We start from the raw sequence: 57,671 nt of genomic DNA on the forward strand, positions 1-57,671 counted from the left end.
AGAGTAGTCGGCTACGAGCGACCGTCGCGCTGCTTGTCGTCAGCTTGCTGGTAGTCGGCCTGGCGTTCGTGCCGCGGGCAACAAACCAGCCGGCGCCACTCAAGCCAAGACCCTACGACCGAAACCAACCCACTCCCAAAATGAAGAGGCTGAGCGGCAAGGCCGCAGCGGATCACTTGCATCAAGCCTGCCTAGACAACCAAGCCAGGGGTCAGCACAGGGAGGCGATCAGAAGCGCGTTCGTAGCCGCAGGTGCTGCCCTGTACCCCTGCATTGGCTCGACTGTTGGGCATTGGGCTGCGTCGGAGCATCTTACGGCATGACGTACGCGTGGACTCTCGGGTGGTACATGGGTGAGTACCTCGCCTACTGCCGCTGCCGCTACATGGGTGAGCACTGTACATAGAGAGGCCAGCATGAAAGTCCGTAAAGCTGTCGAGATCCTGCTGGCGATCGTAGTGCCGGCGATCCTGTTTGGGATCAGTCTAAGGATCCCATTCGGGTTCGTTCTCTTCTATACGGGGGTGTTCATCGTCCTGAAGCGCGTCGCGGGGTTGCGCTCTTGGTGGCGCGCCGCCGCTGGTGCCGTTGGAGCGTCGGCGCTCCACCTGGTCGCCAGCCTCTTCACGTAATCTGAGCGGAATCACGCGGACCACCTCATGGTACTGTGAAGTGGTCCACCTCAAGTTGATCATGGAGAGAGGCGGGCCGGGCGATCGTCGTCAGGGCTGCTTCGGCTTCAGCTCGCCGCGGTACGTCACCGTCTCGCCCGGCACGATGAGCACGTCGAAGATCGAGGGCTGCAAGCCCTCGCCGCGCAGCTCGATGCGGTGGCCGCCGCTCCGGAGCCGGAGCTTCTGGAACACGCCATCGTAATCATCGACGATGCCGCTGAAGTAGCCATCGACGTAGACCTGCGCCTCGCGCGGCTTCACCTTCAGCTTGAGCCCGCCATGCTCGACGCTGGACTCGTCATAGGCGTAGCCGCCGTAGTACGGGCTGTAACCGTAGCCGTAGTAGTAGTCCCACCAGAACGGGTCGTAATACATGAACCCGCCCCACGGCCCGTAATAGAAAGGCGTCCAGCGGCTGTACTGGTAGTAGCCGTACGCCCAGTACGGGTCGCGCCTCCAGAGGAGATCCGGCAGGTTCGATTCATCACGGGGCACTGCCGTCCCTGTCGCGGGACGACCGGCGCGCGGCCGCGCGTAGCCCGGCGCCGGCTCGCCACGGTGGATGCCCGGCTCGGACGCCGACCGCCCGTCCGGCACGATCACCGATTTCGGGCTGCCCCCTCGCGACGAGGTCGCGCCCGAGCCGCCGCGACGCCCGTACGCGCGCCCTTCACCCCGGGGCACGGCGTGGCCGTATCCACCGCCGGAGGAGCCGACGCTCGATCCGCCGCCCGAGGAGGATGATGTCGAGCCGCCGGACGGGGAAGAAGACGAGCTCGATCCGCCGCCCGAGGGGCGCGACACGGCGTGTTCGCCGCCGCCATGCCCCTGCGGCGACCGACGCTCCTGCGCCAGCACGGGCGCGGCGATGACCGCGGCAAGCCCGGTCGCGAGGAAGAAAAAAACAGTCGCGCGATGGGTGCGCACCATGGCAGGCTCCTCGAAGCCCGGGGACGACCTGGTCCCCATCTTCATTCTACGCCTGAGCCGAAGCATAAGCGCTGCCACGGAGCGGCGCTCTGAAGTGGGCCGGAATCAGTGGGTTACCTTCCATCCGGCTGTCCGCTGCGGAGAGCAGTTGTCCCATATAATCGACAGTCGGATGTTCCACGCCACCACGGTTCTCGCGGTCCGTCACAATGGCCGATCCGTCATGGCCGGCGACGGCCAGGTCACGTTCAACCACACCGTCGTGAAGCAGGGGGCGCGCAAGATCCGGCGCCTCTACAACGACAAGATTATCGCGGGGTTTGCCGGCTCGGCGGCGGATTCCTTCGCGCTGTTCTCGCGTTTCGAGGCGAAGCTCGAACAATATCGCGGAAACCTGGAGCGTTCCGCGGTGGAGCTCGCCAAGGACTGGCGCAGCGACCGCATCCTGCGGCGCCTGGAGGCCATGTTGGTCGTCGCCGATCAGCACTCGACGTTCCTGCTGTCCGGCACCGGCGATCTCATCGAGCCCGACGACGGCATCATCGCGATTGGCTCCGGGGGTGCGTACGCGATGGCGGCCGCGAAGGCGCTGGCGCAGCATACGTCGCTCGACGCGCGCACGATCGCGGAGCAGGCGATGCAGATCGCCGCGGGCATCTGCATCTACACGAACGCGCACCTTTCGATCGAAGAAGTCTGAGATGCCGATTTACCTCCCGGAGACCGCCGCCACCACCGTGCACTCGCTCACGCCGCGCGAGATCGTCGCCGAGCTGGACAAGCACGTCGTCGGGCAGGCGCAGGCGAAGCGTGCGGTCGCCATCGCGCTGCGCAACCGGATGCGGCGCCGGAAGCTCGCGCCCGAGCTGGCCGATGACGTGCTGCCGAAGAACATCCTGATGATCGGCCCCACGGGCGTGGGCAAGACCGAGATCGCCCGGCGGCTCGCCAAGCTGGCGCACTCTCCCTTCCTGAAGGTGGAGGCGTCGAAGTTCACCGAGGTCGGCTACGTCGGGCGCGACGTCGAGTCGATGGTGCGCGATCTCACGGAGCTGGCCGTGGAGATGGTGCGCGACGAGCGACGGGCGGAGGTGCGCGAGAAGGCGAAGCAGAACGCCGAGGAGCGGCTGCTGGACCTGCTGCTGCCGCCGCCGCAGGTGCCGGGCTACGTGACGGAGACCGATCCGGCGCGCGAACACCACGGCAGCACGCGCGAGCGGCTGCGCGAGCAGCTGCACGAGGGGCGGCTCGACGAGCGGCAGGTCGAGCTCGAGGTGCGGGAGAAATCGTTTCCCTCGTTCGAGATCATCGCGGGCTCCTCGGTGGAGGAGATCGACATCAACGTCAAGGACATGCTGCCGGGGCTGGGCAACATGTTTTCGGGGCGGACCAAGCGCCGGAAGCTGCGCGTGCCCGACGCGCTCGAGCAGATCACGCAGGAAGAGGAGCAGAAGCTGATCGACATGGAGACGGTCGCGCGCGCGGCGGTCGAGCGCGCCGAGCAGGCGGGCATCATCTTCGTCGACGAGATCGACAAGATCGCCGGGCGCGAAGGGGGCCATGGGCCGGACGTGAGCCGCGAGGGGGTGCAGCGCGACATCCTGCCGATTGTCGAGGGCACGACGGTCAACACCAAGTACGGCATGGTGCGGACCGACCACATCCTGTTCATCGCCGCCGGCGCGTTTCACGTGTCCAAGCCGTCCGATCTGATCCCGGAGCTGCAGGGGCGATTTCCGATCCGGGTCGAGCTCGAGGCGCTCGGGCGCGACGACTTCGTGCGCATCCTCACCGAGCCGCGCAGCGCGCTCGTCAAGCAGTACGTCGCGCTCATCGCCACCGAGGGGGTGATGCTGACCTTCGAGAAGGACGCGGTCGAACGGATCGCCGACTTTGCCACGCTCGTCAACGAGCGGACGGAGAACATCGGCGCGCGGCGGCTCCACACGGTGATGGAGAAGCTCCTCGACGAGGTCTCGTTCGAAGCGCCGGACCTCGGCGAACAGGCCATCACCATCACGGCGGAGTACGTGGACCGGATGCTCGCCGACATCGTCCGCAACGAGGACTTGAGCAGATACATTCTGTGACCACGCGTCTTCAGGCGTTTTTCATCATCATCACGGTGACGCTCGTCGGCTGCGGAAAGAAAGGGCCCCCCCTGGCCCCCTTGCGCATCACGCCGGCGGCGGTCACCGAGCTGTCCGCGCGGAGGCTCGGCGATCGCGCCGTCCTGCGGTTCACGCTGCCCGACAGGAACACGGACAGCTCGACCCCCGCCGACCTGACGCGGATCGACGTCTACGCGCTCTCGGTCGCGAAGCCGGCCGACGCGCCGCAGGGAGACGAGTTCGTGCGCGCCGCCGCGCGCATCGCGACGGTCACGCCAAAGCCGGAGGAGAAGACCGCGGGAGCGGAGGAAGCGCTCGCCGGGATACAGGACGCGCTTTACGTGCCCCCGGCGCGCGCGCGCGCCGTTCCCGGTGTCGCGGCGGCGAAGCCGGAGGAGCCGGCGGTGCCCGTGCGGATGTACATGGTCGTGCCGGTGAGCAAGCGCAATCGCCGCGGGCCGGCGACGATGGCGTCGGTGCCGCTCGTCGAACCGCCGCCGGCGCCGCCGGCGGCGGCCGTCGCGTATGACGAGAAGGCCATCACCGTCACGTGGCTCGAGGTGGCGGGCGCGGACGGGTACAACGTCTATGACACGGCGTCGGCCGCCAGCCCGATGAACTCCGCGCCGCTCGAGGCCGCGACGTTCAGTGACGATCGGGTGGAGTTCGGGAAGGAGCGCTGTTACCGCGCGAGCGCTGTCTCGCACGTGGGCGGCACGCCCGTCGAGAGCGCCTTGTCGTCGCCCGCGTGCGTGACGCCCGCCGACACCTTTGCGCCGCCGGCACCGGCCGGCCTCGCCGCGGTTGCCGGCCCGGGGAGCATCAGCCTGATCTGGGATGCCGTCCCGGCGGCGGACCTGGCGGGCTATCTGGTCTTGCGCGGCACTGCGCCGGGTGACACACTTCAAGCACTCACGCCCGAACCGATCAAGGAAACCACCTTCAAGGACGCCGCGGCGCAGCCGGGCGTGAAGTACGTGTACGCGGTCGTGGCGGTGGACCGGGCGAGGAACATGGGCGCGCAGTCGGCGCGGGTCGAGGAAACGGCGCGCTGATCAGGCACGAGGCAGGAATGGAACGAATTCATACCATCGATACGCCGTCGAAAATCGTCTGCGTCGGGCTCAACTACAAGGACCACGCGGCGGAGACCAACAAGCCGCTGCCCAGCGAGCCGATGCTCTTCATCAAGCCTTCCACGGCGGTGATCCGCGCGGGGGAAGCGATCCGTATTCCGCCGGGAGTCGGCCGCGTGGACCACGAGGCGGAGCTCGGCGTCGTGATCGGCACGCGCGCGTACCGCGTGCCCAAGTCACGCGCCCTGGAGTACGTGCGCGGCATCACCTGCGTCAACGATGTGACCGCGCGCGAGCTGCAGGCCAAGGACGTGCAGTACACGCGCGCGAAGGGATTCGACACCTTTGCGCCCATCGGCCCGTGCATCGCCACCGGCTACGACGGCCGGCCGTTGAAGGTCGAAGGCCTCGTGAACGGCGAAGTGCGCCAGTCGTCAAGCTCGGCGCAGCTGATTTTCCCGGTCGACCACCTGATCTGGTTCATTTCGTCCGTCATGACGCTGCTCCCCGGCGACATCATCGCAACCGGTACGCCCGCGGGCATCGGACCGCTCAAGGCGGGAGACACGGTCACGATCCGGGTGGAGGGGGTTGGTGAGCTGACGAATCCGGTGGAAGATTCGAAGATTTGAGGATCCGGGTATGAAGCTGTTCATCGATAGCGGCAACCTGAAGGAAATCGAAGCGCTGGTCCCCCTCGGCATCATCGACGGGATCACGACCAACCCGTCGCTGCTCGCGAAGGAAGCGGGGGACTCTCGCGCCCTTCTGAGGAAGATCTGCCGCACGGTCCAGGGGCCGACGAGCGCGGAGGTGGTCGCCACCGAGGCATCCGCGATGGTGGCGGAAGGGCGCGATCTTGCGACGATCGACGAGCACATCGTCGTCAAGGTGCCGTTCGGGAAGGAAGGCGTCAAGGCGTGCCGGCAGCTCGTCGCGGAGGGGATCCGCGTGAACGTGACGCTCGTCTTCTCGGCGACGCAGGCGCTGCTGGCCGCGAAGGTGGGCGCGTCGTACGTGAGCCCGTTCGTCGGGCGGCTGGACGACATCGCGACCGAAGGCATGGCGCTCATCGAGCAGATCGTGGACATCTACGAGAACTACAACTTCACGACCGAGATTCTCGTGGCGAGCGTCCGGCACCCGATCCACGTCGTGCAGGCGGCGCGCATGGGCGCGGACATCTGCACCTGCCCGGCGGCGGTGATCGAGGCGATGTTCAAACACCCGCTCACCGACATCGGGCTCGAGCGGTTCCTGAAGGACTGGGAAAAGGCGCAGGCGGCCGCGAAGATTTGAGGATTTGAGAATTTGGACCCACTGAGCCATCTCGAGAATCTGGAGCGGCGCGCCGAGCTGGGGGGCGGGGAAGCGCGGCTGAAGAAGCAGCACGAGGCGGGCAAGCTGACCGCGCGCGAGCGGATCGACCTGCTGTTCGACACCGGCACCTTCGAGGAGATCGACAGACTGGTCACGCACCGCTGTCGCGACTTCGGGATGGAGGATCAAATCATCCCCGGGGACGGCGTGGTGGCGGGGCACGGCCGGATCGACGGCCGGCAGGTGTACGCCTTCGCGCAGGACTTCACGGTGTTCGGCGGGTCGCTCTCGGAGACCAACGCCGCCAAGATCGTGAAGATCATGGACCTGGCGGTGAAGATGGGGGCGCCGGTCGTCGGCCTGAACGACTCGGGGGGCGCACGGATCCAGGAAGGCGTGCTGTCGCTCGGCGGCTACGCCGACATCTTCCTGCGCAACACGCTCGCCTCCGGCGTCGTCCCGCAGATCTCCGCGATCATGGGGCCGTGCGCCGGGGGGGCGGTGTACTCGCCGGCGATCACCGACTTCAACATCATGGTCCAGAAGACGAGCTACATGTTCGTCACCGGGCCGGACGTGATCAAGTCGGTGACGCACGAGGAGGTCACGAAGGAAGACCTCGGCGGCGCGCGCACCCACAACGAGACGAGCGGCGTGGCGCACTTCAGCGTCGCCGACGATCGCGAGTGCCTGCAGCTGATCCGCGAGCTGCTCGGCTACCTGCCGAGCAACAACGTGGACGATCCGCCGCGGATCGACACCGCCGATCCCGCGGACCGCGAGGACGAGTCGCTGGATCGCCTCGTGCCGGAGTCGCCGAACCAGCCGTACGACATGCACGACCTCATTCACGCGGTGGTCGACGACGGCGTGTTTCTCGAGGTGCACCGCGACTATGCGCGCAACATCATCGTGGGTTTCGCGCGGCTCGGCGGCCGGTCGGCCGGCATCGTCGCGAACCAGCCGGCGCACCTGGCCGGCGTGCTGGACATCGACGCCTCTGTGAAAGGGGCGCGTTTCGTGCGGTTCTGCGACGCGTTCAACATCCCGCTGATCACCTTCGAGGACGTCCCCGGGTTCCTGCCGGGGACGCGCCAGGAGTACGGCGGCATCATCAGGCACGGCGCGAAGCTGCTCTTCGCGTACGCCGAAGCGACGGTGCCGAAGGTGACCGTGATCACGCGGAAGGCGTACGGCGGTGCGTATTGCGTCATGTCGTCGAAGCACATCCGCACGGACGTGAACTTCGCATGGCCGGCGGCGGAGATCGCCGTGATGGGCGCGGAAGGGGCCGTCAACATCCTGTATAAGCGGGAGATCGAGACGGCACCGGACCCCGTCGCCGCGCGCGCCGCCAAGGTCGCGGAGTTCAGGGAGAAGTTCGCGAACCCGTACGTGGCGGCGTCGCGCGGGTTCATCGACGAAGTCATCCATCCGCGCACGACGCGTGCGAAGCTGATCTCGGCGCTGGCGGGCCTGGAGACCAAGCGCGACAGGAATCCGCCGAAGAAGCACGGGAATATACCGCTCTGAAATTCTGTGATCTGGTGATCTGGTGAATTGGTGATCTGGTGAAGAAGATCCTGGTGGCGAATCGTGGCGAGATCGCCGTCCGCGTGATGCGGGCCTGCCGCGAGATGGGCATCGCGAGCGTGGCGGTGTACTCCGACTGCGATCGCGACGCCTACCACGTCCGCTACGCGGACGAGGCATACCCGATCGGCGGGAACCCGGCGCGCGAGAGCTATCTGAAGATCGACGCCCTGGTGGACGTGGCGAGGCGCGCGGGGGCGGAGGCCGTGCACCCCGGCTACGGGTTCCTCGCGGAGAATCCCGCTTTTGCCGCCGAGTGCCGCGACGCGGGCGTGATCTTCATCGGCCCCACCCCCGAACTGATCGCCTTGATGGGCAGCAAGACGGCGGCGCGCCAGGCCGCCATCAAGGCGGGCGTGCCGGTGGTGCCCGGCACCGAGGAGCCGCTGGGCGATGACGTCCCGGTCGAGACGATCGCCGCCATCGCGGAGCAGATCGGCTACCCCGTGCTGATCAAAGCGGTGGCTGGCGGCGGCGGCAAGGGTATGCGCGTCGTCGGGATGCCGGCCGACCTCCAATCCTCAATCCGTGCGGCGCGCTCCGAGGCGCTTTCCTCGTTTGGCAGCGCGTCCATTTACCTGGAGCGGCGCCTGCCGAATCCGCGCCACATCGAGATCCAGCTGCTCGGCGACGACCACGGAACGGTCGTGCCGTTCGTCGAGCGCGAATGCTCGATCCAGCGCCGGCATCAGAAGGTGGTCGAAGAGTCACCGTCTCCCGCGGTCTCGCCGGAGCTGCGCGCGACGATGGCGGACCGCGCCGCGGCGCTCGCGCGATCGGTCGGCTACACCAACGCGGGGACGATGGAGTTCCTCGTGGACGGCGGGCAGTTCTTTTTCCTGGAGATGAACACGCGTCTCCAGGTGGAGCACCCCGTCACCGAGATGGTCACCGGCCTGGATCTCGTCCAGTGGCAGATTCGGATCGCGCGCGGCGAAACGCTGGCGATTGATCCCGCTCGCGCGCTGACGCCGCGCGGGCACGCGGTCGAGTGCCGGATTTACGCGGAGGATCCGGATCAGAAGTTCATCCCGTCGCCGGGCGTGATCACCTCCTTCCGCCTTCCGTCCGGGCCGGGGATCAGGAACGATGCCGGCGTCACGCCGGGTTCGACCGTCCCGGTCTTCTACGATTCGTTGATCTCCAAGCTGGTCGCGTGGGGAGAGGACCGCGCCCAGTCGCTCAGCCGGCTCTCGCGAGCGCTGCAGGAATACCAGGTGCTCGGCATCCAGACGACGATCCCGTTTTTCCAGTGGCTGATCCACGAGCCGGCGTTTCTCGCAGGCCGTTTCGACACGACGTTCGTCGATCAGGTGCTGCGGCACCGCGAGGGGCCGTTCGCCGAGCTCTCCGCGGAGTCGGAAGAAGTCGCCGCGATCGCCGCGGCGCTCCATACCCTGCTGCGCGCGAGCGCAACGCGCTCGGCCGCGGCTGCCGCCGGAGGGGGAAGCCCGGGGCGCAAGGGGTGGAAACTGGCGGCGCGGCGCGAGGGTCTGAGGCCGTGATCGCCACCTTCGAGATCGAGATCAACGGGCGCACCCGGACGGTGGCGGTCGAGCGTATCGGGCCCGCTGCCGACGGCCGCTACCGGATTACGATCGAAGGACGCACGCGCGACGTGGACGCCCGGACCGCCGGCACGGGCCGGCTGTCGCTGCTGTTCCCGGAGGAGCGCGCGAGGAGCTACGACGTGGCCGTCGCACAGGCCTCGTCGACCGACCTGCATATTCACCTGGCGGACGGGGCCGTGACGGCGATCGTCAACGGCCGCCGTTCGCGCCGCGAGGGACCGCCGGACGCGGCGGGCGCCGGCGAGCAGCGGATCGCGGCGCCGATGCCGGGCCGCGTCGTCCGCGTGCTCGTGAGCCCCGGGGACGAGATCCAGGCGCGGCAGCCGCTCGTCGTGGTCGAGGCGATGAAGATGGAAAACGAGCTGTCGGCCGCGCGCGCCGGGCGCGTGAAGGACGTCCAGGTGCGCGACGGCATGTCGGTCGAGGCCGGCCGCCTCCTCGTCATCATCGAATGAAGGTCCGGGTCGGGCGGGCCATCGTCCGCGCGGCGGTCGGGCTGGCCCTCCTGCTGCTGCTCGTCGTTGCCGTCACGGTGACGATCGACGTGGGTCCCTCGGTGCGCGACCGCGCCGAGCGCGAAGCCACCAGCTACCTGAAACGGCGCGTCACGATCGGGCGAATCTCCGCGCGGATCATCCCGGGCCGGTACGTCGTCGAGGACCTGGTGGTTGCCGGCCTCGAGCCGGGGCACCGGCCGTTCCTCACCGCGCGCAAGATCGAAGTCTCGATGCCGGCGTGGACCCTGTTCAACCGGCAGGTCGTCTTCAACGCCATCCATATGACCGGCTGGAGGATGATCGTCGAGACGTTTCCCGACGGCCGGCACAACTTCCCGAAATTCACCCGCGAGCCGCGGACCACGGGGCCGAGGCGCTGGACGACGACGTTGCAGTACGTCACCGCGGACCGAGGGGAGTTCCTCTACGACGATCACGGCACGCCGTGGTCCACGCTGGCGCGCAACCTGAACGTCACGGTGTTCAAGGCGGGCGCGACGTACCGCGGCCACGCGTCGTTTTCGAACGGGTTGATCTCGATCCAGTCCTACGTGCCGATGCGCGCGGACATGGCGTCGCTGTTCCGCATCGACGGCGGGATCGTGCACTTCGACCACCTCGATCTGAAGACCGACGGCGCGCGGTCGATCGTCACCGGCGACGTCAACCTGGGCAAGTGGCCCGAGCAGCTCTACCAGGTGCGATCGCACATCCAGTTCTCGCGCATGAGGGAGATCTTCTTCGCGCGCGACCACTTCACGCTGTCGGGCGAAGGGGACTTCGAAGGCACGTTCCACCTCTTCAAGGGCGGCCGGGCGCTCAAGGGGCGTTTCAGCAGCCCGCTGGCCGGCGTCAACGCGTACCGGTTCCCGCGGCTGCAGGGCGCCGTCGTGTGGCTCCCGGACAGCGTCGAGGTGCCGCACGCCTCGGCGTCGGTGTTCGGCGGTCAGTCGCAGTTCAGCTACAGGATGTGGCGGAACCCTTCACGCACGGGATGGCGGGCACGCTTCGATGCGAGGTACCGGGACGTGGACCTCGCGCAGTACACGGACTTTCTCGAGACGAAAGGGCTGCGCCTCGCGGGGCGCGCGACGGGACGCAACCTGCTCGAGTGGCCCATCGGGCGGTTCAGCGCGCAGCTGCACGGCGAGGGGGCGGTCGACGTGCGGGCGCCCGCGGGAGTGGCGCTCCAGGGGCGAGAGCTGACGCCGGAGCAGGCCGCGCTCGCCGAGGCGCGCGGCATTGACGCGGGGCCGTTCAATCGCGACCTGCCGGCCGGATACGTGCCGATCGCCGGACACGTCGCCTATCGCTTCACGCCCGACTGGATCACGCTCGATGACAGCTGGATTGCCGCGAGCAGCACGTACGTGTCGTTCAAGGGGCGCACGGCGTGGCTGGAGAACGCGGACATTCCGTTCCACGTCACGAGCCGTGACTGGCAGGACAGCGACCGCGTGATGGCCGCGATCCTGACCGCGTTCAACTCGCCCACCTCCCCCGTGCCGATGGGCGGGCACGGCACGTTCGACGGCGTGATGCGCCAGTCCTTCCGGCGGCCGCGGATCGAGGGGGCCTTCGATGGCGGTGGCCTGAGCGCGTGGAACATCGTCTGGGGCCGCGGCCGCGCCGACATCATCGTCGAAAACAGCTACGTGGACGTGCGGCGCGCGCTCATCACCGCGCCGCTTCCCGGCGGCGGCGCGTCGACGATCAAGGTCGATGGCAGATTCTCGCTGGGCTATCCGCGGCGGGACGGCGGCGAGGAGATTAACGCCTACATCGTCATGGCGCGCCGCCCCCTCGAGGACCTGCGCATCGCCTTCGAGCTGTACGACTACCCGGTGGACGGCCTCGCGTCCGGCGAATTCCGCCTGCAGGGATTCTACGAAGGCCCGAATGGCTTCGGCCGGCTGCAGATCGATGACGGCGTGGCGTACGACGAGACGTTCGAGCGCGCCACTGCCGGGCTGCGGTTCGAAGGCACCGGCGTGCGGCTCGACGGCATCGTGATCCGGAAGAGCACCGGCGCCGCGACCGGCGCGGCGTGGGTGGGCTGGGACGGCACGTATTCGTTCAACACCGACGGCCGGCGGATCCCGGTGGAGTCGCTGAAGAATTTCGAGTTCCCGCAGGCGCCCCTCTCGGGCCTGCTGCAGTTCACCGCGACGGGCAACGGCACGTTCGAGGCGCCGCGCTACGACGTGAGGTTCGGCGTGGCCGACCTGTACGCGGGCGAAGAGGGCATCGGGCAGGTGTCGGGACGGCTCGGGATCCGCGGCGACCTGATGACGCTGGAAGTGGAAGCCGCCTCGCCGCGACTCGCGGTGTCCGGGTCGGGCCAGATCGAGCTGACCGACGAGATGGACACCGAGATGACGTTCCGGTTTTCCGACACGTCGCTCGATCCGTATGTCCGCACCTTCGTGCCGAAGCTCTCGCCGTTCACCACCGCCGTGGCGAGCGGAACGATCCGCGTCGCCGGCGAGCTGTACGTGCCCGAGCACCTGCAGGTCGACGTGGCGGTGGAACAGCTCGACGCGACGCTGTTCGACTATCGCCTGCGGAACGACGGGCCGATGCGGCTCGCGTTCGACCAGGACACGATCGTCCTCGGCAGCCGCTCCCTCGTCTGCCAGGACGCGGTCCGCCGCGTGAAGCTGGTCGGCGAAGGCACGCAGCTCGAACTGTGCGGCAGCATCGATCTGAAGCAGGACCGGGTCGCGCTGAGCGCCACGGGGGACGCGAACCTCGGGCTGCTGCAGGGGTTCTTCCGCGACGTGCGCAGCTCGGGGGCCGCGAAGCTCTCGGCCGACATCCGCGGCACGTTGAAGGAGCCGATCTTCTCGGGGCTCGCGCGAATCGACCACGGCCGCATCCGGCATTTCTCGCTGCCGCACTCGCTCGACGCGATCAACGGCAGCCTGTCGTTCGACGGGCGCGGCGTGCGGATGGACCACCTCACGGCGCGGATGGGCGGCGGGCTCGTGACCTTCGGCGGCAGCATCGGGCTGAGCGGCTACCTGCCGGGGAACTTGAGCCTCACCGCGGTCGGCGAAGGCATGCGCCTCCGCTATCCGGAGGGATTCAGCTCGCTCGTGGACGCCGATCTGTCGCTGCGCGGCACGATGGCGAGCCCGGTGATCGGAGGGACGGCCACGGTCCGCAGCGCCACGTGGACGCGCCGTTTCGATCCGAGTGCAGGGCTCTTCGGCCTTGGCGCCGTCGGCGGCGGCACCGCCGCGACCGCGCCGGCGCCCTCCGGGTTCCCGCTGCGGTTCGACATCCGGATCGTCGCCCCCTCGACGCTGCGCGTGAACAACAACGTCTCCGACCTGACGGTCAGCGCGGACCTGCGACTGACCGGCTCGTACGATCGCCCGGCGCTCCTCGGCCGCGCGGAGGTCGAGCGCGGCTGGCTGATCTTCGAGGGCAACCGCTACGTGGTGACGCGCGGCGCGTTCGACTTCGCCAACCCCGCGCGCATCGAGCCGTACTTCGACGTCGAAGCGCAGACGCGCGTGCAGGTTCCCGGCGAGACGTTTCGCGTGACCCTTTCCGCGGCCGGGACGCCGAACGGTTTCACGTGGGACGCCTCGTCCGACCCGCCGCTGCCGCGCATCGAGGTGCTCTCATTGCTGCTCGGCGAAGGCACCGGCGAGAACCCCGAGCTGCGCGCGCTGCAGCGCGGCCAGCAGACCGAGCAGGAGTTGTTCACGGCGTTCGCCACGCGCGGGCTCACCACCGAGCTGTCGGTCATCAACCGCGCCGTCGAGCAGACCTTCGGCGTGACCACCCAGATCACCCCGATCATCGGCGAGCTGAGCACGCTGCAGTCGTTGAACCCGGCGGCGCGCGTCACGATCGGCAAGCGCCTGTCGAGCCGCGTGTACGTCACCTACTCGCAGGCGCTCGGCGCGGGGCACACCGAGCAGATCATCCTCGTCGAGTACGATCAGAACGAGCGCCTCGGGTGGATTCTCTCGCGCAACGAGGACAACACGTTCGCGCTCGAGTTCCGCGTGCGCCACACCCACTGATGGGCATGGCTTCTCCTTCCGGCCGGGCCGCCGCAGCGCTGGCGCTCGCCCTTGCGGCGGCCGGCGCCCTTCCGTCGGCCGCGGCGGCACAGCAGCCGGCGCCCGCGCCCGCTGCGGCGCCGTTCGTCGGCCGGCCCGTCGCCTCGGTCGTGCTGCAGGTCGAAGGGCACCCGACGACCGATCCCGTGCTGATCGACCTCGTCTCGACGCCGGCCGGGCAGCCGCTCTCGATGGAAGCGGTTCGGGAAACCCTCGCGCACCTGTTCAACATCGGGCGGTTCCAGGGCATCGACGTGGTGGCCCGCGATGCGCCGAATGGCGCCGTGGCGCTCGAGTACCTGTTGATGCCCCTTCACGCGGTGGCCTCGCTGGAATTTCGCGGCGACCTCGGCATCAGCGACGATGACCTGCGGCGCGCGGTTGTCGAACGGTTCGGGAAGGCGCCCCCCGCGGGGCGCGCCGACGCGGCGGCGCGGGTGTTGGAGCAACTACTGGCCCGGCGCGGGTTCCTGCGCGCACGCGTCGAGCCGGCGATTCGCGTCAGGCACGACCCCGACCGCACGATCCTCGTCTTCAACGTGCAAGCTGGCGCCCGGGCGCGCATCGGCTCCGTGCAGATTGCGGGCGTCCGCGACACGGAGCGCGTGGCGGCGGCGCTCGACCTGCACGCCGGCGGTGCGTTCGAGCCCGATCGGCTGGACGAGCGGCTCTCGCGGTTCGTGCAGTCGCTGCGGAAGCGGGGCTACTACGAGTCGTCGGCCGGCCACCAGGCCACGCCCCGGGCGGGCGGCGAGATCGTGGACGTCGCCGTGGACGTACGACAGGGCCCCATCGTCAAGCTCGCGTTCGAGGGGGACCCGCTGCCGCGCAACCGCGTCGCCGAGCTGGTGCCGATCGAGCGCGAGGGATCGGTGGACGAGGACCTGCTCGAAGACGCCGACATCCGTATCAGGAACTTCCTGCTCGAGCAGGGCCATTGGAAAGCGCACGTGACGCACCGTCGCGAGGTGGGAGACGACGTCGAGACGATCACGTTCACCGTGACGCGCGGCCGGCGGTTCGTCGTCAACTCGATTGAGATCTCGGGCAACCAGGCGTTTTCGACGGGCAGCCTCCGGCCGCTGGTGCCGCTGGGGCCGGGCGATCCCTTCGTGGAGGGGCGTCTCGGGACCGCGGTGGCGGCGATCAGGGCCCTGTATCTACACCAGGGGTTCACGACGCCCACCATTCACGTGGCGAACAGCGAGACGGCCGCCGGCGGCGTGGACATGCGTATCGCGATCCGCGAAGGGGTGCAGACCCGCGTGGGCGCGGTGTCTTTCGAGGGGAACGACGTTCTCGGCGACGACGAGCTGCGCCGGCTGACGCAGGTGGCGCCCGGGGCGGTGTTCTACGCGCCCGCGGTGGCGGCGGATCGCGACCGCATCCACCTCGAGTATCTCAATCGCGGCCACGCGGCTGCCTCCGTCACGGTGGAGCCCACGTTTGCCACCGACAGGTCGCGGGCCGACCTCGTGTATCGCATCACGGAAGGCCCGTGGTTCATCGTCGATCACGTGATCGTCGTCGGGAACACGAAGACGAGCGAAGAGACCATCCGCCGCGAGCTGCTGGTCGAAGCGGGCAAGCCGCTGGCGCTCGCGGATGTCATGGAGAGCCAGCGCCGGCTGAGCGCCCTTGGGTTGTTCCGGCGCGTGCGGATTACGGAGGTGCCGCACGGAGACGAGCCGCGGCGGGACATCGTCGTGACCGTCGAAGAGGCGGACCGGACCACGGTGGCCTACGGCGGCGGCCTGGAGCTGGCGCAGCGGACCGTCCTCGGGACGGGCGGGATCGCGGACGAACGCCTCGAGGTCGCGCCCCGCGGCTCGTTCGAGATCGGGCGGCGCAACCTGTGGGGGCGCAACCGGTCGGTCAACTTCTTCACGCGCGTGAGCTTCCGCCCCCGCGGCGAGTCGATCGAGTCTCCGGAGTCCGCCAATTACGGGTTCAACGAGTACCGCGTGGTCGGCACGTACCGCGAGGTCGGCGCGTTCGGCCGCCTGGCCGACGTGGCGGTGAACGCCTTCGTCGAGCAGGCGATCCGGAGCAGCTTCAACTTCAGCCGCCGCGGCGTGAACGCGGAGGCGCAGCGCCGCCTGACGCCGTACGTGCGCGTCACGGGCCGATATGGTTTCGGCCGGACGCGGTTGTTCGACGAACGCATCGCGACAGACGAGAAGCTCAACATCGACCGCGTGTTTCCGCGCGTGCGCCTGTCGAGCGTCTCGTTCTCGGCCTATCGCGACACCCGCGACCATCCGCTGGATCCCACCCGCGGCTGGCTGCTTGGATCGGACAGCGAGCTTGCCGCGCGCAGCATCGGATCGCAGGTGGGCTTCGCGAAAACGTACGTGCAGGCGCTCGGGTTCCGCACGCTGTCGCGCGAACGAAACGTCGTCCTGGCGGCGGCGCTGCGCGTCGGGCTGGCACGCGGCTTCGCGCAGGACGTGAACGGGCAGATCGTGGTGGACGACCTGCCGGCGAGCGAGCGGTTTTTCGCCGGGGGCAGCACCACGGTGCGCGGGTTCGCGCTCGACAAGCTCGGCGCCCCCGACACGATTGCCGCGTCCGGCTTCGCGATCGGCGGAAACGCCCTGCTCGTCATGAACGCGGAGATCCGCACGCCGCTCTGGCGCGACGTCGGGGTTGTCGCTTTCCTCGACGCGGGCAACGTGTTCGCGCGTATCGGCAATGTCGACGTCAGCGAGCTGCGCGCCAGCCCCGGCTTCGGCCTGCGGTACCGCTCGCCGATCGGGCCGATCCGCGTCGACCTGGGTTTCAAACTGCGGCGTCGCGAGCTGTCGCCAGGGAACTTCGAAGGGCTGACGGCGTTTCATATTTCGGTGGGGCATGCCTTCTGACCGGCGCCACGCGCCGTGGCGCGAGCCTTTCAGGCTCGCGCGGCGGACCCGCAAGGTCCATCCCACACGTGGTCCGGCCGCCGCAGCGTTCGTGTTGTTCCTGTTGTCCGGAACCGCCGCGGCCGCGCCGGTCATCGATCGCGTGCTGGCCGTGGTTCAAGGCTCGATCGTGACGCTGTCGGACGTGCAGACGGCGATGGCGCTCGGGCTGGTGAACACCGCGGGGGCCGACGATCCCGTCGGGTCGGCGCTCGAACAGCTCGTCGAGCGATCGCTGCAGCTCATCGAGGTCGAGCGGTATTCGCCTCCCGAGCCGACCGCCGCTGAAGTGCAGGCGCGGCTGCGGCCCATCCGGGCGCGCTTCCCGGACGAGGAGTCGTTCCGCCGCACCGCGGCCGCCCTGGGCCTGACCGACAAGCGGTTGCAGGCGATCGCCCGCGACGACCTCCGCCTCCGGACCCACCTCACGCAGCGGTTCGCGTCGGTGACCGATCCGGCAGACGAGGAGATCGCGCGCTACTATCGCGAGCACCAGCAGGAGTTCGTGCGCGACGGCGTGCCGTTGACGCTGGGGGAAGTCGTTCCGGAAGTGCGTCGGCGCCTGGTGGCCGCACGCCGCGCCGAGCTGGTGGACGAGTGGTCGCGGCAGTTGAGACAGCGGGCGGATGTGCTGGTCATTCCTCGCTAGGCACGCGCCACGCGCCACGTGCCACGTGCGACGTGCCACGTGCGACGTGCGACGTGCCACGTGCGACGTGCCACGTGCCACGTGCGCGAGGTTCCGTCGTCAGGAGTGTCGCCTGGAGATCGCGTGCGAACGCGAGCCCTTTGTCTGGCTACGGTGGTCGGGGCTGAGGTGGCCGAGGAGTTTCAAGCCACAGGCGCGGGCGTGCTCCGCCAGTTCGCACAACTCCGCGTACTCCGCTTCCGACACGTACTTTGCGGCCAGCGCCTCATCGAGATGGTCTTCCGTCTCGCGTAACGATCCGAGCGCGATGTCGACGTACTGCGCGAACTGCGCGTGTCCATAGCGGCCGAAACCCTCCGCAATGCGCCGGCAGACCTGGGCGATTGTCTTTCGCGCGCTTGTGCAGAAATTGCCATTGCGGGCGACATCTCCACGCTCGGTAATTGCATAGATGCGCCCGCGCAGTTCGTGAGCAAGCTGCCAGAACCGGAGTTCTCTGTGCGTTTTCGCTCCCATGGTCGAGTGCCGCAGCACAGTCCATGCCGCACGTCGCACGTGGCACGTCGCACGTGGCACGTGGCAGGCGGGTGTCTCACGTGGCCCTCACCCTCCCCCCACCGCATTCCGCACGATCTCGCTGACATTAAATCCCGCATGCGCGATGGCGGGAGAAACGATGCTGCGCCGCGTGATGTAGATCGCGCCCCAGAAGGCGCCGAGCACGGCGGTGGCCACCGCGACGTCGCGACCCTGCTGCAGGTGGCCGAGCCCGAAGACGACGCTGAAGAGCCCGAGGCCGAGCCACGCGCCGCCGAGCGACTGCTGGAAGCGATGCAGGATGAAGGCGCGCTGAACCTCCTCGCGCAGCCCGCCCGCGATCATCACGACCACGGCGAGCACCGCGCGCTGGCCGGGCGTGCGCATCAGGTCCTCGAACGGATTCACGGCGACGTTATGCAGGGACGGCAGCGCCGTGCGGATCGTGACGATCACGGCGGCTGCGAGCAGAAAAGACGCCGGCACGAGCAGGATGCCGCGTCCCGCCTCGGGCAACACGGGTCGGGCACCGATGAAGACGTCAGGCGGCCGCTCGCCTCGTCTCGTCAGGAAGTAGATGACCAGCCCGACGAGCAGCGCCGCGTCGGCGAGCGACAGCAGCGCCACGAAGGCCAGCGACAAACCCCCGCCATCGGCCGCTCGCGGTCCCAGGCCCGCCGACCAGAGCACCGCCAGGACGAGGAACTGAGTCGGATAGCCGGAGCAGATCAGAACTTCCAGGAGGGCTCTCGCGCGGGACACGGGGGGAGGCTACCACCGCCAGGCGCCACGCGCCACGTGCGACGTGCCACGTGCGACGTGCCACGTGCCACGTGCGATGGGCGTCGGGGCACGTGGCACGTCGCACGTGGCACGTCGCACGTGGCACGTGGTCTACCGCGCCGTCGGCACGCGAATCGTGATGGGCGCGGTCAACCGCACGTTGAGGCTGGTGCCGGCCGGCACGCGCACCTCTTTGCCGCGCGTCGCGAGCACGACGCCCGTGCCGCCGGCGCCGCCGATCGCGGCCCCCTTGGCCGCGCCGTCGCCGCCGCCCGCGATGCCGCCGATCACCGCGCCGGCGCCCGCGCCGACCGCGATCTTGGCCGCGTCCTGTTTCTTCGTGGCCGGGGCCCTGCGGGCGATGACGCCGGTGCGGACGTCATGCCGCTCATCGCGCGCCTCGAGCGAGTTGAACCGGAACGCCACGCGCGCGCGCCCTTTCACGCGCCCCGATCGCGTCGCATCCGTCACGACACCCGACAGCCCGCTCCCAGCCGGGATCGCCTCGACGCCGTCCACGACCACGGCACGGCGCACGGTCGCACGCACCGGGTCTTCGATGTCGCTCGCATCGGACGCCACGGTCGTCTGCAGTTCGACCGGAAGCACGGTGCCCGCCGGCAGCGTCAGCTCGCGATATTCCGGCTCTTTCGAAAACAGGCGGGAGATCGGGTTGCCTTCCGCGGGCTTCTTGTCAGTTCTGTCAGCCGAAGCGGCAGGATCGTGATCCGGGGCCACGGCGGGGCTGTCGGCCGGGCTCGCCGCCTGCGCGGTTTTATCCGGATTTTCCACGGGCCGTGTGGTATCGGCGCGCGTATCGCACGCCGCCACGAGCGGCAGCGCCGCCATGGCGCCAATTGCACACAGTTTCGTCAGCATCTGAGCCTCCGAGCTCAGGTATTGCAACGGGTGTGCCCGGCGCGTTTGCGGTGTACACTCGCATTTTTGCCGGTACCACAGCCGAGATGTGTTGCCGAGTGGACAGGTGACGGTGGACAAGACAGACACAGCCGAACGGGTCCTGATCGTCGAAGACGAGACGGCGACGCGCGTCGGGCTCACCGAGCTCGTCAGCGCGTGGGGTTTCCTGACCGACGAAGCAGCGGACGGCGAAGCGGCGCTGCAGAAGGTCACCACGTTCAGGCCGGCCATCATCGTGAGCGACCTCGTGATGCCTCACATGGACGGCCTGCAGTTGCTGCGCGCGCTGAAGGATCAGCTGACCGACATCAGCATCATCATCCTGACGGCGCAGGGCACCGTGGAAACCGCCGTCGAGGCGATCAAGGAAGGGGCGTTCGACTATCTAACCAAGCCGGTGGACACGAAGCGACTGCGTATCCTGCTGGACAAGGCGGTGGAACGCCAGGAAACGCTGCGCGAGGTCAAGGAGCTGCGTCGCCAGCTCCGCGACCAGGGCAGCTACGGCCGCATCGTCGGGAACAGCCCGGGCATCAGGGGGATTTACCGGGTGATCGAGCAGGCGGCGCCGACCAACGCGTCGGTGCTCGTGTGGGGGGAATCGGGAACAGGGAAGGAACTGGTCGCGCAGACGATCCACTCGCTCAGCCCGCGCGCGTCGTTCCCGTATGTCGGCATCAACTGCGCGGCGATCCCGGAAACGCTGCTCGAGAGCGAGATCTTCGGCCACGAGAAGGGCGCGTTCACCGGCGCGCAGGACCGCCGCCTCGGGTGCTTCGAGCTGGCGCACCGCGGCACGCTGTTCCTCGACGAGATTTCGGAAATGATGCCGGCCACGCAGGCCAAGCTGCTGCGCGGGCTGCAGGAGCGGACGTTCCGGCGGCTCGGCGGGCGGCAGGAGATCTCGGTGGACGTGCGCGTGATTGCGGCGACCAACCGCAATCCCGACGACTCGGTGCGCGAGGGCAAACTGCGCGAGGATCTCTACTACCGCCTGAACGTGTTCCCGATCCACCTGCCGCCGCTGCGCGAGCGGCGCGAGGACATCCCGCTGCTCGTCCAGTCGTTCCTCAGCGAGTTCACGGCGCGCAACACGAAGGCGGTGCGGGCGGTGTCACACGACGCGATGCGCGCGCTCGAGCAGTTCAACTGGCCGGGCAACGTCCGCGAGCTGCGCAACGTGATCGAGCGTGCCACGATTCTCGCCGACGGCGAGTTCATCGAGGCCGAGCACCTGCCGCTCTCGCTCATCCAGCGCTCTGAGGCGAACCTGCCGACGCTGACCCTCACGCCGGGCATGACGGTGGACGAGGCGGAGCGGCGGCTGATCCTGCTGACGCTCGAGCACACGCGGAACAACAAGACCCGCGCGGCCGAGATCCTGGGCATCAGCCTGAAGACGCTGCACAACAAGCTCAATCGGCTGAAGATGGAGCAGGAGGAGGAACTGAGGGCGGACAGTTGAGGCGCAGTCTGCCCAGTGCCCACTGACCACTGCCCATGTCCATCAAGGCCCGCCAGGTCCTCGGCGTCACGGTGCTCGTCGGCCTCGTCGTGGCCGTCCTGAGCGCCGTGCACCTGGCAACGCTCACGCGCCTGAGCCTGCAGGAAACCGATTCGCGGGGTGAGTTGCTCGCTAACGCCATCTTCCAGCGCGCCCGCGAGGTCGTGCCCGGCACGCCCGATCCCTACGGCGCGCTGCGAAACGATCCCGGGCTGCGCTCGATCCTCGAGTCCTCGATCGCCTACTCGAAGAACGTCACCTACGCAGCCGTCGTCGATCCGCGCGGCGTGGCCATCGTGCACAGCTTCCCCGCGCTGCAGGGACGGGCGCTCGCCGAACAGGATCCTCTCCACGATCTGCAGCAGGGCAACATCATCCAGATGCTGCGGGCGGTGTACACCGACCGTATCTTCGAGGTGCGGCAGCGGCTGCTGTTCGGCGAGCGGGACTTCGGATCGATCCGCATTGGCGTCTCGACGCTGCTCGTCAGAAACGAGCTCCAGCACGCGCTCCGGCAGGCGGCGCAAACGGCGTTGGGGCTGATGCTGCTCGCGATGCTGGTCGCGACGCTGCTGTCGCAGTGGCTGCTGCGCCCGATCCATGTCATCCGGGCCGGGTTGAGCCGCCTCGGACGCGGCGAGGCCAACGTCCGGCTCGACCTCCCGGCGGGGGACGAATTCGAGGAGCTGGGGACGTCGTTCGAGCAGGTCAGCGCCCAGCTCTCCGCGATGCGCGCCAAGGCCCCGGGGCACTCGGAGGTGGAAACCGTCGTCGAGCGCCTCGAGGACGCGGTCGCCGTCTTCAACGCGAGCGGCGAGGTGCTGTTCGCCAATCCCGCGATGCGCGGGCTGCTGCCGCAGCTCGAGCAGTCGCGCGCGATCGACGTCCTGCCGCGGGATCACGCCGTGCGTGCCATGGTCGAACAGACGCTCTCGTCCAAGCGCGCGCAGGGCCCCACCACGCTCCGCCTCGCGTCGGGCGGGCTCGACACCGACGACGCCCAGAGCGAGCGGCTCGTGGCCGCCAGCCCGATCGAAGACACGGACCGCGGGTTCACCGGCGTCATGCTGATGATCCGCAACCTGGGGTACCTCGACCAGGTGCGGTCCACGCTGCAGTACTCGCGCAAGCTCGCGTCGCTCGGACGCCTGTTCGCGGGCGTCGCGCACGAGGTGAAGAACCCGCTGAACGCGATGACGATTCACCTCGAGCTGCTCCGAAACAAGCTCTCGAACCCCGGAGCAGCGCCCGCCCGCCCGGCGTCAAACCCGCATCCGGAACCCGCCAGCGCGGGCGTCCTCACCGCGAGCCCCGCGCTGAAACACGTGGACATCATCGCGACCGAGATCAAGCGGCTCGATCAGGTCATGGGAGACTTCCTGAAGTTCGCCCGGCCGGGAGAAGTCAAGCTCGAGCCCATCGATGTGGGGGCGCTGCTCGAGGACATCGCACGCGTGATCGGCCCCGACGCGCACCGCGCAGGGGCCACCGTGCTCGTCGAGTGCGTTCCCGGGACGCCGCCGATCAACGGCGACCAGGGCATGCTTCGCCAGGCGCTCATGAACCTGGCGATTAACGCCTGCCAGGCGATGCCCGGTGGCGGCACGGTCAGCATGAGCTGCCGCCCGCTGTCAGGCGGCCGCGTCGAGATCGTGGTGGAGGATACAGGGCAGGGGATCCGCCCCGAGCACCTTGACCGAGTCTTCGACCTCTATTTCACGACAAAGGAAAAGGGGAGCGGGATCGGGCTGTCGATGGTCTACCGTATCGTGCAGCTGCATGACGGCGACATCGAGGTGCAATCGACACCGGGGGCCGGGACGCGGTTTCGGATTCTCCTGCCGAGGGCGTAGAGTTTCAGGGCCAGAGGCCAGGGATAGTCATGCGACGTTCGCAGTTGTCAGCCATCGGTCTTCTGTTTTCCGGCGTCGCGCTGTCGGCGGCCTGCTCGAGCATGCAGGCGAGCGCGAAGCGTGAGCCGCTCGTGGTGCCGCCTGCGCCGCCGCGCGTGATTGCGCCGGCGCCCACTGCTCCCACCGAAGAGCCTGTCGCCGTGCACGAGCCGGTGCCGCCGCTGCCGCGCCCGTCGCGCCCGGCGCGCGAAACGCCACGCGCCGATCCCAAGGCGCCGGCGTCCGCCGAGCCGCAGGTGCCTGTGGGGCCAACTGAGGCCGAGTCGCAAGCGAAACCGGCGGCAGCGGCATCGGCGCCCGGCGTTTCCGCGCCCGAACTGCGCACCGTGGAGACGCCAGACGATGTGGAGGCGACGCGGCAGGTGAGGGACACCATTGAGCGCGCGGGACGAACGCTGTCGGGGATCGATTACCGCGCGCTGCCGAAGCCCTCGCAGGTGCAGTACGACATGGCCAAGCGATTCATCGAGCAATCCGAAGAAGCGCTGAAGGCGCGGAACTTCACGGCCGCCAAGCTCATGGCGGAGAAGGCCGCCACCATCGCGAAAGAGCTGTCGGGGCGGTAATTTCACCGCGGCACGCGCAGAACGCGCAGAAATCATGAGCGTGGCTCTGCGAGCTCTGCGGTTTCCTCCGTCAGGGCCGCTTCGGCGGGCTCGAGTCGACCAAGCTGTGAAAAATAGGGCAACCGCAGGAAGGCCCAGCAAATACGCGCTATCTTGCGCGTGACCTAATTATCGGACACAATTAGTAGTGGATCGCGCTTGACATCAGTGTGACGCAGGCGCATATTTGACCGCCGAACGCGAGGTACTGCGAAGCGATCCCAGCGCTGGCGCGAGCGTTCAATTCCAATCATTTTGCGGCCAGCGGCCAGACCGCGGGGGGCGGTGTGGACGTGTATTCCCAGGGGCCGGCGGCCGACGCCGTGGGGCCCCGTCGAGCGAGGTTTCAGCATGCAGGGTCGTGCTGTTCAACAGGCAGACACCGTCGGCCAGGGCGCGCAGGCGCCGCTGCCGGCCACCCAGCCCATCGCCAGCGCCGTCGAGACGACGATTACCGGTCTCGACCGGCAGCGGTATTTCTCGCGCGAGGGCATCGATCCGTTCGACGAGATTGAATGGGAGATTCGCGCGGCGACGATCGGGAATGAGAAAGGCGAGCTGGTTTTCGAACAGCGCGACGTCGAGATTCCGAAGTTCTGGTCCCAGCAGGCGACCAACATCGTCGTCTCCAAGTATTTCCGCGGGCAGATCGGGTCGGCGGAGCGCGAGCGATCGGTCAAGCAGCTCATCGGGCGCGTCGTGGACACGATCACGGCCTGGGCGCGGAACCAGCGGTATTTCGCGACCGAGGACGACCTGCAGGCGTTCAGCGACGACCTGAAGCACCTGCTCGTCTACCAGAAGGCCTCGTTCAATTCCCCCGTGTGGTTCAACTGCGGCTTCGAGAAGCACCCGCAGTGCTCGGCGTGCTTCATCAACTCGGTGCAGGACACGATGGATTCGATCTTGTCGCTCGCGCGCACCGAGGGGATGCTGTTCAAGTTCGGGTCGGGCACCGGGTCGAACCTGTCGCCGATCCGCTCGTCGAGGGAACTGCTCGCCGGCGGCGGCACGGCATCGGGCCCCGTGTCCTTCATGAAGGGGTTCGACGCGTTCGCGGGGGTGATCAAGTCGGGCGGCAAGACGCGCCGCGCGGCGAAGATGGTCATCCTCAACGCGGGCCATCCGGATGTTGTCGAGTTCATCAACTGCAAGGTGGAGGAAGAGAAGAAGGCCTGGGCGCTCATCGACGCCGGCTACGACGGCTCGTTCACGGGCCAGGCGTACGCGTCGGTGTTCTTCCAGAACTCGAACAACTCGGTGCGCGTGACCGACGACTTCATGCGCGCGGTGCTCGACGACGGCGAGTGGCAGACCCGCGCGGTGCTCACCGGCGAGGTGATGGACACGTACAAGGCGCGCGATCTGATGCGGATGATCGCGGAAGCGACGTGGGTCTGCGGCGACCCCGGGCTGCAGTTCGACACGACGGTCAATGACTGGCACACGTGCCCGAACACGGCGCGGATCAACGCCTCGAACCCGTGCTCGGAGTACATGTTCCTGGACGACTCGGCGTGCAACCTGTCGTCGATCAACCTCATGAAGTTCGTGACCGACAAAGGCGAGTTCGACGCCAGGTCCTTCGAGCAGGCGTGCCGCGTGATGATCACGGCGCAGGAGATCCTGGTGGACAACGCCAGCTATCCGACGCCGGCGATCGAGAAGAACTCGCATGCGTACCGGCCGCTCGGGCTCGGCTACGCCAACCTGGGCGCGCTGCTGATGTCGCGCGGGCTGCCGTACGACAGCGACGCGGGCCGGGCGTACTCCGCGGCGGTGACGGCGCTGATGCACGGCGCGGCGTACGCGCAGTCGGCCGCCATCGCGCGCGACCATGGCGGGCCGTTCAGGGGGTACGAGCAGAACCGCGAGCCGTTCCTGCGTGTGATGCGCAAGCACCGCGCCGCGCTCAAGGACATCGACTGGACGTTCGTGCCCCGCGACATGAAGGCCGCGGCGGCCAACGTGTGGGACGAGGTGCTCGAGCTCGGCGAGCAGCACGGCTTCCGCAACGCGCAGGCGACCGTGCTGGCGCCGACCGGGACCATCGGGTTCATGATGGACTGCGACACGACGGGCGTGGAGCCGGACATCGCGCTGGTCAAGTACAAGAAGCTGGTCGGCGGCGGCCTGATGAAGATCGTGAACACCACGGTGCCGATGGCGCTGTCGAAGCTCGGGTACGACCAGCGGCAGATCAAGGAGATCGTCGAGTACATCGATGAAAACGAGACGATCGAGGGGGCGCCGCACGTCAAGGACAAGGACCTGGCGGTGTTCGACTGCGCGTTCAAGCCGGCGCGCGGCACGCGGTCGATCCACTACATGGGCCATATCAAGATGATCGGCGCCGTGCAGCCGTTCCTCTCGGGCGCGATCAGCAAGACCGTGAACGTACCGAAGGACGCGACCGTCGAGGAGATCGAGAAGGCGTACGTCGACGCGTGGCGCATGGGAGCGAAGGCGGTGTCGATCTACCGCGACGGCAGCAAGCGGACGCAGCCGCTCAACACGTCGAAGGACAAGGTGCCGGGCGCCGTCGCGGCGGCCGCCGAGGGGCCGCGCCGGCGGAAGCTGCCGGACGAGCGTCGCGCGATCACGCACAAGTTCGACATCGCCGGCCACGAGGGCTACATCACCGTCGGGCTCTACGAGGACGGGATGCCGGGGGAGATCTTCCTGGTGATGGCGAAGGAGGGGTCGACGATCTCCGGCTTCGCCGACGCCTTCGCGCAGGCCATCTCCTACGCGCTGCAGTACGGCGTGCCGCTGCACGACCTGGTGGACAAGTTCAGCCACGTCCGCTTCGAGCCGTCGGGCATGACGAAGAACCCCGACGTGCGGTTCGCGAAGTCGATCGTGGACTACGTGTTCCGGTGGATGGCGAGCAAGTTCCTCTCGCCGGAGGCGCAGTACCGGGCCGGGCTCAACATCGACGAGCCGGTCGCGCCGCAGCAGCTCACGCTCGACGAGACGGTGGCGAAGGTCAAGGAGGCGGTTGCCGGCGCGGAGACGCGCGAAGCGGGCGCCGGCACGCGTGGCGCCGGACCTTCAGGTCCGGCCTCGTCGTTCGCGCCCATCCAGAACCAGGAGGACGCGCCGCCGTGCACGACGTGCGGGTCGATCATGGTCCGCAGTGGCGCGTGCTACAAGTGCGTCAATTGCGGGACGACCAGCGGCTGCGCCTGATTGAGAGCCGAGGAGGCGCGGAACATGCGCATCATCGTCTGGGGCTGAAACACGAAGGGCCGGCATGTTGCCGGCCCTTCGTGTTTCAGCGCCCTTGCGAACTGCCGGGCTTGCTGGCACACCCCGCCCCTCCCGCAGGAGGGGGACCGATGCCTGCGGCGTCCGCGGCCGCCGGCGCGTCGGGGGTGTCTAAACCTTCTGGAGGCAGCCATGAGGCACCACCAGTTTGTCTCCGATACTCGCCACGCGCACTCCGGGCCAGGACCCATCGCGACCCTCGGCTGGACCGAGTTCGCGATCGCTGCCGCGATTATCGCGGCGGTGCTCCTCCTGGCCGGCATCGTGATCTTCCCCTGGTTCCAGTAGCCGCCCCGTTGGCCTGGCGTATGATGGTGCGGATGGACTACGCCGTCCCTCTGCTCATCCTCGCGGCCTACTTCGTCCTGCAGTCGTGGATTCTGCCGAAAATGGGCGTGCCCACGTGAGCCGTCCCGCAACCGCGCCGGTCGGCGCGAGAGGACGAGAAAACTCCCGGCTAGATCCCGTGTGACCCGCATGGAGTGCTCAATCAATACAGCGAAGGCGTTCCTGCTGATCGCCGTGGCGGCCGTGGACGGGTCGTTTGCGGAGGAAGAGATGGGCGCGATCAAGCCGGCGCTGATGCATTCCGGATTGCGCGACGCGGAGGCGGACACGGCGCTTCGAGCGGCGCTCCACCTCTATCGCGAGTCGCTCGGCGGGACCCGCCTCGAAGACGCGCTCCTGGACTGCGCCGCTCGTCTCAAGGACGCGCTTGCCGTCGCGGACCGGCGCGCGTTCATGACCTCTCTTGTGGATGCCGCGCTTGCCGACGATCGCTTTCAGCACAACGAGCACGCGTTCTTGAAGACACTCGGCACCGCCTGGGAACTGTAAGCTCCCCGCACAGATGTTGGAGCAGTGTCCTAAAATTAGACCTATCGCTGGCGCTCCGCCAGCGCTCCCTCCACACTAAGTCCCTGCGAACATAGCAGTTGAGCGTCGCCAGCCCCGCTTTCGCCGAGGGCACCTACCTTGCTGTGTCAGGGCCGGGAAGCTTGCCTTGTTCGCCACAGACTGTCCACACTGCCACGATCGACGGGCGCTGGAAAACGTATCCGTCACGCCATTCCACATCTGGATTCACTGCCAGTCGTGCGGACACGTCTGGAGCCGCGCGCCGCTGGCCTACGCGTTGGCGCGGTTCGTCACCCGCCTGCGTGAAGGGGAGCAGCCGGCGGAGCGTCCGGCCGAGCGTCCCATCGAACTGCCGCCGGCCGCCGGCGAGCCTGCGATGCTGTGCTTTGAGGATCTGCCCGCAGCGCGCCGCGTGAGCGCCGGAGAAGACATGGAAGCGTGGCTGCGCCAGGGGGATGCCGACGGGCCGCCGCGGTTCCACGGGCCGGAGGACGTGTCGCACTGGCTGGACTCGGATCCGTTCGGCGGCCGCACGCAGGAGCAGCGGGCGGCGCGGAACGCGGCGGACGAGGAATTCTTCCTCCCGCGCGTCGCGCGACCGGCTCCGGCCACGCTGGCGGAGCGGCTGGATGCGTTCCACGATGGCCTCGTGCGGCTGGAGGCGTTTGTCGCCAACTACACGCGGCGCGAGGAAGTGGAAGCGCAGCGGGCGATGGCGGAGATCGAGGCCGCCGCGGCGCAGCATGCGTCCGCGTCCGCGAAACGGGCGACCGTCCTGCGCTTCAAGGTGAGCTGATCCCGCCCGCCGGTTCTTCACGACACCCGCCACTGGTGCTACGCTGTCCAGCCGAATGGCGCGACATCGTTTCCGCACGGCCCTCCCGTGGGTGCTCGCTGCACTCGTGGCGCACGCCTCCGCGTTCGCGCCGGCGCTGCCGCGCGCGAAACCGGACGACGCCGGCGTTTCCTCGGAGCGCCTCGCCCGCCTGACGCAGGCGCTCGACGCGTACGTGGAGAACGGGCACCTCGCCGGCGGCGTCGCGCTGGTGCTGCGCGACGGGAAGATCGTCTACTCGCGTGCCTTCGGCCACCGCGATCGCGAGGCAGCCGCCCCGATGCAGCCCGACACGATCTTCCGGATCGCCTCGCAGACCAAGGCGCTCGTGAGCGTCGCGGCCATGATGCTGCAGGAAGACGGGCGCCTGGTGCTGTCCGATCCGGTCGGCCGGTACCTCCCCGAGTTCGCGGGCACGACGGTGGCCGTTTCGCGCGACGGCGGCGGCTACGATGTCGTGAAGGCGAAGCGGCCGATCACGATTCGCGATCTCCTGACGCACGCGGCCGGTATCGGGTACGGCGGGGGCGTGGCCGCCGATCGATGGAAGGCCGCCGGGATCGAGGGATGGTATTTCGCCAATCGCGATGAACCGATCGGCGCGACCGTTTCGCGCATGGCGGCTCTTCCCTTCGACGCGCAGCCCGGCGAGCGGTGGGTGTACGGCTACGCCACCGACATCCTCGGCGCCATCGTCGAGCGAGTGAGCGGCGAGACGCTCGAGGCATTTCTCCAGGCGCGCTTCCTCACGCCGCTCAGGATGATGGACACGCCTGAGCCTGCCCGTTCCCCGCCGAAGGCTGCGGCGCCCGCAGCGGGTCGGGTAAAATGCGCGAATGATCACACCATCCGCTTCAATTCTCGTGATGGCCGCGGCACTGCTGCCGCCGGCCGCCATGGCGCAGGAGACGGGGAAGGCCGCGCTGAAGAACCCGGCGGCACTCACCGAAACGGCCCCGGCGACCTATAAGGTCCGCTTCGACACGACGGCGGGCCCATTCCTCGTCGAAGTGCAGCGCGCCTGGGCGCCGCACGGCGCCGATCGTTTCTACAACCTCGTGAAGAACGGCTTCTACGACGATGCGCGGTTTTTCCGGGTGATTTCCGGCTTCATGGTGCAGTTTGGCATTCATGGCGATCCCGCCGTGTCGGCCGTGTGGCAGGGCGCGAGGCTTCCCCGCGACCCGGTGAAGCAGAGCAACAAGCGCGGCTACATCACCTACGCGATGGGCGCCTCGCCGGATACACGCACGACGCAGGTGTTCATCAACTTCGCGGACAACTCGAACCTGGACAGCATGGGGTTCGCGCCGTTCGGCCGCGTGGTGTCGGGCATGGACGTCGTTGACAAGATTTACAGCGACTACGGCGAAGGGGCGCCGCGCGGGCGCGGGCCCGGCCAGGGGCGCATCCAGATGGAAGGGAACGCCTACCTGGCCAAGGAGTTCCCGAAGCTCGATTCGATCAAGAAGGCGACGATCGAGAAGGACGAGGCCGGGCAGTAGATGATGCCGACGTGCGCCGTGCCAGCATCACGCCGATGAAGATGTTCTTCTCCGCTGTGGCGGCGCACGTCTTCCTCTTCCTTCGTCGCGCACCCGGCGTGCGGCAGGTCCAGGCGATCGGCCCGGACGGCACGCTGCTGCGCACGTATCCCCCCGGGCGTGCGGGGACCGAGGCTCCCCATCGCGTTTGATCGCATCGGGTGATAACGCCGCCGGCCGCCGGGTGGTCATCGTCGGCGCCGGTGCGGCCGGCGCGATGGCGGCGATCTTCGCGGCGAGCGCCGGCGCGTCGACCCGGCTGGTCGAGCGGACGCGTGAGGGCGGCCGCAAGATTCTCATCAGCGGCGGCGGGCGCTGCAACATCCTGCCGGCGCACGTGGACGGGTCGCGGTTCGTCAGCGACTCCCCCTCGCACCTGGTGCGGCGGATCATCCGATCCTGGCCCCTCCACGAGCAGATTCGGTTCTTCGAACGCGAGGCCGGCATTCCACTCGTTGAGGAAACGGAGTCCGCGAAGCTGTTTCCGGTGTCGAACCGCGCGCGCGACGTGCGCGACCGGCTGCTGGCGCTCGCCGAACGCCGCGGCGCAACGCTCGTGATGAACGCGGCAGTGACCGGTGTGGATGTCGCCGCGCCCGGCTGGCGCGTGGAGATCGCCGGCGCCGCGCCTCTGGAGGCCGATGCCGTCATCGTCGCGACCGGCGGCCTGTCGGTGCCGTCGACCGGCAGCGACGGCGCCGGCCTGCGGTTCGCGGAGCGCCTCGGGCACACCATTCATCCGCCCTATCCGGCGCTCACGCCAATCGTTTCAGAGCCCGCGCCTTTCGCCCCGCTCGCCGGCGTTTCGCTTCCGGTGACCATCACGGCGCGCGCGCGCGAGTGGAAGGCCGTTGCGACGGGCGGCTTCGTGTTCACGCATCGCGGGTACAGCGGGCCGGCGGTACTCGACGTCTCGCATGTGGCCGTGCGTTCGCTCCAGCGTGGGGAGCGGGCGGATCTCCGCGTGCGCTGGACGGTGCTGGGCGACGCGGAATGGAACGCCGCGCTTCGCCCGCAGGGAGCGCGCAGCGTGCTGGCCGCCCTGCGCGCGGCGCTGCCGGATCGGCTCGCGGCGATGCTGCTCGAGACATCGGATCTCGACGCGTCCCGCACGCTGTCGAACCTGCGGCGCGACGAGCGGCAGCGCCTGATCGACACGCTGGTGCGCTTCGCCCTGCCGTGGACCGGGGACGAAGGGTACAAGAAGGCGGAGGTGACCGGCGGCGGCGTCAGCCTGTCGGAGGTCGATTCGCGCACCATGGAGAGCCGCCGGCACCGCGGCCTGTATCTCTGCGGCGAGATGCTCGACGCGTTCGGCCCAATCGGCGGCCACAACTTTCTGTGGGCGTGGGTCACCGGGCGCGCCGCAGGGCTCGCGGCGGCACGGTCTACTCCGTATCCGTGATCGGCCCGCGTCGGCGCTTGGCTTCCGAGCGCTGGCGCTTCGACGTCAGGCGGCGATGCTTTGCGGCGGCCGTGGGCGCCGTCTTGCGGCGGCGCTTCGGCGCGATCGATGCCTGGCGGATCAGCGCGGTGAGCCGCTCGCGGGCATCCTCGCGGTTTTGTGCCTGCGTGCGGAAGCGCCGGGCGTCGATGACCAGGACACCCTCGGCGGTCATCCGGCTCCCGGCCACGGCGCGTAGCCGGAGCCGTGTCTGGGGGTCGATTGCCCGCGAATTCGCCGCGTCGAACCGCAACTCCACGGCCGTGGCGACCTTGTTGACGTTCTGCCCGCCGGGACCCGAGGCGCGCACGAAGCGTTCCTCGAGCTCCGATTCGTCGATGGCGATAGCGGGGGAGACGCGGAGCATCAGCGTAACTGTACCAGCTGTCTCGACGCGCCGTCCCTCCCCCGTTTCGGGGGGCGGCCCGGGCGAAACGGCGGATCGAGGCATGTTTCGCTCGGAAAATACGCGTGATCGTGTGCATCTCCGTGCTACGATTTCACAGCAATTCGCCTTTACAGGAGACGCAATGGCCAAGAAGACCGCGAAGAAGAAGAGCGCACGGAAGCCGAGCGCCGCGTTCATGAAGCCGATGACGCCGAGTCCCGCGCTGGCGGAGGTGGTCGGCACGAAGCCGATCCCGCGCACTGAGATCACGAAACGCCTGTGGGCTTACATCAAGAAGAACAAGCTGCAGGACGCCAAGAACAAGCGCATGATCAAGGCGGACGCCTCGCTGAAGACGGTGTTCGGCGGCAAGAGCTCGGTCAACATGTTCGAGATGACCAAGCTGGTGAACAAGCACCTGAAATAGCGGTCCTCCCGGCCGGAGCCGGCCCCCTGCCGGTTCCGGTTGCTTTTCCCGCCGGTCCCCATTTGCATCGATGAGCACGCGGAGGTGCGCATGGTACCTGTGACCTCGCTTCTCGTCCCCATTCTCGTTTCGGCCGTCCTGGTGTTCCTCGCCAGTTTCGTCTTTCACATGGTGCTGCCGTTGCACCGCAACGACCTGCGGATTCTCTCCAACGAAGGGGAAGTCCAGGACGCGCTGCGACGGCTGAACGTGCCGCCTGGCGACTACGCGGTGCCTGCGGCCCGCACGTCGGCTGACATGAAAAGCCCGCAGTTTGTCGAGCGCATGAAGAAAGGGCCGGTGGTCTTCATGACCGTGTCGCCGGGCGGCACGTACTCGATGGCGAAGCCCCTGACGCTCTGGTTTCTGTACACCATCGTCGTGAGCCTCTTCGCCGGCTACATCGCAGGGCGCGCGCTCGGGCCTGGCGCGCACTACCTCCAGGTGTTCCGCTTCGCGGGCACCACGGCCTTCCTCGGGTACTCGATGGCGCTATTGCAGAACTCGATCTGGTGGCGGAAGAACTGGGGCGCGACGATCCGATCGATGATCGATGGGCTGGTCTACGGCTTGCTCACTGCCGGCACGTTCGGGTGGTTGTGGCCACGATAGGCGAGAATAAGGGGGACAGTCACACTTTCCGAAGCAGCGGCCCAGGAAAGTGTGACTGTCCCCCTTATTCTCCCGTTGCGCTGCCACGCCGAGAGCAGTACATTGAGACAGAGCGCGTTTGCTGTCGGAGGAGGTACTCCCATGACCTACTCCCGCTCCGTCGTCGGTTCCTCATCCCGAACGGACCGGCTTGGCTTCGTCAGACCGAAACCTCTCTCAATCGCAGAGCTTCCACCACGCCGCGATGTCGTGGCCTTGTTCCCCGTCGAGCGGCGCAATCTCGCGGCGCGCCAGCGCCTCCTCGGCCGCATCCAATCTGAGTTCTCCGAGATGCCGGGACTGTCGCTCACCCTGGCACAAGCAGGGCGGATGTTCGGGCTGACGCACGATGCGTGTGCGCGCATCCTGAGCGGGCTGGCGGGCGAGGGGCTCCTTCGCCGGCACGACGACGGCACGTACGGCCGCAGCGACATCCGCCCGTAGCCGTGGTGAAAAGGGGGACAGTCACACTTCCGGTGTCGCCCGCGGAAGTGTGACTGTCCCCCTTTTCTGTACAATGGTTCCATCATGGCGGATGCCCACGCAGACACCTGCGTCGCCTGCGGGCGGCGATCGGACGACGTCCCCCTCATGACGTTCGAATTCAGAGGCAAGCGCGCGCGCATCTGCGCGCAGCATTTGCCGGTGCTGATCCACGATCCCGGCCAGCTCGCCGGACGCCTGGAGGGCGCTGAAACCCTGAGCCCGGCGGAGCATCGCGACTGAGAGGATGTCGTGCCGTTCCGTGGGGTCCTCTCGCTCGCGCTGATCCTGCGCGGCGCGCTCCTGCACACCGACATCGCCCTGCTCGCACCGTCGCGGGCTTGTCTCTTCCTCGGTCCGGGCTCGGCCTACACCTCGGTCACGCTCGCGCTCGACGGCGAGCGTCGCGACGCCGAGACCGTCACCGGGCACTGGGCATTTGCGCGGACGCTGCTCGGCGAGGTGAAGCCAAATCCGTCCAAGGACGACGTGGTCCGGCGATGGTATGTGGCTGTCGCGGCGTACCTCGAGCTGCACGCGCTGCTGGGGATCGCCAGCCCTCACCTTGCCCGCGCGCAGCAGGTCCTGGGTGACGATCCCGACATCTGCCGGCCCCGCCGTGAACTCCATCGCAACCGCTCTCGTACTCGCCTGCCTGACAGGGCTCACGGCGCCTCGGCAGGCCGCGGTGTTTTCCTCGCGCGTCGACGCTGTGCGCGTGGACGTGCTCGTCACGCGGGGCGGTCGTCCGGTCCGCGATTTGCGCCCTCGATGGATTGAGGCCAGACGACCAGGCCGCGCTCGTCACCTTCGGGCATGTCGTCGCCATCCGTTCCGGCCTGACGCGCGACCTCGCGCGCGTGCGGTCGGCCCTCGATGCCGCGACCGGGAGCGGATACACGGCCCTCGTGGACGCCAGCTATGCGGCGCTCCTGCTCGGCGAATCCGACGTGGGGCGGGCACTCGTCATTGTCTTCAGCGACGGCATCGACACGTCAAGCTGGTTGACCGCCGCCGATGTGCTCAGGACCGCGCGCCGCACCGATGGCGTGGTCTACGGCGTCTCCGTGCGCGGGCCGGCCCGCCCGGAATTCCTCGACGACCTCAGTGACGCGACCGGAGGAGACCTGCTGCAGGTCGAGTCCATGAAGGACGTCGGCGCGACGTTTGTCGCCGCGCTCGAGGAGTTCCGGCACCGTTACCTCGTCAGCTACTCACCGCGCGGCGTCGCACGAGACGGATGGCACCGACTCGACGTGCGCGTGAGGAAGGGCGGCGTCTCCATCAAGGCGAGGCCCGGGTACTTCGCCGGTTCGTGAGCCCGCTCGTGCTACGATCCCGAGCGCCTTCATGAGGACCGATACCGCCGACACGTACATCCTGGGCGAAGAAATCGCCAACGCGGTGAGCCACGGAGTGGGATTGCTGGTGGCGCTCGCGGCGACCCCCGTGCTGATCGTGTCGGCGGCCGGCAGAGGCGCCCTCTCGATGGCGGGGGTCAGCGTGTTCGCGGCCACCGTGGTGCTGCTGTATCTGGCGTCCACGCTGTACCACGCGCTGCCGCCGAACCGTGCGAAGCGCGTGTTCAGAATTGTCGACCACGGTGCGATCTACCTGCTGATCGCCGGCACCTACACGCCATTCACGTTCGGGATCCTCCGCGGGCCCTGGGGGTGGACGCTGTTCGGGATCGTCTGGACTGTCGCAATCGCCGGAGTGATCCTCAAGGCGGTCGGCGGCTTCCGCTATCCCCGCTTCTCGACCGTCCTCTACATCGCGCTCGGCTGGATCGTGATCGTCGCCATCCGTCCCCTCTGGGCGTTGATGCCGGTGTCCGGCTGGGTGTGGCTCGTGGCCGGCGGCCTGGCGTACACGGGCGGCGTGGCGTTCTATGCGGCGGAGCGCCTGCGCTACGCGCACCTGGTCTGGCACCTCTTCGTCCTGGCCGGGACGGCCTGCCATTATTGTGCGGTCCTCTGGTACTCCACGTAGCGATTTCACAAAAGGGGTCGAACATGATCGGTCGCGTCACCGTGGCGATCGCGGCGGTTCTGTTGTGCTCGGCGGCGCCTGCACGCGCGCAGGACGCCGAGCGCCGCCAGAAGCTCGCCGCGGCGCTTCCGGAGATCGAGCGGGCGCTCACCACCTGGGCTGAGGGCGTGCACGCGCCGGGCGCCGCAATGGGCATCGTGATGGACGGAGAGCTCGTGTGGATCAACGCGTCGGGCGTGGCCGACGTGACCGGCCGGGCGGCCGTGACGCCCGACACGCTGTTCCGCATCGCGTCAATGACGAAGAGCTTCACGGCGCTCGCGATCCTGAAGCTGAGAGACCAGGGCAAGCTCTCGCTGGACGATGCGGTCGCGCGCCACGTGCCGGAGCTGGAAGGCCTGAAGTATCCGACGCGGGATTCGCCGAAGCTGACGATCCGCCATCTGCTCACGCACTCGGAGGGATTTCCCGAGGACAATCCGTGGGGCGATCGGCAGCTCGCGCGCGATCAGCCGACGATGTCTTCGTGGATGGGCGCGGGGATTCCGTTTTCGACGGTACCAGGCACGGCCTACGAGTACTCGAATTACGGGTTCGCGATCCTTGGACAGATCGTGGAGCGGGTCTCGAAGCGGCCGTACGATCGCTACGTGACCGAGGAGGTTCTGCGGCCGCTCGGCATGCGGGACAGCACGTTCGAGGGGGCGAGTCTTCCCGCCGAGCGCATCGCGCGCGGCTACCGCTGGGAAGACGACACGTGGAAGCCGGAGCCTGCACTGGCGCACGGCACGTTCGGGGCGATGGGCGGGTTATGGACGTCCACGCGCGACCTCGCGCGGTACGTCGCCTTTCACCTGGACGCCTGGCCGCCGCGCGACAGCGACGAGGCCGGCCCGGTGAAACGCAGCAGCGTGCGCGAGATGCACCAGGCGGCGCGGTGGCAGCCGGTGCGAGCCACGCGCGCGGCCGTCGATCGCCCGCTCGAACTGAACGCCGCCGCCTACGGCTACGGTCTTCGTATCTCGCAGACCTGCCGCTTCCGCCACGTCGTCAGTCACGGCGGCGGGCTGCCGGGATACGGGTCGCTGATGATGTGGCTGCCCGAGCACGGCGTGGGCCTGATCGGCATGGCCAACGTGACGTACGCGGGTTGGAGCGGGGTCTTCAACGCGGCGCTCGCGGCGATGGCGGCCGCGGGCGCGCTGCAGCCGAGACCCGTTCAGCCTTCGGCCGCGCTGCTCCAGGCGAAGGCCGATGTCTCGCAGCTGATCGTGAGCTGGGATGATCGCCTGGCCGAGCGCGTCGCGGCTGACAACCTGTTCCTTGACGAGACCGCTGCGCGTCGCGCCGCGCGCTCCCGCGAGCTGGCGGGGGTTCATGGCACGTGCAGGGCTGAGGCGGCGATCGACGCGGAAAACGCGCTTCGTGGCGCGTGGCGCATGACGTGCGATCGCGGGCGGATCGACGTGTCGATCACCCTGGCGCCCACCGAGCCGCCTCGCGTCCAGTTTCTCGGCGTGACCTCGATCCTGCCGCCAGGGCCGGCGATGAGGGCGGCGCTCGAGAGCGCGGCACCGCGCATCGCCGCGGACGCCGCAGCGTGGGGCGCCTGCCGCATCGGTGAGGAGGTCGGCGGCGATGGCGTTCGCCAGAGCGCGGTCCGCCTCAACTGCGAGCGCGGCGATCTCATCGCGCGCGCCACGCTCGACAATCGCGGCAGACTGACGAGCCTGACGCTCGTGCCCGCCGGGGGCGCGTGCGTCCCCTGAGCTCTTCGGCACCCCGCGGGCACAGGTGATGCCCGACGTCCGCTTCCACCATGCGCCGTTTCAATCGATGCGCGTGTGAAGCGCGTGGTCGATCGGCTCACGGTCGGGCGCCAGTCGCCAATTCCACACGGGCCGGCCTTGGCGGGCCGGCCCTCTTTCCACCTACAGACGGCCGCTCCCAGGCGTGCTACAATCGGCGCCCTCACACGCCGCGCCAGAGGAGGAGCGATATGTCCATTGCCCGCGCGATGACTGCCCTCGTCGTATGCGTTGTGCTCTTCGCGGGATCCGCGGCGGCGGCCGACGAGGTTCCGTTCCGCGGCGTCTGGTCCGGTCAGACCGACAGCGCAACCCCCGTCGGGCCCGGTGTCGTGTTGGTGATATCGAGCGGCAGCGGGCAAGCGACGCACCTGGGGCGCTTCACGATGGTTTCCCCGCACTTCACGTTCATCGACACCCTCGTCGTCGCAGGGCAGCAGATCTTCACGGCCGCGAACGGCGACACGCTGACGGCGCTCTTCACAGGACAGTTCGTGCCGAACGCCGATGGCAACCTCGAGGCGACGCTGAGCGCGGTCATCACCACCGGCACGGGCCGGTTCCTTGGCGCGACCGGCGGCTACGAGTTCCACATCGTCGCGCGCCCCGCCGCGTTCGGGTTCGACTCGACGGCCACCTTCTCGGGCGCCGTCACATCGGTCGGATCGTTGAAATAGCGTTACTCGTAACGCAACGCCCACATCGGCTCGACCCGCGACGCACGATGCGCGGGCACGAACCCTGCCACGAGCGCAATGATCCCGAGCACCGCCGCAGCCCCCACGAACACCACGGGGTCGCGTCCCTTGAGCTGATACAGCTGCGACTCGGCCATCGGGCCCAGCCACAACGCGCCGGTCAGGCCGATGGCGCCGCCGACAAGCGTCATCAGCGCAACCTGGCGCAGCACCATGCCGCGCACGCGCGCGGGCGCGGCGCCGAGCGCCATGCGCAGACCGATCTCGCGCGTGCGCTGCGCCACCGTGTAGGCCAGGACGCCATAGAGCCCCACGGCAGCCAGAAGTGTCGCCAGGCACGCGAACGCGGTGGACAGCGTGGTGATGAGCCGATCGAGAAATACGTTGTCCCTCACCTGCTGCGGCATCGTCCGCAGGTTTTCGACGGGCAGATTCGGATCGAGCTCGGCGACGACCTTCGGGATGTGTGCGAGGAACTCCTCGGGATCGAGTGACGTCCTCACGTAGAACGCGAGCTGGCCGATCGAATCGTCCTGGCGGTACGGCGAGAAGAACAGCGGCGGGATGTCTCCCTTCACTTCGCTGTACTTCGCGTTCTGGACGAGCCCGATGATTTCCGTGTCGAGCGCTGAATTACGGCGGCCGATGCGCTTGCCGACCGCCTCGCGTCCGAGGTTGAACTTCTTCGCGAACGCCTCGTTGACAATCGCGACCTTCGGCCCCTTGAGCGCGTCGGCCCGGGTGAACTCACGGCCCAGAAGGAGCGGGATGCCCATCGTGCGGAAGTAGTCCGGGCCGATCTCGTTGAAGCGCGAGTTGGTGTCCGTGTCGGGTCCGGCCTTGAAGCCCTGGACTGACACGTCGCTCCCCCAGTTGCTGCCGGCAAGCGCGGGGACGAGCGAGCTGGAAACCGCCGTGACACCGGGCACGGCGGCCAGCCGTTCCTCGAGCCGCTCGAAGAGGATCTTCGAGCGCTCCGGCGTGTAGCCGTTCAACTCCGGCGAGACGCCAAACGTGACGAGATTGTCGATCGTGATGCCCAGCTCCGTCCGGCTCACGTTGACGAGGCTCCTGGTGAACAATCCGGCGCCGACGAGCAGCGCCATCGAGAGCGCGATCTGCGTCGTCGCGAGCGACGTCCGGAAGCGCGCCGCGCCCCGCGCGCCGGAAGGCTGTCCGGTCTGGCCCTTGAGGACCGAGAGCAGATCGTGGCGGGTGGCGTGGAGCGCGGGAAAGAGTCCAAAAAGCACCCCGGTGCCGATCGTGACGGCCGCCGCGAAGAGCAGAACGGTCGTATCGATGCGGAACTGGAGCGCGGTCGCGGCCTCGGCCGGCAGGAGCGACGCGATCAAGTCCAGCGTCCAGCGCGCGACGACAAGGCCGGCTGCGCCCCCGAGGATCGCCAGCAGCACCGATTCGGTCATCAGCTGAGCGGCCAGATGCCGGCGGCTCGCGCCGATCGAGAGCCGCACCGCCATCTCCCCGGCGCGCGCCGCGGAACGCGCCAGCAGCAGATTCGCGATGTTCGCGCAGGCGATCAGCAGCACCAGCGCCGTGACCCCGAGCAGCATCGTGAGCGGCGCCCTGGCCTCGCGGCCGACCGAGCTCTGGCCCCGCGCGCCTTCTTCCACGCGGACCTGCCTGGCGCGGAAGCGCTCCATCGTCTGGTCGCTCATGCCGCGCTGCAGCGGCGCTTCAACGTCGTTGATGATCGCGCGGTAGTGCGTGTTCAGCGCGGCGCGCGCCTGTTCGATCGAGACGCCCGGCCGCAGGCGCGCGAACAGGTATGCCCAGTACGTGTTGCGGCGATGGAACCCGTTGAACCCCGGGGTCATCAGGCCGCGCATCGTGATCGGGACGTACACCTGCGGGCGCGTGCCGATCGTCGTGCCCTCGAAGCCCTGCGGGGTCACGCCGACAATCGTCATGCTCTGGCCGTTGATCACCATCTGCTCGCCGAGCACCCCGGGATTCCCCGCGAAGCGTGTCTGCCAGTAGCCATAGCCGAGGACGACGACAGGCGACTGGCCGAGGGTGCGATCGTCCTGCGAGTTGATCAGCCGGCCGAGCGCGGGGCGGACGCCGAGGACCTGGAAGTAGCTGCCGGAGACCAGCATGCCCTCACCGCTCAGCGTCTGGCCTCGCGACGCGAGATTCGCGCCGAACGCCCGGTGCGCCGCAATGTTGGTGAAGACGGTCTGCGCATTCTGCAGGTCCCGGAACATCGGATAGCTGAAGACGACATCGCAGTTGCCCGCGTTGTTGCACGACTGCGAGCCCGGCTTCGGCCCGGGCGCCTCGAGGTTCACGAGACGATAGGGCTCCGGCACGGGGAGCGGCCGGAGCAGCATCTCGTTGAACAGCGAGAAGATCGCCGCCGTGGCTCCGATGCCGAGGGCCAGCGAGACGATGGCGACGATCGTCACGAAGGGGGTCTTCCACAGCCGGCGGAACGCGAGCTTCAGGTGCATGTCACTGCGATCTGACGAAGGAAGCCGTCCGGAAGTTGCCTCCTATTTCAGGCGGATGCGACGAATGACCGCATCAGGGACGCCCGGCACGAGGTAGTACAGCTCGCCGCCCAGCAGATCGAGCGGAACCGAACCGTTGGCGTTGACGCGGTCCAGGAGTTCGGAACTCGTCACGGTGATGCCGGTGCGGCTGAAACGGAGCTGTCGCACCGAGGTCCCTCCACCCGCCTCGTGTTGAGCGCCGGCGATGGTGCCTCGATGGAAGCGGATGCGGGCGAAACCGCCGAGCTCGGTCCCGTTCACCGGGACGACCCGCGCCGTGGAGCGGGACGCGAGGTCGATTCGCACCAACCGATCCTCATAGGCGACATAGACGGCGCGTCCCTGGTCGGCGGCCGCGAGGCTCGTGACCCGACCCGGGGGCAGATCCAGGGCGCGCGCGAGCGAATCGCCTTTCCTGGACGAACGCAGGAGCCGCGGCCCCTCGGCATCGAGCACGAGCACGCCGTGCGGGTAGGTGACGGCCACGTCCACGAAGCGGGTGGGGCCGAGGTCCGGCGGCGGCGCGAGCACGCGAAGCACCCGGCCGGAGATCAGCTGCACCTTGTGCAGTTCGGACCGCGGGTCGTCCGGCGAGGCGCTGACGACCCAGAGATCGCCGCTGCGGCGATCGATCGCGAGAGCCCGCACGCCGAGGAACCGCGCGGCATCGCCCGACAACGTCGCCGCACGGTTGCTGCCCTCGGCCACGACGGTGAGCTTTCGCTCGGGAAAGTTGCCGATCACGAAGCGGCGGGACACCGCATCGTACGCGAGGCCGCCCGGCGCGAGCCGTGGTGCGGCAAACCGCGCGACTTCCTCGACGCGTGCGATCGCCGTCGCGCTCGCAGCCACGGGAGAAACCGTCGCCGCGGGAGAGGCGGGCTCGGCCGGAGGGACGGTCACGGCGGGAGCGGGAGACGGCGTTTCCTTCCGTGGACGCGCGGATGGCGCGCCGGGTGGGCCGGGCGCCGGCGTGTTCTCCAGGCCGCGGATCGCGGCCTCCGCCTCGGGCCATGCGGGCAGCGCGCGCACGCGCCGGAAATCGTCGTCTGCCGAGATGTCGTGCGCGACCCCGAGTTCGGTGGCGAGACGCTGCAGCGTGACGAGCGCGTCGTGCGGGCGGCCGCTGACGCTCTGCGCTCGCGCCAGCAGCAGCCACAGATCCGGATCGCGGCGACCCCGCGTCTGCACGGCACGCCAGGCAAGGTCGTGAAACGTTTCCTCGTCGGCGCGCGCGTGCGCCTGGAGCGCGAGGTCGCGGCACGCCTGCCACTCGCGGCAGTCGGGACGCGCCGGCTGGATGGATGGGGCTGCGCCGATCGTCAGAAGCGCGGTGACGAAGATGACAGGGAGCAGGGAATGCACGCGGCGCCGGGCATCAATCTTACCCGAAGGGCCTGATATGATCCCGCGTCGTGCAGTCGTTACCCCATCTCTTCGAGAACAACCGCCAGTGGGCGTCGAAGCAGCGGTTCGGCCAGCCGGAGTTTTTCGCCAGGCTGGCCCAGCAGCAGGCGCCCGACTACCTCTGGATCGGCTGCTCGGACAGCCGTGTCCCGGCGAACGAGATTGTCGGCCTCATGCCGGGCGAGCTGTTCGTGCATCGCAACGTCGCCAACCTGGTGGTGCACACGGACCTGAACTGCCTGTCCGTGCTGCAGTACGCGGTAGAGGTGCTCGAGGTCAGCCACGTGATCGTCTGTGGCCACTACGGCTGCGGGGGCGTGGGGGCGGCGTTGTCCGGCGCGCGGCTGGGGTTGATCGACAACTGGCTTCGACACGTGCGGGAGGTGCAGGAGCGCCACCGCGCGCGGATCGCCGCGGCGCCCGCGTGGGCGCGCGCGGACCGGCTCTGCGAGTTGAACGTGATCGAGCAGGTCCGCCATGTCGGCGAGACGACCGTCGTGCAGGACGCGTGGCACCGCGGCCAGCGCCTCCACGTACACGGCTGGATCTACGCCCTGCAGGACGGCCTGTTGCGCGATCTGCAGGTGTCGGCCTCCAGCCCGGCCGAACTTGCCGCCGCCTACGAGGAGGCCATCGAGCATTTCGGTGCGGAGCGACGGTGACCGCCTCGATCGAGACCGATCGGCTGCTGCTGCGGCGCCCCGCCGCGTCGGACGTGGCGGCGATGTTCGAGCGTTACGCGTCCGATCCCGACGCGACGCGATATCTCGGATGGCCGCGACATCGCTCGCTTGAGGACACGCGGGCCTTTCTGGCCTTCAGCGACGCCGAGTGGGCGCGGTGGCCCGCCGGGCCCTACGTCATTGTCGATCGCGGCACGTCACGGCTTCTCGGCGGCACGGGGCTCGCGTTCGAGCGCGCCGACCGCGCGATGACCGGTTACGTGCTGGCGAAAGACGCGTGGGGACGCGGCTACGCCACCGAAGCGCTGCGCGCGATGGTGGGTCTCGCGCGCGACCTCGGCGTCACGCGGCTGTACGCGCTCTGTCACACGGCGCACCGGCCGTCGTGGCACGTGCTCGAGAAATGCGGCTTCGCACGCGAAGCGGCGCGGCCGGGGGCGCACGAGTTTCCCAATCTTGCGTCCGGCGATCCGCAGGACGTCTTCTGCTACGCGAGAGCCTTGTGATGAACAGCCGGCTGCTGTGCGCCGCGGCCATGTCGCTGTCGCTGGCCGCTGCGCCGGGGATCGACGCCACCGCGCTCCTGCGGGATCTCGAGCTGCTGGCAAGCGACGAGATGGAAGGGCGCAGGCCCGGCACTGCCGGCCACGACCGCGCGCGCGCCTACATCGTCCGCCGGTTCGGCGAGTCCGGCCTCGAGCCCGTGGGCGGCGCCTACGAGCAGGCGTTCACGTTCGCGGCACGACCCGGGGGGACGCCGGCGCGCCAGCGCGGAACGAACGTCATCGGCGTGGTGCGCGGACGCATTCGTCCCGGTCTCGCTTTCGTGGTCACCGCGCACTACGACCACCTCGGCGTGCGCAACGGCGTGGTGTTCAACGGCGCGAACGACAACGCCTCGGGTACCGCGGCGCTCTTCGCGCTGGCGTCCTCTCTGACAGCACACCCGCCGGCGCACACGTTCATCTTCGCCGCGCTCGACGCGGAAGAGGCCGGCCTGGCCGGGGCGCGCGCCCTCCTCGACGCGCCGCCCGTCAGCCGGGACGCGATCGTGGCCAACGTGAACCTCGACATGATCGCGCGCGATCCCGGGAACACGCTCTACGCGGCGGGCACCTTCCACCATCCGCACCTCAAGCCAGCTCTCCAGCGCGTGGCGCGCCGCGCCGCGGTGCGGTTGGTTTTCGGGCACGACGGTCCGGGCGCTCCGCGCGTCGAGGATTGGACCCGCGGGTCGGACCACTACGCGTTCCACCAGCTCGGCATCCCCTTCGTGTACTTCGGGGTCGAGGACGTGGCCCACCACCACAAGGCCAGCGATGATTTCGGTACGATCTCGCGCGAGTTCTACGCGAACGCGGTGGAGACGATCGCGGCGGCACTCGAGGAGCTGGATCGCCCCGCCGCCGGGATCCCGTTGAATTCTTCATCACGCATCGATTCGGCGCACGCGCGTTCGCCGAAGGAGCGGCAGTCGAAGCGGCCGTAGACGGAATCCCGTCGAGTCGCGCAAGAAATTTCTGCGGTCGCTTGCGGGAATCCGTAACAAAACCGGGGCTTTTTTCAGCGGACGTGCCGCGGCGCGCGCGGCGGCGGCGCGGTACGGGGTTCGCTTGATACTGCGCGGGGAGCACACCTTCACTTCGCTCCCTTTTCATGCAGGAGCGACCTCATATGCACTCACCCCGCTATTTCACGAGAGCGGCGCTGGCGATGGCGATGCTGATCGCACTCGTCGGCGTGATCGGGGCGGCCCGCGCGACCGCCGCGAAGAAGCCGGCAGCGCCGGCGGCCAAGGCTCTCAAGGCGGCCGTTGCCCAGAGCCCCGAGGACTTCGTCGGAGAGGAAACCTGTCTGACGTGTCACGAGGGGAAGGAATACACCGGCACCGCTCACGGCCTGAGGACGAACGCCAAGACCCCCGCGGCCAACCACGGCTGCGAGAGCTGCCACGGCGCCGGCAAGGCGCACGTGGAAGGCGAAGGCGACAAGACCAAGATCATCCGCCCGCAGGCGCTCAGCGCGAGCGAAGCGAGCGAGACCTGCACGACCTGCCACACGAAGACGACGCACGCCCTGTGGGCCGGCAGCCAGCACGATCAGCGCAACGTCGGCTGCCTGACCTGCCACAGCGTGCACGCGTCGAAGGGGCCGTCGCAGATCAAGGCCGCCAGCGAGCAGGAGCTGTGCGCGAGCTGCCATCGTAACGTCGTGAACAAGATGAACCGGGCGAGCCACATGCCGGTTCGCGAAGGCAAGCTGTCCTGCTCGTCGTGCCACAACCCGCACGGCACCGCCAACATGCGGCTGCTCAAGACGGGCACCACGGTCAACGAGAGCTGCACGAGCTGCCACGCCGAGAAGCGCGGGCCGACGCTGTGGGAGCACGCCCCGGTTGCGGACGGCTGTGTCAACTGCCACGATCCGCACGGGTCGAACAACGACCGGATGCTCTCGGCGAAGATGCCGTTCCTCTGCCAGCGCTGCCACGTGACCGCGCGGCATCCTCCCACGGTGTACGAAGGCTACCTGCTGAAGAACTCCACGAACGCCAACAAGATCTTCGGGCGGTCGTGCGTGTCCTGCCACCAGCTCGTCCACGGCTCGAACGCGCCGTCGGGCAAAGCGTTCCTGCGCTAGAGGAGGTTTGCATGCGCAACAGATTGACGACAGTGACTGCGGCGCTGTTGCTGGCCTCCGCGAACCTCGTGTTCGCGCAGCAGCAGGCGCCCACGCCGGCCGACACCACGCCGGCCACCGGTCCGGCGGCGATGCCCTGGACCGGGACGATTGACTTCGGGTTCCGCCCCGACATGAGCTCGGGCAACATCGCGCAGTACGAGCGGTTCCGCGATCTGCAGGACGGCGCGTTCACCCGCGTGAGCATCGCGCGTGAAGGCGACTCGTACCTGTTCAACGCCGGCGCCCGGAACATCGGGTACGACGACCAGGAGTACTTCGCCGACTACCACGGCGGCCGCGCGAAGGTGGCGTTCTTCTTCGACGGCACGCCGCTCAACTACGGCTACAACAACCCGTCCCCGTGGAGCATCTCGGGCAACACGCTGACGCTCGACACGGCCACCCGCACGGCCATCCAGAACCGGGCGCCGGGGTACATCGGCGTGCCGATCAGCGCCGCGCAGGTGGCGGCCGGATCCACCTACCAGGGGCTGTCCCGCGTCTTCGAGCTGACGTCGAAGCGTGAGACGGCCGGCTTCATGGCGAGCCTCAACGCGACGTCCGACGTCTCGGTGGACTTCGCCTTCCAGACGGCGAAGAAGGACGGCTACCAGCCGTGGGGCGCCGCGTTCGCATTCAACAACGCCGCGGAGCTTCCGCTGCCGCTCGACAACCGGACGAACGACTTCTCGGCGGGCGTCGAGTGGGCCAGCCAGCAGGGCATGCTGCGGCTGGCGTGGGGCGCGTCGTGGTTCAACAACGACATCCAGACGCTGGTCTGGGACAACCCGAACCGCGCGACCGATTACAACCGCGGCGTGGCGCCGTTCTACGATCCCAGCGGCTACAGCAACGGCAACGGCCCCGGCCGCGGCCAGATGTCGCTGGCGCCGAGCAACAACATGAACGTGATCAGCGCGACCGGGATGTACAAGCTCCCGTATCGCAGCACGTTCACCGGCACCTTCGCCTACAGCACGTCGAAGCAGGACGAGGAGCTGATTCCGTGGACGATTAACAGCGTGATCAACTCGCCGGCGGTCCTGGCGAACTTCCACGGGCTCCAGTCGCTCGAGCGCCCGACGGCGGAAGCGGAAGTGCGCGGCATCAACGCGCAGTTCTCGTTCAACTCGCGCCCGAACCGGTACGTCGGGCTCAACGCGCGGTACCGCTACAACGACCGCGACAACCGGACGCCGGCCTTCGACGCGACGGAGTACGTGCGCTTCGACGCGGTGCCGGAGGAGACCGGCGGCGAGATCGAGCCGTACGACATCACGCACAACCAGTTCGATGCGACGGCGACGTTCAACCTCGTGCGCTACACCGCGTTCCGCGTGGGCTACGCGCGTGACGCGATGGAGCACAACCACCGCGGCTTCGAAACGCTCACGGACAACACGCTCCGGGTGTCGGTCGACACGATCGGCAACCAGTACGTGATGGTGCGCGGCCAGTACGAGTTCACCACCCGCAGGGGGGACAGCTTCGGCCTCGAGTTCTTCGAGGACAGCGGCACGCAGCCGATCGCCCGCCTCTACGACGATGCGGAGCGCGATCGGAACCGCGGCACGGTGCTGTTCGTCTTCACGCCGGTGGCCAAGGTGGACTTCACCGCGTCGTTCGCCGCCGGCAAGGACGAGTACAACGGCGACAACCACCAGCTGGGGCTGCTGAACAACGACAACACCGCCTTCAACGTCGGCGTCAACGTGATGCCGGTGGACAAGGTGGCGCTCGGGTTCAACTACGGGCGGGAGGAGTTCTCCTCGACGCAGATGTCGCGGAACACCAACCCCGCGCCGGATGCCGGCTGGACCGACCCGAGCCGCAACTGGGCGCTCGACAACGACGAGACCGTCAACAACGTGCAGCTGTATCTCACGCTCGTGAAGGCGATCAAGAACACCGACCTGAGCGTGACCTATGACTACATGGACTCGGACAACGCGTTCGTCCACAGCGGGCCGCGCATTGACTACTACCGGTCTATCAACCAGTTCGAGGCGCTGCCCGAGGTCAGCAACACGTGGAAGCGCCTGACGGCCGACCTGAACTACTTCTTCACGAAGAAGGTCGGCGTCGGCATCGGCTACTGGTACGAGAAGTTCGACGTGAACGACTGGGCGGCGGTCGATACCTACGGCCCGGTCAACGCGGTCGGCGCCGCGACGGGCACGCCGCGCGTCGACTACTTGGGTGAACTGACGCTCGGGTACGGGAGCCGCCCGTACAAGGGCAGCACGGGGTTCTTCCGGATCCTGTACATGTTCTGAACGCTCGCACCCACCGAAGGCGTCCCTCCCCGAAACGACGCTTCTCGTGGGAACGGCCGGCCGTCCGCAAGGGCGGCCGGCCGTTTTTTTTGATGCGGGCGGAACCCCCCTTAATCTGATACAACCCTCCCTACAACCTTCCCTCGGAGCGCTCCCGATGCGAAACGTGTGCTTGTCATGGCTCGTCACGCTCGCCTTCGTCTCTTCTCCGCTCGCGCAATCGCAGGTGACGCCGCCCGAGAAGTTCTTCGGGCACCAGCTCGGCGCCGACCGCAAGCTGGCACGCTGGGACCGGATCGTCGAGTACTTCCGTACGCTCGAGAAACAGAGCGGCCGGATGAACGTGGTCGACATGGGCCCCTCAACGATGGGGCAGCCCTTCCTGCTGGCGTTCATTTCCTCGCCGGCGAACCTGGCGAAGCTCGAACACTACCGGCAGATGAATGCGAAGCTGAGCGATCCGCGCGGCGTCCCCGAAACGGAGATCAGGAAGATTGTGGCCGACGGGAAGGCCGTCATCGTCCAGTCGATGTCGCTGCACGCCACCGAGGTCGGCGGCAGCCAGATGGCGCCCGAACTCGCCTACGACCTGATCGCGCGCGACGACCCGGAAACCCGACGCATCCTGGACAACGTCATCTTCCTGATGGTGCCCTCCTTCAACCCTGACGGCCAGGTGATGGTCACCGACTGGTACCGCAAGTACGTCGGCACCGAGTACGAGGGCTCCAGTCTGCCCTGGCTGTATCACAAGTACGTGGGGCACGATAACAACCGCGATGCGTTCCAGACGAACATGATCGAGTCGCAGTACATGGCGAAGATCCTGTTCCGCGAGTGGATCCCGCAGGCCTACATCGATCACCACCACATGGGCAGCTACGGCGCGCGGCTGTACGTGCCGCCGTACGCCGAGCCGGTCCGGCCATCCGCCGATCCGCTCGTCTGGCGCGAGATGAGCTGGTACGGCGGGCACATCGCCTACAAGGAAGAGGAGCAGAGCAAGCCCGGGATCGTGAACGCCGCCATCTATTCGGGCTGGGGGCATTTCGGGTTCCATTGGATCACGCCGTTCCACAACATCGCCGGCATGCTCACCGAGTCGGCCAGCGCGCGCCTCGCGACGCCGCTCTACATCCATCCCGACCAGCTGCGCGGCGACACGCGCGGGCTGCCGGCCTACGAGGAACAGACGACGTTCCCGAACCCGTGGCCCGGCGGCTGGTGGCGGCTCCGCGACATCGTCGAGCAACAGAAGATCTCGGCCTGGGCGGCGCTCGACCTGGCGGCGCGCAACCGCGAAACCGTGCTGTGGAACGCGTATCTCAAGGCGAAGCGGCAGACCGAGCGTGGCGCGAAGGGAAACCCGGCCGCGTACGTGATTCCCGCGGCGCAGCACGATCCGCTGACGGCGCTGAAGCTCGTGCAGAAGCTCCTGACGCAGGGAATCGAAGTCCAGCAGTCGAAAGGCGAGTTCCGATCCGGCGGCATGGTCTTCGGGGCCGGATCGTTCGTCGTGCCGATGGCGCAGCCCAAGATGGGGGTCGCGCGGTGGCTGCTCGGCCGCACGTTCTACCCCGATAACACCTACACGCGCGACCGCGAGAACAACCCGATTCGCCCGTACGACATGTCCACCGACACAATGGCGGAGTTCATGGGGGTCGCCGTCGAGCCGGTCGAGCACGCGGTGAACGCCGATCTCGTGAAGGTAGCCGAGATTGCGGCCGCGGGCTCGATCGCGAAGGGCGCCGCCGGGTTCGTGCTCGACGGGCGCCAGAACGACAGCTTCCGCGCGGTGAATGTTCTGCTCGACAAGAACGTCGCGGTCCGCCGCGCCGCCGAGGACAGCCCGGACGGCCGCGTGAAGGCCGGAGACTTCCTCGTCGCATCGGCGCCCGAGCCGGCGCTTGCAGACGCCGCGAAAGCCAGTGGTGTCGACTTCGCGCCCCTCAGGACCGACGTCAAGCAGGCGCACGAGATCACGCGCGCGCGTATCGGGATGTACCAGCGTTACGGCGGCGGCAACATGGACGAGGGATGGACGCGATTCCTCCTCGAGCAGTGGGGCTTCGCGTACACGTCGCTGTCTGACAAGGACGTCAAGGCTGGCGGACTCGAGTCGAGGTTCGACGTCGTCGTTCTGCCCGCAGATTCCGTCGCGGCCATGACGGGTGAGCGTCCGGAAGGCGCGGCCGCGGGCCGCGGCGGGTCCGGCGGCGGCGAGCAGAACATCCCGCCGGAGTACCGGTCCGGCTTCGGCCGCGAAGGGGTGGACGCGCTGAAGGCGTTCGTGCAGAAGGGGGGCACGCTGCTGACCTTCGGCGAGGCAGGCGCGCTTCCGATCGACCGCTTCGGCCTGCCGCTCCGCAACGTAGTGGCGGGGCGGAAGACGACGGAGTTCTGGTGCCCCGGATCGACGCTTCGCGTGACGTTCAACACGCGCAACCCGCTGGCCTTCGGCATGCCCACGCAGGGGCTCGTGACGTTTCTCGCCGGCAGCCAGGTCTACGAGATCGCGCCGACCGAGCGCAACGAGCAGGTGGAGGTCATCGCCACCTATGCGGACCGCGACATCCTGCAAAGCGGCTGGCTGCTCGGAGGGCCGATCATCGCCAAAAAAGCCGCCATGGTGTCGGTCGCGCACGGCGCGGGCCGCGTCGTTCTGGCCGGGTTCAGGCCGCAACACCGCGCGCAGACCCACGGCACGTTCAAGCTGGTGTTCAACGCCCTGCTGAGGGCGCGTTAACCTTTCGGGCGCTCCTGCGTATTCATCAAGCAGGAGCACTCATATGCGACTGGCACGGAGACTCGCGGCGATCGCGTTGGTGATGTTGATCGTGGGTGGCGTGGTGGGGGCCCGGCAGGAGACGGCAGGCCAGCCCCAGCGCCCAGCCGCGCAACCGGCCCCCGCGGCGCCGTTCCCCGACGATCGGGACGCCCGTGAGACGCGGCAGCAGCTCGACGCGATCCTCGAGCGGTATCCGCCCGCGATCGGCCGGGTGTTCAAGATGGATCCGTCGCTGCTGAGCAACCCGGGGTATCTGTCGGCGTATCCGGCGCTCGCCTCGTTTCTGGCGGCGCATCCAGAGGTGATCCACAACCCCGGCTATTTCCTTTCGGTCGTGGAGGGGGCAGACGGATCGTGGCAGCCGGAGGACGCGAAAACGGCGACGATCGCCATGTGGCGCAACACGTTCGAAGGGGTGGGCGTCTTCGCCATTTTCCTCACGGTGACCGGGTCGTTGATCTGGCTGGTCAAGACCCTGATCGACTGGCGGCGCTGGTCGCGGTTGTCGCGGCTCCAGGCCGAGACACACACCAAGATCCTCGATCGCTTCGCGACGAACCAGGACCTGCTGGCGTACATCGAGACGCCGGCGGGGCGGCGCTTCCTGGAGTCCGGTCCCATGCTGGCTGACGGGCCGTCGCGGCCGCTCGCCGCACCCGTTTCGAGAATCCTCTGGTCGGTGCAGGCGGGTGTCGTGCTCGCGCTGGGCGGTCTGGGGCTGCTGTTTGTGAGCACCCGCGTCATTCCCGAGATTGGTGGGGCGCTGTGGGTCTTCGGCGTGCTCGCGCTGGCGCTGGGTCTCGGGTTTGTGTTCTCCGCCGTGGTGGCCTACGCCATCTCACGCCGCATGGGTTTGTTCGAGCCGTTGTTCGGGCGCCCCGCGCAGGGGCCCGCTGACGTCTGATGACCCTCACGCTTGCCGACATCGAACGCCTGCGCGCCCGGGCGGCGGACGCGGAGGACCACGTCGCGCTGGAAATGGACGAGGATACCTTCCGCGGTTTTTACGACCGCACGGCGCGCCCGCTGCGGTCGTACCTCGCGCGCGTGGCCGATCCGCGGGAGGCCGACGACCTGCTCCAGGAGACCTACTACCGGTTCCTGCGCGGCCGAACGCGGTATGAAAGCGAGGAGCACCGGCGGAACTCGCTGTTCACGATTGCCACCAACGTGGCGCGCGACCGCCGGCGGCGCCGGCGCGCGGATCCGGTCGCCGGTGCGACCGGTGCCGTCGAGGATCTCGCTTCCGCCGGCGACCGCACGGCACCGCACGCCGAAACACGGGCCGACGTCGGCCGGGCGATGGGACGGCTCAAGCCACGGGAACGCGGGCTGTTGTGGCTGGCGTACGGGCAGGGATGGTCGCATCGCGAGATCGCCGGCGCGCTGGGACTGCGGCCGGCGAGCATCAAGCCGCTGCTGTTCCGCGCGCGGCGCAGGCTGGCCAGCCTGCTGCGTGCGGGCGCCCCCGGCGCCAGGGAGATCGGGCGATGAGCGTCCACGAGTGCTCGTGGGAGCAGGACGTTCTCGACGCGGTCGCGTCGCGCCGGTGGCCGGCCCGCTGTGACGAGGCATTGCGGCGGCACGTCGCCGCGTGTCCCGTATGCGCCGATCTCGTGGATGTTGCGGGCGTGCTGCTGGAAGACTCCAACGCGGAGCGCGACCGGCTGCCGCTTCCGCCGGCCGGCCTCGTGTGGTGGCGCGCGCAGCTGCGCGCGCGCGAGGACGCGGCGCGCGCTGCGGCGCGGCCGCTCAGCCTTGCGCCGCAGGTGGCGCTGGCCTTCGCGTGCGCCGCGCTCGTGATGGGCCTGATGGCCGTCGCGCCAGCCGTGTGGGCGTGGGTCGTGGGCGCGCGGTCGTGGGTGTCTGCGATCGCGCTGCCTGCCATCGACGCGCGCGCCGCCGGGGAAGCCGCGCTTGCCGCGCTTGCCAATCGCGGCGTGCAGCTCGCCGCCGCCGCGTGGCTGGTTCTCGCCCCCGTCGCCCTGTACCTCGCGCTCACCGACGACCGTTGATTTCCGCAGCAGTTCAGTTCGCCTGCACCCGACTCCGGCGGGATTTGCTATCGTAGCCGTTTGGAGCCACGCATCGGATCCGCGCCGCGCCGGGCGGCCATCGCCTTCATCTTCGTCACCGTCGTCCTCGACGTGCTCGCCTTCGGCATCATCATCCCCGTGCTGCCGCGGCTGGTGGAGGATTTTCTCGGCGGCAATACCGCGCGGGCGGCGGAGATCTACGGGCTGTTCGGCACGATCTGGGCGCTGATGCAGTTCTTTTTCTCGCCCGTGCTGGGATCCCTGTCGGATCGGTTCGGCCGCCGCCCGGTGATCCTCCTGTCGAACTTCGGGCTGGGGATCGACTACGTCTTCATGGCGCTGGCGCCGTCGCTCGGCTGGCTGTTCCTCGGACGGCTGATCTCGGGGGTCACCGGCGCCAGTTTCACGACGGCGAGCGCGTATATCGCCGACGTGACGCCGCCGGAAAGACGCGCCGCCAGCTACGGCGTGCTCGGCGCGGCGTTCGGCGTCGGGTTCGTGCTCGGGCCCGCGGTGGGCGGCGTGCTCGGCAGCTACGATCCGCGGTACCCGTTCTGGGGCGCCGCGGCGCTCACGCTCGTCAACGCCAGCTACGGCGCGCTCATCCTGCCCGAGTCGCTGCCCGCCGAGAAGCGCCGCCCCTTCTCGTGGACCCGCGCGAATCCGCTCGGCGCGCTGCGGCTGCTGCGCTCGCATCCCGAGCTGCTCGGGCTCGCCTCGGTGAATTTTCTCTACTACCTCTCGCACCAGGTGCTCCAGAGCGTGTTCGTCCTGTATGCCGGCTTTCGGTACGGCTGGGAGGAGCGCACGATGGGCCTGATGCTCGCGCTGATCGGCGGGCTGAGCGTGATCGTGCAGGGAGGCCTGGTGAAGCCGCTCGTCGCGCGGCTTGGCGAGCGGCGCGCGCTGCTCACAGGGTTGTTGTTCGGCGCCTGCGGCTTCGCCGCGTACGGGCTCGCGCCCACCGGGTGGTGGTTCGCGGCCGTGACGCCGATCTTCTCGATGATGGGTCTCTACGGGCCGTCGGCGCAGGGGCTGATGACCAGGCGCGTCAGCCCGTCGGAACAGGGACAGCTGTCCGGTGCCAACAGCAGCGTCATGGGCATGACCGGCATGGTCGGCCCGGCGCTGTTCACCGTGATCTTCGCGGCGTTCATCCACGCGCTCCCCGGCGCGCCGTTCCTGCTCGCGGCCGGGTTCATGATCATCGCGGCCGCCATTGCGTGGGTCGTCACGCGGAGCGGGCCGTGACCGGCCTGCACGACGTCCTGGCGCGCTACTGGGGCTACTCGTCGTTCCGCCCGCTCCAGCGCGAAGCGATGGAGGCCATCCTCGAGGGACGCGACTCGGTCGTCGTGCTGCCAACCGGCGGCGGGAAGTCGCTGTGCTTCCAGGCGCCCGCGCTCGTCCGCCCGGGCCTGGGCGTCGTCATCTCGCCGCTCATCTCGTTGATGAAAGACCAGGTGGACACGCTCGTCGGGAACGGCGTGCCCGCAGCCTGCTTCAACAGCTCGCTCACGACGGAAGAGAAGTCGTCGGTCATCGCGGGGCTGCGCGGCGGCCGGTATCGACTGCTGTACGTCTCGCCCGAGCGGCTCGTTGGCGAGGGCAGCGAGACGTTCCGCGCGATCGTTCCGGACCTCGTCGGATTCATCGCCATCGACGAAGCGCACTGCATCAGCCAGTGGGGACACGACTTCAGGCCGGAGTACCGGCAGCTCGGGCGCCTGCGCGAGATCTGGCCGGACGCCAGCCTCCATGCGTTCACCGCGACGGCGACCGCGCGCGTGCGGCGCGACATCGTGACGCAGCTCGGGCTGCACGATCCGGTGGAGCTGGTGGGCGGCTTCGATCGGCCGAACCTGATCTATCGCGTGCTGCCGCGCGCCACGCTGAAACGACAGCTGCTCGAGATCCTCGGACGCCACAAGGGGGAGGCGGGGATCGTCTACTGCACCTCGCGGCGCGAGGTGGACGCGCTGGCCGCCTGGCTGGCCGACTCCGGCATTCGAGCGCGTCCGTATCACGCGGGACTGCCCGACGGGGAGCGCCACGCGAACCAGGACGCGTTCATCAACGAGGAGGTCGACCTCATCGTGGCGACCGTGGCGTTCGGGATGGGGATCGATCGCTCCGACGTGAGATTCGTGGTCCACGCGGGGGCGCCGCAGTCGCTGGAACACTACCAGCAGGAGTCCGGCCGCGCCGGCCGGGACGGCCTCGAGGCCGAGTGCGTGCTGATCTATTCGATCGCCGACACCATCCGCTGGCGCACCATGCTGGACCGCGCGGGAGAGCTGACGGATGCGCGCCGACGGCTGCTCCGCGACATGGAACGCTACGCGTCCGGGGTCGGCTGCCGCCACAGGCATCTCGTGGGCTATTTCGGCGAACGCTATCAGCGCGACGGATGCGATGCCTGCGACTTCTGCCTCGGCGAGCTGGAGCCGGCGGCCGACGCGCCGATCGTCGCCAGAAAGGTGTTGTCGTGCGTCGCGCGGGTGGGACAGCGTTTCGGCGCCGCGCATGTCGCCAACGTCCTGTGCGGAAGCGAAAGCGAGCAGGTCAGCGCGCGACGCCACCACCAGCTGAGCACGTTCGGCCTGCTGAGCGACGCGCCCATCGCGGAGGTGCGCGGCTACATCGAGCAGCTCGTCGCGGCGGGGCTGCTGCGGCAGACAGACGAGGCCATGCCGGTGCTCGTGCTGACGCCCGATGGCGTCGCGCTCTTGAAGGATCCCGCTGCCCGGCCGGACCTGAAGCTCGCGCGGCAGCGCCGCCCGTCGAAGGACAAGCCGGCGCGGCGTTCACGCCCCGAGGCGGAGTCGTGGCAGGACGTGGACCGCGAGCTGTTCGACCGCCTGCGCGCCCTGCGGCTCGAGGTCGCGCGCGCCCGCGGCGTGCCCCCCTACGTCATCTTCCACGACACGACGCTGCGCGAGATGGCGCGGTTGAAGCCGCGCACGATCGACGAGCTGTACGGCGTGTACGGCATCGGCGCGCGCAAGGCGGAGGAGCTCGGAGAGATGTTCCTGCGCGCGATCCGGGCGTGGCGCGAGCCTTCAGGCTCGCGCGGGCAGACCCGATAGGTCCGTCCCACAACTGATATCGAAGCGCTCATCAGCCCATCAATCCGGCAACCGCTCCCGCCGCGATGAGCCATGTCGAGTTCACCCGCCAGACGAGCAGCGCCAGCAGCGCGGCTGCGGCGAGCAGAATCGCGAGCGGATCGGCGAGCGCGGACCGGCCCAGCTGCCAGGTCACGAGCGCGATCAGCGCGAGCGAAGCCGCGTTCACGCCATCGAGCGCGCCGCTGGCCCGCCAAAGGCGGTGGCGCCAGGCCGCAGGAAGAGAACGGCGATGTCCCTGAGCGTGGGGGAGCCTTCCACTACTGCGGCTTGCCGATCCTGATCGCCTCCATCCGCTGCTTGATGCGCGTGTCGTCGGGATACGCGGTCTGGAGCCCCTGCAGGACGGCAAGCGCCCCTTCGCGCTGTCCGGCGAGCGCGAGTGCGTTGGCCGTGAGCAGGCCGTGCCGCACGCGAAGGCTCCGGTTCTCCTCAGGTGGAGAGATCGCGCGCAGCGCGGCGAGTGCCGATTGCGGATCGTGGCGATCCACCAGCTGTGATTCGGCCGCCGCGAGCTGGACTTCCATGTCGTTCGGATGGCGGCGCGCGGCCTGCATCAGCAGCGCGTTCGCCTCGGCGGCGCGCCCCGCGCGCCGATCCACCTGTGCCTGCTGATAGAGGCCCGCGAGCAGCAGCCGCTCCACGTCGGCCGGATCGCCGGAGCGGATGCCGACCCCTCCCGCGTAGGAATACACCAGGCGCCCGCCGTGCGCGGCCGCCTGGTAGACACAGAACACGCCCACCAGTCCGACGGCTGCCGACGCCATGTAGACGTGCCGCGACTTCGGCGATCGCAGCATCAGCAGGCCAACCGCCTCGAGGCCAATGACGATGAAGAACACGTTCCGCGCGCGCTCGCCCCACTCCTCGTGCTCCACGACGGCCGCGCGCACGCCGGGAATCCGCTCGACGGGTCCGTGGGCGGCGTCGCCCGACCGCACGGCGAGCACCGCCGCGATCGTGCCCAGGCCCAGGAGCACGAGCGCGGCCGGACCGACGAACGCCGGCCGCCGCCAGAGCGATACGAGTCGAAACAGGACGCCGACGACGAGGAGCGCGATCGCGAAATGGACAATCTGAGGATGAAGACCGGCCACGGCTGCCTCCGCTGGCGTGCATGCTAGCATGCACGCGGCTGAACAAGGAGGCGTGCATGCCCGCGTACATCGTGGTGAGTGTGGACGTGAAAGACCCGGTCCGGTACGAAGACTACAAGCGGATGGTGCCCCCCACCCTTCCTCCCTATGGCGGCCGCTTCCTCGTCCGCGGCGGCGCCGTGCAGGTGCGGGAGGGGAAATGGGCGCCAAGACGGCTCGTGATCCTGGAATTTCCGAGCGTCGAGCGCGCCCAGGCCTGGTACGACTCCCCGGAATACGCCGGCGCCAAGGCCCTCCGGCAGGCTACTTCTTCCGCCGATCTGCTGATTGTCGAGGGCATTTCGGATTACAAAAAAGGACGTTGACGCCGCGGGACCTTCCACTTACCTTTGTGCCTCTCGCTGGAGAGGAGGATCTCCGCATGAAGATGCCCCGTCAGTTTCGTCCACTCGCCCTGGGTGTCGTGCTTGCCATGGCGACGCTGGCCACCGGTTATGCCAGCCACTCGTGGGGAGGCTATCACTGGGCCCGCACGAGCAATCCCGCGACGATCAAGACAGGAGACAACGTCAACGCGGACTGGGACGCGTACCTCGATGAGGCCATCGCGGACTGGAACCAGTCGCGCGTCATTCAGCTCGCGGAAGTCGCTGGGGGCACGCGGCCGAAGAGCTGCCGGCCGACGGCCGGTCGCATTGAAGCCTGCAACGCGCGGTACGGGAACACCGGCTGGCTCGGCCTCGCGCAGATCTGGATCAGCGGGTTGCACATCACGCAGGCGATCACGAAGGTGAACGACACGTACTTCAGCACTGCGACATACAACACGCCTGCGTGGCGTCGTCTCGTGATGTGCCAGGAGCTGGCCCACGATTTCGGACTGGATCACCAGGACGAGAACTTCAACAACGCGAACCTCGGGTCCTGCATGGACTACACGAGCGATCCGGACGGC

The 57,671-nt window shown here is 68.5% G+C and carries 53 protein-coding genes (1 of these 53 running past the window's edge); 44 read left to right on the forward strand and 9 right to left on the reverse strand.

The annotated features are described in order from the left end of the window. Positions 1–416 precede the first annotated feature (416 nt). Positions 417–632 carry a hypothetical protein gene (locus HYU53_18875; protein ID MBI2223258.1) on the forward strand — a complete coding sequence of 72 codons (216 nt, stop codon included), beginning with the start codon at positions 417–419 and terminating at the stop codon, positions 630–632. Positions 633–722: 90 nt separating this feature from the next. Here HYU53_18875 and HYU53_18880 read toward each other — a convergent pair whose 3' ends face one another. Then, positions 723–1,604, reverse strand: coding sequence for a hypothetical protein (locus HYU53_18880; GenBank protein ID MBI2223259.1), 882 nt, complete (start codon positions 1,602–1,604; stop codon positions 723–725). A 172-nt stretch (positions 1,605–1,776) separates the two neighbouring features. Here HYU53_18880 and hslV point away from each other — a divergent pair, with 172 nt between their 5' ends. Genes hslV through HYU53_18935 form a run of 11 tightly spaced genes read left to right on the forward strand, consistent with a single transcriptional unit; the run spans position 1,777 to position 17,403 of the window. Further along, complete coding sequence (hslV, locus tag HYU53_18885; GenBank protein MBI2223260.1) at positions 1,777–2,304, forward strand: ATP-dependent protease subunit HslV; 528 nt, start codon at positions 1,777–1,779, stop codon at positions 2,302–2,304. Position 2,305: 1 nt separating this feature from the next. Further along, on the forward strand, positions 2,306–3,694 hold the full coding sequence (gene hslU, locus HYU53_18890; protein MBI2223261.1) for an ATP-dependent protease ATPase subunit HslU: 1,389 nt from the start codon (positions 2,306–2,308) through the stop codon (positions 3,692–3,694). Beyond that, the gene (locus HYU53_18895) at positions 3,691–4,770 is read left to right on the forward strand and encodes a hypothetical protein (GenBank protein ID MBI2223262.1); all 1,080 of its coding nucleotides are present in this window, start codon (positions 3,691–3,693) and stop codon (positions 4,768–4,770) included. Before hslU ends, HYU53_18895 begins: the two co-directional genes overlap by 4 nt. Positions 4,771–4,787: 17 nt before the next feature. Beyond that, complete coding sequence (locus HYU53_18900; GenBank protein ID MBI2223263.1) at positions 4,788–5,423, forward strand: fumarylacetoacetate hydrolase family protein; 636 nt, start codon at positions 4,788–4,790, stop codon at positions 5,421–5,423. Positions 5,424–5,433: 10 nt separating this feature from the next. Further along, the gene (gene fsa / locus HYU53_18905; protein MBI2223264.1) at positions 5,434–6,090 is read left to right on the forward strand and encodes a fructose-6-phosphate aldolase; all 657 of its coding nucleotides are present in this window, start codon (positions 5,434–5,436) and stop codon (positions 6,088–6,090) included. 21 nt (positions 6,091–6,111) lie between these two features. Beyond that, a complete protein-coding gene (locus HYU53_18910; GenBank protein ID MBI2223265.1) occupies positions 6,112–7,644 on the forward strand; it encodes an acyl-CoA carboxylase subunit beta in 1,533 nt (510 codons plus the stop codon). Between the two features lie 35 nt (positions 7,645–7,679). Then, a complete protein-coding gene (locus HYU53_18915; GenBank protein MBI2223266.1) occupies positions 7,680–9,209 on the forward strand; it encodes an acetyl-CoA carboxylase biotin carboxylase subunit in 1,530 nt (509 codons plus the stop codon). Beyond that, positions 9,206–9,730, forward strand: a complete 525-nt coding sequence (locus HYU53_18920) for an acetyl-CoA carboxylase biotin carboxyl carrier protein subunit (protein ID MBI2223267.1) — start codon at positions 9,206–9,208, stop codon at positions 9,728–9,730. The genes HYU53_18915 and HYU53_18920 overlap by 4 nt, the downstream gene beginning before the upstream one ends. Next, the gene (locus HYU53_18925) at positions 9,727–13,812 is read left to right on the forward strand and encodes a translocation/assembly module TamB (GenBank protein MBI2223268.1); all 4,086 of its coding nucleotides are present in this window, start codon (positions 9,727–9,729) and stop codon (positions 13,810–13,812) included. The genes HYU53_18920 and HYU53_18925 overlap by 4 nt, the downstream gene beginning before the upstream one ends. A 5-nt stretch (positions 13,813–13,817) precedes the next feature. Beyond that, the gene (locus HYU53_18930) at positions 13,818–16,715 is read left to right on the forward strand and encodes a BamA/TamA family outer membrane protein (GenBank protein ID MBI2223269.1); all 2,898 of its coding nucleotides are present in this window, start codon (positions 13,818–13,820) and stop codon (positions 16,713–16,715) included. Continuing rightward, positions 16,705–17,403, forward strand: a complete 699-nt coding sequence (locus HYU53_18935) for a hypothetical protein (protein ID MBI2223270.1) — start codon at positions 16,705–16,707, stop codon at positions 17,401–17,403. Before HYU53_18930 ends, HYU53_18935 begins: the two co-directional genes overlap by 11 nt. Before the next feature lie 99 nt (positions 17,404–17,502). Here the strand turns inward: HYU53_18935 and HYU53_18940 are convergent, their stop codons facing one another. The 3 genes from HYU53_18940 to HYU53_18950 all read right to left on the reverse strand — a co-directional run bounded on the left by HYU53_18940 (position 17,503) and on the right by HYU53_18950 (position 19,602). After that, entirely contained in the window at positions 17,503–17,919 is a 417-nt protein-coding gene (locus HYU53_18940) for a four helix bundle protein (GenBank protein ID MBI2223271.1), read from the reverse strand. 87 nt (positions 17,920–18,006) lie between these two features. Continuing rightward, on the reverse strand, positions 18,007–18,702 hold the full coding sequence (locus HYU53_18945; GenBank protein ID MBI2223272.1) for a CPBP family intramembrane metalloprotease: 696 nt from the start codon (positions 18,700–18,702) through the stop codon (positions 18,007–18,009). A 132-nt stretch (positions 18,703–18,834) separates the two neighbouring features. Then, the gene (locus HYU53_18950; protein MBI2223273.1) at positions 18,835–19,602 is read right to left on the reverse strand and encodes a hypothetical protein; all 768 of its coding nucleotides are present in this window, start codon (positions 19,600–19,602) and stop codon (positions 18,835–18,837) included. A 112-nt stretch (positions 19,603–19,714) separates the two neighbouring features. Between HYU53_18950 and HYU53_18955 the strand changes: the two genes are divergently transcribed. The 11 genes from HYU53_18955 to HYU53_19005 all read left to right on the forward strand — a co-directional run bounded on the left by HYU53_18955 (position 19,715) and on the right by HYU53_19005 (position 31,578). After that, entirely contained in the window at positions 19,715–21,109 is a 1,395-nt protein-coding gene (locus HYU53_18955) for a sigma-54-dependent Fis family transcriptional regulator (protein ID MBI2223274.1), read from the forward strand. A 35-nt stretch (positions 21,110–21,144) separates the two neighbouring features. Further along, positions 21,145–23,001, forward strand: a complete 1,857-nt coding sequence (locus HYU53_18960; GenBank protein ID MBI2223275.1) for a HAMP domain-containing protein — start codon at positions 21,145–21,147, stop codon at positions 22,999–23,001. Between the two features lie 29 nt (positions 23,002–23,030). Next, the gene (locus HYU53_18965; GenBank protein MBI2223276.1) at positions 23,031–23,627 is read left to right on the forward strand and encodes a hypothetical protein; all 597 of its coding nucleotides are present in this window, start codon (positions 23,031–23,033) and stop codon (positions 23,625–23,627) included. Positions 23,628–24,017: 390 nt separating this feature from the next. Continuing rightward, positions 24,018–26,858: a vitamin B12-dependent ribonucleotide reductase gene (locus HYU53_18970; GenBank protein MBI2223277.1), complete on the forward strand. Its 2,841-nt coding sequence runs from the start codon at positions 24,018–24,020 to the stop codon at positions 26,856–26,858. Positions 26,859–27,068: 210 nt separating this feature from the next. Then, the gene (locus HYU53_18975) at positions 27,069–27,224 is read left to right on the forward strand and encodes a hypothetical protein (GenBank protein ID MBI2223278.1); all 156 of its coding nucleotides are present in this window, start codon (positions 27,069–27,071) and stop codon (positions 27,222–27,224) included. A 189-nt stretch (positions 27,225–27,413) separates the two neighbouring features. Beyond that, positions 27,414–27,773 carry a TerB family tellurite resistance protein gene (locus HYU53_18980; protein ID MBI2223279.1) on the forward strand — a complete coding sequence of 120 codons (360 nt, stop codon included), beginning with the start codon at positions 27,414–27,416 and terminating at the stop codon, positions 27,771–27,773. A gap of 166 nt (positions 27,774–27,939) precedes the next feature. Next, positions 27,940–28,590, forward strand: coding sequence for a hypothetical protein (locus HYU53_18985; protein MBI2223280.1), 651 nt, complete (start codon positions 27,940–27,942; stop codon positions 28,588–28,590). A gap of 55 nt (positions 28,591–28,645) precedes the next feature. Further along, positions 28,646–29,599, forward strand: a complete 954-nt coding sequence (locus HYU53_18990; GenBank protein MBI2223281.1) for a beta-lactamase family protein — start codon at positions 28,646–28,648, stop codon at positions 29,597–29,599. Then, a complete protein-coding gene (locus tag HYU53_18995; protein ID MBI2223282.1) occupies positions 29,526–30,134 on the forward strand; it encodes a peptidylprolyl isomerase in 609 nt (202 codons plus the stop codon). Before HYU53_18990 ends, HYU53_18995 begins: the two co-directional genes overlap by 74 nt. Before the next feature lie 11 nt (positions 30,135–30,145). After that, positions 30,146–30,325, forward strand: coding sequence for a hypothetical protein (locus tag HYU53_19000; protein MBI2223283.1), 180 nt, complete (start codon positions 30,146–30,148; stop codon positions 30,323–30,325). 65 nt (positions 30,326–30,390) lie between these two features. Further along, positions 30,391–31,578: an aminoacetone oxidase family FAD-binding enzyme gene (locus HYU53_19005; protein MBI2223284.1), complete on the forward strand. Its 1,188-nt coding sequence runs from the start codon at positions 30,391–30,393 to the stop codon at positions 31,576–31,578. Here the strand turns inward: HYU53_19005 and arfB are convergent. Next, a complete protein-coding gene (arfB, locus tag HYU53_19010) occupies positions 31,562–31,987 on the reverse strand; it encodes an aminoacyl-tRNA hydrolase (protein MBI2223285.1) in 426 nt (141 codons plus the stop codon). The two genes, HYU53_19005 and arfB, sit on opposite strands and share 17 nt — an antisense overlap. A gap of 79 nt (positions 31,988–32,066) precedes the next feature. Between arfB and HYU53_19015 the strand changes: the two genes are divergently transcribed. The 8 genes from HYU53_19015 (at position 32,067) to HYU53_19050 (ending at position 38,082) form a co-directional block, all read left to right on the forward strand. Continuing rightward, positions 32,067–32,432 carry an SWIB/MDM2 domain-containing protein gene (locus tag HYU53_19015; GenBank protein MBI2223286.1) on the forward strand — a complete coding sequence of 122 codons (366 nt, stop codon included), beginning with the start codon at positions 32,067–32,069 and terminating at the stop codon, positions 32,430–32,432. Positions 32,433–32,522: 90 nt separating this feature from the next. Then, the gene (locus HYU53_19020) at positions 32,523–33,083 is read left to right on the forward strand and encodes a hypothetical protein (protein ID MBI2223287.1); all 561 of its coding nucleotides are present in this window, start codon (positions 32,523–32,525) and stop codon (positions 33,081–33,083) included. Positions 33,084–33,224: 141 nt separating this feature from the next. Further along, positions 33,225–33,566, forward strand: a complete 342-nt coding sequence (locus tag HYU53_19025) for a hypothetical protein (GenBank protein ID MBI2223288.1) — start codon at positions 33,225–33,227, stop codon at positions 33,564–33,566. 291 nt (positions 33,567–33,857) lie between these two features. Continuing rightward, positions 33,858–34,385 carry a hypothetical protein gene (locus HYU53_19030; protein ID MBI2223289.1) on the forward strand — a complete coding sequence of 176 codons (528 nt, stop codon included), beginning with the start codon at positions 33,858–33,860 and terminating at the stop codon, positions 34,383–34,385. Then, positions 34,382–34,924 carry a hypothetical protein gene (locus HYU53_19035; protein MBI2223290.1) on the forward strand — a complete coding sequence of 181 codons (543 nt, stop codon included), beginning with the start codon at positions 34,382–34,384 and terminating at the stop codon, positions 34,922–34,924. The genes HYU53_19030 and HYU53_19035 overlap by 4 nt, the downstream gene beginning before the upstream one ends. Before the next feature lie 31 nt (positions 34,925–34,955). After that, on the forward strand, positions 34,956–35,597 hold the full coding sequence (locus tag HYU53_19040; GenBank protein MBI2223291.1) for a hemolysin III family protein: 642 nt from the start codon (positions 34,956–34,958) through the stop codon (positions 35,595–35,597). 23 nt (positions 35,598–35,620) lie between these two features. Further along, complete coding sequence (locus HYU53_19045) at positions 35,621–37,366, forward strand: beta-lactamase family protein (protein MBI2223292.1); 1,746 nt, start codon at positions 35,621–35,623, stop codon at positions 37,364–37,366. Between the two features lie 230 nt (positions 37,367–37,596). Further along, a complete protein-coding gene (locus HYU53_19050) occupies positions 37,597–38,082 on the forward strand; it encodes a hypothetical protein (GenBank protein ID MBI2223293.1) in 486 nt (161 codons plus the stop codon). Positions 38,083–38,084: 2 nt separating this feature from the next. Here the strand turns inward: HYU53_19050 and HYU53_19055 are convergent, their stop codons facing one another. Continuing rightward, complete coding sequence (locus HYU53_19055) at positions 38,085–40,574, reverse strand: ABC transporter permease (GenBank protein ID MBI2223294.1); 2,490 nt, start codon at positions 40,572–40,574, stop codon at positions 38,085–38,087. Positions 40,575–40,616: 42 nt separating this feature from the next. Then, positions 40,617–41,981 carry a hypothetical protein gene (locus HYU53_19060; protein ID MBI2223295.1) on the reverse strand — a complete coding sequence of 455 codons (1,365 nt, stop codon included), beginning with the start codon at positions 41,979–41,981 and terminating at the stop codon, positions 40,617–40,619. A gap of 50 nt (positions 41,982–42,031) precedes the next feature. On the opposite strand from HYU53_19060, the gene can reads away from it, so the two are divergent. From can to recQ, 11 genes are all read left to right on the forward strand, one after another. Then, on the forward strand, positions 42,032–42,685 hold the full coding sequence (gene can / locus HYU53_19065; protein ID MBI2223296.1) for a carbonate dehydratase: 654 nt from the start codon (positions 42,032–42,034) through the stop codon (positions 42,683–42,685). Beyond that, positions 42,682–43,212 (forward strand): GNAT family N-acetyltransferase, encoded by a 531-nt coding sequence (locus HYU53_19070; GenBank protein MBI2223297.1) that lies wholly within the window; start codon positions 42,682–42,684, stop codon positions 43,210–43,212. Before can ends, HYU53_19070 begins: the two co-directional genes overlap by 4 nt. After that, a complete protein-coding gene (locus HYU53_19075; protein ID MBI2223298.1) occupies positions 43,209–44,195 on the forward strand; it encodes a M28 family peptidase in 987 nt (328 codons plus the stop codon). Before HYU53_19070 ends, HYU53_19075 begins: the two co-directional genes overlap by 4 nt. Positions 44,196–44,380: 185 nt before the next feature. Then, positions 44,381–45,346: a DmsE family decaheme c-type cytochrome gene (locus HYU53_19080; GenBank protein MBI2223299.1), complete on the forward strand. Its 966-nt coding sequence runs from the start codon at positions 44,381–44,383 to the stop codon at positions 45,344–45,346. An 11-nt stretch (positions 45,347–45,357) separates the two neighbouring features. Then, positions 45,358–47,664: an MtrB/PioB family outer membrane beta-barrel protein gene (locus HYU53_19085; protein MBI2223300.1), complete on the forward strand. Its 2,307-nt coding sequence runs from the start codon at positions 45,358–45,360 to the stop codon at positions 47,662–47,664. Between the two features lie 157 nt (positions 47,665–47,821). Continuing rightward, a complete protein-coding gene (locus HYU53_19090) occupies positions 47,822–50,413 on the forward strand; it encodes a peptidase M14 family protein (GenBank protein MBI2223301.1) in 2,592 nt (863 codons plus the stop codon). A 43-nt stretch (positions 50,414–50,456) separates the two neighbouring features. Continuing rightward, positions 50,457–51,359, forward strand: coding sequence for a hypothetical protein (locus HYU53_19095; GenBank protein ID MBI2223302.1), 903 nt, complete (start codon positions 50,457–50,459; stop codon positions 51,357–51,359). Continuing rightward, on the forward strand, positions 51,359–51,949 hold the full coding sequence (locus HYU53_19100) for a sigma-70 family RNA polymerase sigma factor (GenBank protein ID MBI2223303.1): 591 nt from the start codon (positions 51,359–51,361) through the stop codon (positions 51,947–51,949). Before HYU53_19095 ends, HYU53_19100 begins: the two co-directional genes overlap by 1 nt. Then, positions 51,946–52,470: a hypothetical protein gene (locus HYU53_19105; GenBank protein MBI2223304.1), complete on the forward strand. Its 525-nt coding sequence runs from the start codon at positions 51,946–51,948 to the stop codon at positions 52,468–52,470. The genes HYU53_19100 and HYU53_19105 overlap by 4 nt, the downstream gene beginning before the upstream one ends. A 99-nt stretch (positions 52,471–52,569) precedes the next feature. Next, positions 52,570–53,742, forward strand: a complete 1,173-nt coding sequence (locus tag HYU53_19110) for a TCR/Tet family MFS transporter (GenBank protein ID MBI2223305.1) — start codon at positions 52,570–52,572, stop codon at positions 53,740–53,742. Further along, positions 53,739–55,580 (forward strand): DNA helicase RecQ, encoded by a 1,842-nt coding sequence (gene recQ / locus HYU53_19115; protein ID MBI2223306.1) that lies wholly within the window; start codon positions 53,739–53,741, stop codon positions 55,578–55,580. The genes HYU53_19110 and recQ overlap by 4 nt, the downstream gene beginning before the upstream one ends. 31 nt (positions 55,581–55,611) lie before the next feature. Here the strand turns inward: recQ and HYU53_19120 are convergent, their stop codons facing one another. Both HYU53_19120 and HYU53_19125 read right to left on the reverse strand, forming a co-directional pair. Continuing rightward, on the reverse strand, positions 55,612–55,788 hold the full coding sequence (locus tag HYU53_19120; protein ID MBI2223307.1) for a hypothetical protein: 177 nt from the start codon (positions 55,786–55,788) through the stop codon (positions 55,612–55,614). Positions 55,789–55,879: 91 nt separating this feature from the next. Then, positions 55,880–56,716, reverse strand: a complete 837-nt coding sequence (locus HYU53_19125) for a hypothetical protein (GenBank protein ID MBI2223308.1) — start codon at positions 56,714–56,716, stop codon at positions 55,880–55,882. 56 nt (positions 56,717–56,772) lie between these two features. Between HYU53_19125 and HYU53_19130 the strand changes: the two genes are divergently transcribed. After that, the gene (locus HYU53_19130; GenBank protein ID MBI2223309.1) at positions 56,773–57,081 is read left to right on the forward strand and encodes a DUF1330 domain-containing protein; all 309 of its coding nucleotides are present in this window, start codon (positions 56,773–56,775) and stop codon (positions 57,079–57,081) included. A gap of 56 nt (positions 57,082–57,137) precedes the next feature. Further along, positions 57,138–57,671, forward strand: partial view of a hypothetical protein gene (locus HYU53_19135; GenBank protein ID MBI2223310.1) — the 5' portion only. 267 nt of this gene lie beyond the right edge of the window; only the first 534 of its 801 coding nucleotides appear in the window; it begins with the start codon at positions 57,138–57,140; the stop codon falls past the right edge of the window.

This window comes from Acidobacteriota bacterium, assembly GCA_016184105.1.
In the GTDB taxonomy this organism is placed as follows: Bacteria; Acidobacteriota; Vicinamibacteria; order Vicinamibacterales; family 2-12-FULL-66-21; genus JACPDI01.

Bases quoted from the DNA above. Each gene is read 5' to 3' on its own strand.
- HYU53_18875 (MBI2223258.1), top strand. From the start codon at position 417: ATGAAAGTCCGTAAAGCTGTCGAGATCCTGCTGGCGATCGTAGTGCCG.
- HYU53_18880 (MBI2223259.1), bottom strand. From the start codon at position 1,604: ATGGTGCGCACCCATCGCGCGACTGTTTTTTTCTTCCTCGCGACCGGG.
- hslV (MBI2223260.1), top strand. From the start codon at position 1,777: ATGTTCCACGCCACCACGGTTCTCGCGGTCCGTCACAATGGCCGATCC.
- hslU (MBI2223261.1), top strand. From the start codon at position 2,306: ATGCCGATTTACCTCCCGGAGACCGCCGCCACCACCGTGCACTCGCTC.
- HYU53_18900 (MBI2223263.1), top strand. From the start codon at position 4,788: ATGGAACGAATTCATACCATCGATACGCCGTCGAAAATCGTCTGCGTC.
- fsa (MBI2223264.1), top strand. From the start codon at position 5,434: ATGAAGCTGTTCATCGATAGCGGCAACCTGAAGGAAATCGAAGCGCTG.
- HYU53_18925 (MBI2223268.1), top strand. From the start codon at position 9,727: ATGAAGGTCCGGGTCGGGCGGGCCATCGTCCGCGCGGCGGTCGGGCTG.
- HYU53_18930 (MBI2223269.1), top strand. From the start codon at position 13,818: ATGGCTTCTCCTTCCGGCCGGGCCGCCGCAGCGCTGGCGCTCGCCCTT.
- HYU53_18935 (MBI2223270.1), top strand. From the start codon at position 16,705: ATGCCTTCTGACCGGCGCCACGCGCCGTGGCGCGAGCCTTTCAGGCTC.
- HYU53_18940 (MBI2223271.1), bottom strand. From the start codon at position 17,919: ATGGGAGCGAAAACGCACAGAGAACTCCGGTTCTGGCAGCTTGCTCAC.
- HYU53_18950 (MBI2223273.1), bottom strand. From the start codon at position 19,602: ATGCTGACGAAACTGTGTGCAATTGGCGCCATGGCGGCGCTGCCGCTC.
- HYU53_18960 (MBI2223275.1), top strand. From the start codon at position 21,145: ATGTCCATCAAGGCCCGCCAGGTCCTCGGCGTCACGGTGCTCGTCGGC.
- HYU53_18965 (MBI2223276.1), top strand. From the start codon at position 23,031: ATGCGACGTTCGCAGTTGTCAGCCATCGGTCTTCTGTTTTCCGGCGTC.
- HYU53_18970 (MBI2223277.1), top strand. From the start codon at position 24,018: ATGCAGGGTCGTGCTGTTCAACAGGCAGACACCGTCGGCCAGGGCGCG.
- HYU53_18975 (MBI2223278.1), top strand. From the start codon at position 27,069: ATGAGGCACCACCAGTTTGTCTCCGATACTCGCCACGCGCACTCCGGG.
- HYU53_18980 (MBI2223279.1), top strand. From the start codon at position 27,414: ATGGAGTGCTCAATCAATACAGCGAAGGCGTTCCTGCTGATCGCCGTG.
- HYU53_18990 (MBI2223281.1), top strand. From the start codon at position 28,646: ATGGCGCGACATCGTTTCCGCACGGCCCTCCCGTGGGTGCTCGCTGCA.
- HYU53_18995 (MBI2223282.1), top strand. From the start codon at position 29,526: ATGGCGCAGGAGACGGGGAAGGCCGCGCTGAAGAACCCGGCGGCACTC.
- HYU53_19005 (MBI2223284.1), top strand. From the start codon at position 30,391: ATGGCGGCGATCTTCGCGGCGAGCGCCGGCGCGTCGACCCGGCTGGTC.
- HYU53_19015 (MBI2223286.1), top strand. From the start codon at position 32,067: ATGTTTCGCTCGGAAAATACGCGTGATCGTGTGCATCTCCGTGCTACG.
- HYU53_19020 (MBI2223287.1), top strand. From the start codon at position 32,523: ATGGTACCTGTGACCTCGCTTCTCGTCCCCATTCTCGTTTCGGCCGTC.
- HYU53_19025 (MBI2223288.1), top strand. From the start codon at position 33,225: ATGACCTACTCCCGCTCCGTCGTCGGTTCCTCATCCCGAACGGACCGG.
- HYU53_19040 (MBI2223291.1), top strand. From the start codon at position 34,956: ATGAGGACCGATACCGCCGACACGTACATCCTGGGCGAAGAAATCGCC.
- HYU53_19045 (MBI2223292.1), top strand. From the start codon at position 35,621: ATGATCGGTCGCGTCACCGTGGCGATCGCGGCGGTTCTGTTGTGCTCG.
- HYU53_19050 (MBI2223293.1), top strand. From the start codon at position 37,597: ATGTCCATTGCCCGCGCGATGACTGCCCTCGTCGTATGCGTTGTGCTC.
- HYU53_19055 (MBI2223294.1), bottom strand. From the start codon at position 40,574: ATGCACCTGAAGCTCGCGTTCCGCCGGCTGTGGAAGACCCCCTTCGTG.
- HYU53_19080 (MBI2223299.1), top strand. From the start codon at position 44,381: ATGCACTCACCCCGCTATTTCACGAGAGCGGCGCTGGCGATGGCGATG.
- HYU53_19085 (MBI2223300.1), top strand. From the start codon at position 45,358: ATGCGCAACAGATTGACGACAGTGACTGCGGCGCTGTTGCTGGCCTCC.
- HYU53_19090 (MBI2223301.1), top strand. From the start codon at position 47,822: ATGCGAAACGTGTGCTTGTCATGGCTCGTCACGCTCGCCTTCGTCTCT.
- HYU53_19095 (MBI2223302.1), top strand. From the start codon at position 50,457: ATGCGACTGGCACGGAGACTCGCGGCGATCGCGTTGGTGATGTTGATC.
- HYU53_19100 (MBI2223303.1), top strand. From the start codon at position 51,359: ATGACCCTCACGCTTGCCGACATCGAACGCCTGCGCGCCCGGGCGGCG.
- HYU53_19105 (MBI2223304.1), top strand. From the start codon at position 51,946: ATGAGCGTCCACGAGTGCTCGTGGGAGCAGGACGTTCTCGACGCGGTC.
- HYU53_19130 (MBI2223309.1), top strand. From the start codon at position 56,773: ATGCCCGCGTACATCGTGGTGAGTGTGGACGTGAAAGACCCGGTCCGG.